The sequence below is a fragment of the Chromatiaceae bacterium genome (assembly GCA_016714645.1).
In the GTDB taxonomy this organism is placed as follows: Bacteria; Pseudomonadota; Gammaproteobacteria; order Chromatiales; family Chromatiaceae; genus M0108.
On record JADKCI010000002.1, the window covers coordinates 800,085 to 857,755 of the forward strand.

The 57,671-nt window shown below is 64.4% G+C and carries 47 protein-coding genes, 2 tRNA genes and 1 pseudogene (1 of these 50 only partly in view); 31 read left to right on the forward strand and 19 right to left on the reverse strand.

All coding sequences use genetic code 11. The features are described 5' to 3' along the window. Positions 1-233: 233 nt before the first annotated feature. The 10 genes from IPN92_10675 to IPN92_10720 all read left to right on the forward strand — a co-directional run bounded on the left by IPN92_10675 (position 234) and on the right by IPN92_10720 (position 13,626). Positions 234-3,365, forward strand: coding sequence for a DEAD/DEAH box helicase (locus tag IPN92_10675; protein MBK8638714.1), 3,132 nt, complete (start codon positions 234-236; stop codon positions 3,363-3,365). A 2-nt stretch (positions 3,366-3,367) separates the two neighbouring features. Continuing rightward, positions 3,368-4,210: an SWIM zinc finger family protein gene (locus IPN92_10680; GenBank protein ID MBK8638715.1), complete on the forward strand. Its 843-nt coding sequence runs from the start codon at positions 3,368-3,370 to the stop codon at positions 4,208-4,210. Positions 4,211-4,610: 400 nt separating this feature from the next. After that, on the forward strand, positions 4,611-6,485 hold the full coding sequence (locus IPN92_10685) for a DUF2868 domain-containing protein (GenBank protein ID MBK8638716.1): 1,875 nt from the start codon (positions 4,611-4,613) through the stop codon (positions 6,483-6,485). Beyond that, positions 6,485-7,930: a GTPase/DUF3482 domain-containing protein gene (locus tag IPN92_10690; protein ID MBK8638717.1), complete on the forward strand. Its 1,446-nt coding sequence runs from the start codon at positions 6,485-6,487 to the stop codon at positions 7,928-7,930. The genes IPN92_10685 and IPN92_10690 overlap by 1 nt, the downstream gene beginning before the upstream one ends. A gap of 103 nt (positions 7,931-8,033) precedes the next feature. Continuing rightward, on the forward strand, positions 8,034-9,362 hold the full coding sequence (locus tag IPN92_10695) for a tryptophan 7-halogenase (GenBank protein MBK8638718.1): 1,329 nt from the start codon (positions 8,034-8,036) through the stop codon (positions 9,360-9,362). Then, positions 9,359-10,420: a hypothetical protein gene (locus IPN92_10700; protein MBK8638719.1), complete on the forward strand. Its 1,062-nt coding sequence runs from the start codon at positions 9,359-9,361 to the stop codon at positions 10,418-10,420. Before IPN92_10695 ends, IPN92_10700 begins: the two co-directional genes overlap by 4 nt. A 33-nt stretch (positions 10,421-10,453) precedes the next feature. Then, positions 10,454-11,257: a MipA/OmpV family protein gene (locus IPN92_10705; GenBank protein MBK8638720.1), complete on the forward strand. Its 804-nt coding sequence runs from the start codon at positions 10,454-10,456 to the stop codon at positions 11,255-11,257. A gap of 8 nt (positions 11,258-11,265) precedes the next feature. Next, on the forward strand, positions 11,266-12,093 hold the full coding sequence (locus tag IPN92_10710) for a 1-acyl-sn-glycerol-3-phosphate acyltransferase (protein MBK8638721.1): 828 nt from the start codon (positions 11,266-11,268) through the stop codon (positions 12,091-12,093). Between the two features lies 1 nt (position 12,094). Then, positions 12,095-12,853: a glycosyltransferase family 2 protein gene (locus IPN92_10715; protein MBK8638722.1), complete on the forward strand. Its 759-nt coding sequence runs from the start codon at positions 12,095-12,097 to the stop codon at positions 12,851-12,853. Further along, positions 12,850-13,626 carry a class I SAM-dependent methyltransferase gene (locus IPN92_10720; protein MBK8638723.1) on the forward strand — a complete coding sequence of 259 codons (777 nt, stop codon included), beginning with the start codon at positions 12,850-12,852 and terminating at the stop codon, positions 13,624-13,626. Before IPN92_10715 ends, IPN92_10720 begins: the two co-directional genes overlap by 4 nt. Positions 13,627-13,664: 38 nt before the next feature. Here the strand turns inward: IPN92_10720 and IPN92_10725 are convergent, their stop codons facing one another. Genes IPN92_10725 through IPN92_10790 form a run of 14 tightly spaced genes read right to left on the reverse strand, consistent with a single transcriptional unit; the run spans position 13,665 to position 26,267 of the window. Then, a complete protein-coding gene (locus IPN92_10725) occupies positions 13,665-14,981 on the reverse strand; it encodes a cation:proton antiporter (GenBank protein MBK8638724.1) in 1,317 nt (438 codons plus the stop codon). After that, a complete protein-coding gene (fabG, locus tag IPN92_10730; protein MBK8638725.1) occupies positions 14,978-15,697 on the reverse strand; it encodes a 3-oxoacyl-ACP reductase FabG in 720 nt (239 codons plus the stop codon). Before fabG ends, IPN92_10725 begins: the two co-directional genes overlap by 4 nt. Then, the gene (locus IPN92_10735) at positions 15,694-16,143 is read right to left on the reverse strand and encodes a 3-hydroxylacyl-ACP dehydratase (protein MBK8638726.1); all 450 of its coding nucleotides are present in this window, start codon (positions 16,141-16,143) and stop codon (positions 15,694-15,696) included. Before IPN92_10735 ends, fabG begins: the two co-directional genes overlap by 4 nt. Further along, the gene (locus tag IPN92_10740) at positions 16,134-16,949 is read right to left on the reverse strand and encodes a beta-ketoacyl synthase chain length factor (GenBank protein ID MBK8638727.1); all 816 of its coding nucleotides are present in this window, start codon (positions 16,947-16,949) and stop codon (positions 16,134-16,136) included. Before IPN92_10740 ends, IPN92_10735 begins: the two co-directional genes overlap by 10 nt. Position 16,950: 1 nt before the next feature. Continuing rightward, the gene (locus tag IPN92_10745) at positions 16,951-18,147 is read right to left on the reverse strand and encodes a beta-ketoacyl-[acyl-carrier-protein] synthase family protein (GenBank protein MBK8638728.1); all 1,197 of its coding nucleotides are present in this window, start codon (positions 18,145-18,147) and stop codon (positions 16,951-16,953) included. After that, positions 18,144-18,920 (reverse strand): class I SAM-dependent methyltransferase, encoded by a 777-nt coding sequence (locus IPN92_10750; GenBank protein MBK8638729.1) that lies wholly within the window; start codon positions 18,918-18,920, stop codon positions 18,144-18,146. The genes IPN92_10745 and IPN92_10750 overlap by 4 nt, the downstream gene beginning before the upstream one ends. Positions 18,921-18,928: 8 nt before the next feature. Then, complete coding sequence (locus IPN92_10755; protein MBK8638730.1) at positions 18,929-19,762, reverse strand: polysaccharide deacetylase family protein; 834 nt, start codon at positions 19,760-19,762, stop codon at positions 18,929-18,931. Continuing rightward, a complete protein-coding gene (locus IPN92_10760; GenBank protein ID MBK8638731.1) occupies positions 19,759-22,095 on the reverse strand; it encodes an MMPL family transporter in 2,337 nt (778 codons plus the stop codon). Before IPN92_10760 ends, IPN92_10755 begins: the two co-directional genes overlap by 4 nt. Next, on the reverse strand, positions 22,092-22,685 hold the full coding sequence (locus IPN92_10765) for an outer membrane lipoprotein carrier protein LolA (GenBank protein MBK8638732.1): 594 nt from the start codon (positions 22,683-22,685) through the stop codon (positions 22,092-22,094). The genes IPN92_10760 and IPN92_10765 overlap by 4 nt, the downstream gene beginning before the upstream one ends. Next, complete coding sequence (locus tag IPN92_10770) at positions 22,682-23,560, reverse strand: acyl-CoA synthetase (protein ID MBK8638733.1); 879 nt, start codon at positions 23,558-23,560, stop codon at positions 22,682-22,684. Before IPN92_10770 ends, IPN92_10765 begins: the two co-directional genes overlap by 4 nt. A 56-nt stretch (positions 23,561-23,616) precedes the next feature. Next, a complete protein-coding gene (locus IPN92_10775) occupies positions 23,617-23,943 on the reverse strand; it encodes a hypothetical protein (protein MBK8638734.1) in 327 nt (108 codons plus the stop codon). Next, positions 23,940-25,304, reverse strand: a complete 1,365-nt coding sequence (locus tag IPN92_10780) for an acyl-CoA synthetase (GenBank protein MBK8638735.1) — start codon at positions 25,302-25,304, stop codon at positions 23,940-23,942. The genes IPN92_10775 and IPN92_10780 overlap by 4 nt, the downstream gene beginning before the upstream one ends. Positions 25,305-25,323: 19 nt before the next feature. Beyond that, positions 25,324-26,001, reverse strand: a complete 678-nt coding sequence (locus IPN92_10785) for a hypothetical protein (protein ID MBK8638736.1) — start codon at positions 25,999-26,001, stop codon at positions 25,324-25,326. Then, a complete protein-coding gene (locus IPN92_10790) occupies positions 25,998-26,267 on the reverse strand; it encodes an acyl carrier protein (protein MBK8638737.1) in 270 nt (89 codons plus the stop codon). The genes IPN92_10785 and IPN92_10790 overlap by 4 nt, the downstream gene beginning before the upstream one ends. A gap of 391 nt (positions 26,268-26,658) precedes the next feature. Here IPN92_10790 and IPN92_10795 point away from each other — a divergent pair, with 391 nt between their 5' ends. From IPN92_10795 to IPN92_10840, 10 genes are all read left to right on the forward strand, one after another. Then, positions 26,659-27,060 carry a hypothetical protein gene (locus IPN92_10795; protein MBK8638738.1) on the forward strand — a complete coding sequence of 134 codons (402 nt, stop codon included), beginning with the start codon at positions 26,659-26,661 and terminating at the stop codon, positions 27,058-27,060. A 196-nt stretch (positions 27,061-27,256) separates the two neighbouring features. Next, positions 27,257-27,706, forward strand: a complete 450-nt coding sequence (locus IPN92_10800; protein MBK8638739.1) for a cache domain-containing protein — start codon at positions 27,257-27,259, stop codon at positions 27,704-27,706. A gap of 229 nt (positions 27,707-27,935) precedes the next feature. Continuing rightward, positions 27,936-29,237 carry a trigger factor gene (locus IPN92_10805; GenBank protein MBK8638740.1) on the forward strand — a complete coding sequence of 434 codons (1,302 nt, stop codon included), beginning with the start codon at positions 27,936-27,938 and terminating at the stop codon, positions 29,235-29,237. A gap of 28 nt (positions 29,238-29,265) precedes the next feature. Further along, positions 29,266-29,922: an ATP-dependent Clp endopeptidase proteolytic subunit ClpP gene (clpP, locus tag IPN92_10810; GenBank protein ID MBK8638741.1), complete on the forward strand. Its 657-nt coding sequence runs from the start codon at positions 29,266-29,268 to the stop codon at positions 29,920-29,922. 94 nt (positions 29,923-30,016) lie between these two features. Then, positions 30,017-31,285 carry an ATP-dependent Clp protease ATP-binding subunit ClpX gene (clpX, locus tag IPN92_10815; GenBank protein ID MBK8638742.1) on the forward strand — a complete coding sequence of 423 codons (1,269 nt, stop codon included), beginning with the start codon at positions 30,017-30,019 and terminating at the stop codon, positions 31,283-31,285. Between the two features lie 203 nt (positions 31,286-31,488). After that, positions 31,489-33,933 carry an endopeptidase La gene (gene lon, locus IPN92_10820; protein MBK8638743.1) on the forward strand — a complete coding sequence of 815 codons (2,445 nt, stop codon included), beginning with the start codon at positions 31,489-31,491 and terminating at the stop codon, positions 33,931-33,933. Between the two features lie 220 nt (positions 33,934-34,153). Then, entirely contained in the window at positions 34,154-34,426 is a 273-nt protein-coding gene (locus IPN92_10825; GenBank protein MBK8638744.1) for an HU family DNA-binding protein, read from the forward strand. 30 nt (positions 34,427-34,456) lie between these two features. After that, positions 34,457-34,532: transfer RNA gene (locus tag IPN92_10830), tRNA-Val, on the forward strand. Positions 34,533-34,542: 10 nt separating this feature from the next. Next, positions 34,543-34,619 (forward strand) — tRNA-Asp (locus tag IPN92_10835). 148 nt (positions 34,620-34,767) lie between these two features. Further along, positions 34,768-36,690 (forward strand): SurA N-terminal domain-containing protein, encoded by a 1,923-nt coding sequence (locus tag IPN92_10840; protein ID MBK8638745.1) that lies wholly within the window; start codon positions 34,768-34,770, stop codon positions 36,688-36,690. 100 nt (positions 36,691-36,790) lie between these two features. On the opposite strand, the gene IPN92_10845 is transcribed toward IPN92_10840, so the two are convergent. Beyond that, the gene (locus IPN92_10845; protein MBK8638746.1) at positions 36,791-37,675 is read right to left on the reverse strand and encodes a TauD/TfdA family dioxygenase; all 885 of its coding nucleotides are present in this window, start codon (positions 37,673-37,675) and stop codon (positions 36,791-36,793) included. Between the two features lie 120 nt (positions 37,676-37,795). On the opposite strand from IPN92_10845, the gene IPN92_10850 reads away from it, so the two are divergent. The 3 genes from IPN92_10850 (at position 37,796) to IPN92_10860 (ending at position 40,736) form a co-directional block, all read left to right on the forward strand. Next, positions 37,796-38,242, forward strand: a complete 447-nt coding sequence (locus IPN92_10850) for a universal stress protein (protein MBK8638747.1) — start codon at positions 37,796-37,798, stop codon at positions 38,240-38,242. A 127-nt stretch (positions 38,243-38,369) separates the two neighbouring features. After that, positions 38,370-38,792 carry an HNH nuclease family protein gene (locus IPN92_10855; protein MBK8638748.1) on the forward strand — a complete coding sequence of 141 codons (423 nt, stop codon included), beginning with the start codon at positions 38,370-38,372 and terminating at the stop codon, positions 38,790-38,792. Positions 38,793-38,798: 6 nt separating this feature from the next. Next, positions 38,799-40,736, forward strand: coding sequence for an ATP-binding cassette domain-containing protein (locus tag IPN92_10860; GenBank protein MBK8638749.1), 1,938 nt, complete (start codon positions 38,799-38,801; stop codon positions 40,734-40,736). A gap of 108 nt (positions 40,737-40,844) precedes the next feature. Here IPN92_10860 and mutS read toward each other — a convergent pair whose 3' ends face one another. After that, a complete protein-coding gene (mutS, locus tag IPN92_10865) occupies positions 40,845-43,520 on the reverse strand; it encodes a DNA mismatch repair protein MutS (protein MBK8638750.1) in 2,676 nt (891 codons plus the stop codon). Positions 43,521-44,186: 666 nt separating this feature from the next. On the opposite strand from mutS, the gene IPN92_10870 reads away from it, so the two are divergent. The 3 genes and pseudogenes from IPN92_10870 (at position 44,187) to cls (ending at position 48,741) form a co-directional block, all read left to right on the forward strand. Beyond that, a complete protein-coding gene (locus IPN92_10870; protein MBK8638751.1) occupies positions 44,187-46,571 on the forward strand; it encodes a S8 family serine peptidase in 2,385 nt (794 codons plus the stop codon). A 25-nt stretch (positions 46,572-46,596) separates the two neighbouring features. Then, the gene (locus IPN92_10875; GenBank protein ID MBK8638752.1) at positions 46,597-47,058 is read left to right on the forward strand and encodes a hypothetical protein; all 462 of its coding nucleotides are present in this window, start codon (positions 46,597-46,599) and stop codon (positions 47,056-47,058) included. 206 nt (positions 47,059-47,264) lie between these two features. Next, positions 47,265-48,741: pseudogene (cls, locus tag IPN92_10880) on the forward strand (cardiolipin synthase). Here cls and argA read toward each other — a convergent pair. The 3 genes from argA to IPN92_10895 all read right to left on the reverse strand — a co-directional run bounded on the left by argA (position 48,738) and on the right by IPN92_10895 (position 53,253). Continuing rightward, positions 48,738-50,129: an amino-acid N-acetyltransferase gene (gene argA, locus IPN92_10885; protein MBK8638753.1), complete on the reverse strand. Its 1,392-nt coding sequence runs from the start codon at positions 50,127-50,129 to the stop codon at positions 48,738-48,740. The pseudogene cls and the gene argA overlap by 4 nt on opposite strands. Next, complete coding sequence (locus IPN92_10890; protein ID MBK8638754.1) at positions 50,126-51,487, reverse strand: sigma-54-dependent Fis family transcriptional regulator; 1,362 nt, start codon at positions 51,485-51,487, stop codon at positions 50,126-50,128. The genes argA and IPN92_10890 overlap by 4 nt, the downstream gene beginning before the upstream one ends. A 122-nt stretch (positions 51,488-51,609) precedes the next feature. Then, on the reverse strand, positions 51,610-53,253 hold the full coding sequence (locus tag IPN92_10895) for a PAS domain-containing protein (GenBank protein MBK8638755.1): 1,644 nt from the start codon (positions 53,251-53,253) through the stop codon (positions 51,610-51,612). A 209-nt stretch (positions 53,254-53,462) separates the two neighbouring features. Between IPN92_10895 and sucC the strand changes: the two genes are divergently transcribed. The 5 genes from sucC to malQ all read left to right on the forward strand — a co-directional run. Further along, positions 53,463-54,632: an ADP-forming succinate--CoA ligase subunit beta gene (gene sucC, locus IPN92_10900; protein ID MBK8638756.1), complete on the forward strand. Its 1,170-nt coding sequence runs from the start codon at positions 53,463-53,465 to the stop codon at positions 54,630-54,632. Between the two features lie 14 nt (positions 54,633-54,646). Further along, complete coding sequence (sucD, locus tag IPN92_10905; GenBank protein ID MBK8638757.1) at positions 54,647-55,516, forward strand: succinate--CoA ligase subunit alpha; 870 nt, start codon at positions 54,647-54,649, stop codon at positions 55,514-55,516. Between the two features lie 228 nt (positions 55,517-55,744). Then, a complete protein-coding gene (locus IPN92_10910) occupies positions 55,745-56,509 on the forward strand; it encodes a ParA family protein (protein MBK8638758.1) in 765 nt (254 codons plus the stop codon). Between the two features lie 44 nt (positions 56,510-56,553). Next, on the forward strand, positions 56,554-57,156 hold the full coding sequence (locus IPN92_10915) for a UbiX family flavin prenyltransferase (GenBank protein ID MBK8638759.1): 603 nt from the start codon (positions 56,554-56,556) through the stop codon (positions 57,154-57,156). Between the two features lie 141 nt (positions 57,157-57,297). Next, positions 57,298-57,671: the start of a 4-alpha-glucanotransferase gene (gene malQ / locus IPN92_10920; GenBank protein ID MBK8638760.1), read on the forward strand. Its footprint extends 1,102 nt past the window's final position; the window shows 374 of its 1,476 coding nt (coding positions 1-374); the start codon lies at positions 57,298-57,300; its stop codon lies beyond the right edge, outside the window.

Genomic DNA, 57,671 nt, shown 5'->3' on the forward strand with positions numbered 1-57,671 from the left:
TGACAACTTTCGCGTCCTCGGTTCCGTCTTGTGTGTAAAACAGGTTCGGCGGAGAGGGATTGGCCCTAAGCTGGGCCTGTGACGTGGAGCACAACCCTGTCGTAGCCGGCGGGCATGGACTGCATGAGCGGCAATCCACGACCCCATGCTAGCATTCGGGCTTGGCTTGATTGAGAGGTCCGGTTGCCGGGGGGGGTTCCCCAAGCCCCGCCCTAGCGGGAATTTTGTTGCTCATGCTGATTCTGCACGCCTTTTGGTTACCGGACCCCACTGCCGATTTTGTCCAGACCGGCTCCTTCCGGCTGTGGGCGGAAACGCTGGAGACCCGCGGCGCGGGGTCTGGCGGAGACCCGCCCCCGCATCCGTTTCACCTGGCCCGCGCGAAGTGGCCGGCCTTGCTGGAAGCGCTGGGGTTGGCGTCCATGGCATCGGCAGGCGGCGACGCCTCTATGACCTGCACGCTCCAACTCCCCAGCGCGGCGGAGGCCCCGCTGCCTTCGCCGACGTTGGCGCGGTATTGGCCCGCTGACGTCGATGCCAGCCTGGCGGCCCCGCGCTCGTGGCGAGTGGACTGCTTGCGGCTGGAGCGCCCCATCAAGCAACTGAGCGAGATCCATTTCCTCGCCAGTCACCAGTCCGAAGCCGTACAGCCGGGGGGCGACTTTCTGTTCTGGTACTGGTTCACTCAGGAGCTCAAGCGCCTCCTGATACGGGATCAATATCTGCCCAGCCTGGTAGTTCACCAGCCGGCTACGCCTAAGGGTAAGCGCAAGGCGCCGCCGGTCGCGATCCTCGCGGCCTGGGAGTGGGCCTCGGAGCAGTACGAGCAGCTCATTAGCCGGGCCTGCGTGCGGATGCACCCGGCCTGCGCTGCCGCCCTGGAGGGCTGGCCGGAGGGGGAGGGCCTGCTGCGCCACTGCGCGGAGGTGCTGCTCGATCAGACCGTGCGGCAGACACCCTGGCCGGTGGTGTTCGGGAAAAAAGTGGACGGCACCCTCCTGGCCGCCTGCCTCGCTCCGCAACCCGGGACGGCGCCGACGGCAGGGCCCGGCATCGGCCTCGATGGCTACCGGACCTGGCGGCAGTGGCGGGGACGCATCCGGGACGCCGAGCGGGAGGCCGCCTTCATCCCGGGCTTTCAACTGGTGGAGCCGCCCGCCCCCGCCGGGGAAGCGACCGAGGGCGACTGGACCTTGCGCTTCGTGGCTGTCCCCAAGGACGACCCCTCCCAGCGCCTGGATCTCGCCGACTACTGGCCGCTCCCCGCGTCGCAGAAGGCCTGGTGGCACCAGACCTTGGGCCAGGATTTCGAGACGCACCTGCTGTTGAACCTGGGGCTGGCCGCGCGCATGGTCCCCAAACTCTGGGATGGCATGGATACCGCCGAACCCCGGGGCCTGGCCCTGAACCTCGATGAGGCCTTCGCCTTTCTGAAGGAATGGGCCTGGGTGCTGGAGGACGCCGGGTTTAAGGTCATAGTCCCGGCCTGGTGGACGCCACAGGGGCGGCGGCGGGTCAAGATCCGGCTGCGCTCCTCCTCTCCGACCAGGGCCCCCTCGGGCTCCTCGGTCGGAGCGAGCGCGCTGCGCCTCGAGAACCTGGTCCAGTACCGCTACCAACTTGCCATCGGCGATCAGGTGGTGAGCGAGGAGGAGTGGCAGCGGCTGGTCGAGTCCAAGGCCCCCTTGGTGCAATTCCGTGGCCAATGGGTCGAACTCGACCGCGACAAAATGCAGGAGATGCTCGCCTTCTGGCGCCGGCACGGCCAGGAGACTTCGGAGATGAGCGTCCAGGACCTGCTTCAGCGCACCCTTAGCGACGAGACCTTCGAGGTCGATCGCGACGATGCCCTGGCGGGGATGCTGGAGCGGCTGCGGACCGGCAGCCGGCTGGAATCCATCGCGGAGCTTCCGCAACTGAAGGCCCAGTTGCGCGACTACCAGAAGCGCGGCGTGGCCTGGCTGCGCTTCCTGGAACAACTCGGCCTAGGCGCCTGTTTGGCCGACGATATGGGCCTGGGCAAGACGCTTCAGGCCATCGCCCGCCTGGTGCAGGAGCGGGAGGAGGGGAGGGCGATGGCCCCGACCCTCCTGGTGGCCCCCACCTCCGTCATCGGCAACTGGCGGAAAGAGGTCCAAAAGTTCGCCCCCCACCTGCTCGTGCTCATCCATCACGGCGCCGAGCGGGCCAAGGATCAGGACGCCTTCACCGGGATCACCGCTGGGCAGGCCCTGGTCATCACCTCCTATGCCCTGGTGCGCCGCGACCAGCACCTCTTTACCGCCCGCGACTGGCACCGAGTCGTCCTCGATGAGGCGCAGAACATCAAGAACCCCGCCGCGGCCCAGACCAAGGCCATCCTCAAACTGCGCGCCCGGCACCGGCTGGCGCTGACCGGCACCCCGGTGGAGAACCGCCTGACCGACCTCTGGTCCATCTTTAACTTCCTCAACCCCGGCTATCTGGACACCCAGGCGCGCTTTCGCAGGGGCTTCGAAATTCCGGTACAGCGCGACCGCGACCCCGTCAAGATCGCCGCCCTCAAGCGCCTGGTGGAGCCTTTCATCCTGCGCCGGCTCAAGAGTGACAAGGCCATCATTCAGGACCTGCCGGACAAGCTGGAGGCCATCCAGTACTGTAATCTCGGCAAGGAGCAGGCGGCTCTCTACGAGACGGTGGTGCGCGAGGTGGAGCGCGATCTGGAGGGCAAGGACGGCATCGCCCGCCAGGGGCTCATGCTCTCGACCCTCATGAAACTCAAGCAGATCTGCAATCACCCGGCGCAGTTTCTCCACGATGGCAGCGCCTTCACCCCGGAGCGCTCCCACAAGCTGCAACGTCTCCAGGAAATGCTGGAAGAGGCCATGGCGGCGGGCGACAGCGTCCTGATCTTCTCCCAGTTCACCGAAGTCGGCGCGGAACTGGAGCGCCTGCTTAGGCAGGGCCTGCACTACCAGACCTTCTATCTGCACGGCGGCACCCCGCGCGGCCGGCGCGAGGCCATGATTACCGCCTTTCAAGACCCGCAAGCCGAACCCGCCATCTTCGTGCTCTCCCTCAAGGCGGGTGGCGTCGGCATTACCCTGACCAAGGCCAACCATGTCTTCCATTTCGACCGCTGGTGGAACCCGGCGGTCGAGGATCAGGCCAGCGACCGGGCCTACCGCATTGGCCAGGAGAAGACCGTCTTCGTCCACAAGTTCGTGACCCTGGGGACACTGGAGGAGCGCATCAGCGACATGATCGAGGAAAAGAAGGCCATCGCCGGGGCCATCGTCGGCAACGACGAGTCCTGGCTGACGCAACTCGACAACGAACGGTTCAAAGCGCTGATTCGTCTCAACCGCGACGCGCTGGTGGACTGACCATGACGACACTCGGCAAGACCTGGTGGGGGCAGCGCTTCATCGCCGCGCTGGAGGGCTTCACCGACCACGGCCGGCTGCTACGGGGCCGGGGTTACAGCGGCGATCGCCGCATCCTCGCCTTTGCCATTACCGACAGTTTGGTGACCGCCACGGTGCGCGGCAACGTCAACCCTTATTACGGGGTCTATAAGGAACCCCGCTACCAGACTCGCATCCAAATGGCCCCGATCCCGGCCAAGGCTTGGGATAAGGCCATTGGCCACCTGGGCAGCCGTGCCGCCTTGGTCGCGCGGCTGCTGATGAACGAGATGCCCGACGGCATCGACGACGCCTTCGCCGGCATGAAGCTGCACCTGTTGCCTCGGGGCCACCAGGACTTCGCCCTCACCGATTGCTCTTGCCCGGATTACGCCAATCCCTGCAAGCATATCGCCGGCGTTTACTATCGCCTGGCGGCGCAACTGGACCGCGACCCCTTTCTCCTCTTTGAGCTACGGGGCCTGTCCCGGGAGCTCTTGAACCAGGCGCTCGCCGCCACGCCCCTGGGCAAGGCCCTGACGATCCTGCGGAACGAACTTGATCCGGCATCGCCTCTTATCCCCGCGGAGTCTTTCTTTACTCGCCCCGGCTTTGGCACCCCGCCGCCGGACTATCACACCTTCTGGACCGGCCAGCAGCGCCTGCCCACCGAGATCGCACCCGCAACGCCCGCGGCCGTCCCCGCCATCCAGGTGCGTAAGGCCGGCGATTATCCCGCCTTCTGGGAGCGTGATAGCTCCTGTGTCGTGGTGATGGAGGAACTCTACCAGCGGGTTCGGGAGAAGAATCGGGACTCTTTGTAGCCCGACGCTCACGCCTGCCTTGAACACCTGCCTTCGGCAGGATTGGAGAAGGGGAGAAGGGGAGAAGGGTCTGAACGGTTACCGACAAAGATCGAGATCCCCGAGGTCCTTCGGGATGCAGGGCCTCGGCGCTGGCCTAGCCTGTTTGGTCGCGCCCGGTCTGGCCACATTCCGGATACAAACCGCCTTGCCCGGCGCCTCTGGCGCGGCTAAGATCATTGGCCCGATCCGGTGGGGGCGGCTGCGCCTCCCAATCCCTGATCCCTGGCCGACTGGACGGGCGAGCGCCGCCAGGCCCATCCCGCGGTCGTCGCCCCGCAAGGATCTCGACAACGGCCACTGGCGGCGGTCATTGTCCTGACGCCTGGACCCTTAGTAAGCGGAGTATTAACCCAAGTCCATGGAACCCCGACCGCCAGAGTTCGATCCCGTCTCGCCAGCCGGGGGCCCCAAGCCCGGAACAGACGACCGCTGGACGGTCCCGGACCTGATCGACTTCGAGTATTACCTCGAACGCGACGAAATAGACCTGCGCGAGCGCCACGCCGCCCGGGCGGCACTCGCGGATCGGGATCGTGCCATCTACCTGGATGAGGTCGCCCCGGGGCTCGCGGGCCTGGAACCTCACTCCTCCCCCCACCGGCGCGGGAGTCTGCGCCGCTGGCTGACCGCGCGCCGCGCGGCGGAGCCCCCGGACCTGCGCGACCTGCTGCCCGGCACCGCCTTTGATCACGCCCAGCGACTGGGGACCCTGATCCTGGCCGTGGTCGGTTTCCTGATAGGTATCGGCGCGGCTTCCACCCTCCTCAACTACGACGGGCGCTTGCCGGTCAATGTCTCCTGGTACCTCTTCCTCTTGGTGGGTGTGCAGTTCCTTTTGATCGGCGGCGGTGTTCTTACCTGGGTGCTGCGCCGGTCCCGGCCCGTTGGGGCCACCATCCAGGACGTCACCCTGCTCGGTCGGCTCATCCGCCCCCTCTTTTCGCGCCTCGGGAGCTGGGTGCAACAGCAACGTCTGGCCCATGCGAGCCAGGAGGTCCGGGATCGTGCCCGCGCCAGCACCGGGATGCTGAAGTCCCAGTATCAGCTCTATGGGCGAGTCACCTATCTGCCGGTCCTGGTTCCGGCCCAGGCGTTCGGGGTCGCCTTCAACCTGGGGGTTATCCTGACGACCATTGCGCTGGAGTGGTTTACGGATCTCGCTTTCGGCTGGGGCTCGGCCCTGGATGTCGGCCCCCAGGCCGTTTACGAACTGGCCCGCGCCGTGGCCACGCCCTGGTCCTGGCTGTTGGGCGAGGGGGTGGGCTACCCGACCCTGGACCAGGTGGCCGGTAGTCGCATCAACCTCAAGGATCCCCTGTTTTTGCTCGATGCCGGGCATTTGCGCTCCTGGCGCTGGTTCCTGGTGCTAGCGGTCCTCACCTACGGCCTGCTACCCCGGTTGGGTCTGCTGCTGGCATCGATTTATGCCCAGCGCCACCTCCTCAACCGGCTTCCCTTTACGCACGCCCGCACCCAGGCCCTCTATGCCCGTCTGGTCACTCCGCGCCTGGAGACCGGGACCGGGGGGAGCGGACAAGGTCCGGCGATGCCTATTCCGGCCCCCCTCGTGCCCCGTGTCCATCGTCAACCTAAGCCCGAGCGAAAGCCCCAGCCCGAGCCTCAGCCCGAGCCAACGCTACCGCCGCGGCCCCAACTCGCGCCAACGGTCCAGCCGCAGCCCGCGCTACGGCCTGAGTTACGGCTGGTAGAATCACAACCCGAGGCTGTGCCGGAGCCCCCATCCCAACCCCCCATCCTCGGCTTTGCCGGGGGCATCGCCCCGGATGCCTGTCTGTTGCTGATCCACGTCGATGTGGACGACCTGATCGAGGACCAGGACCGCCCACGGCTCGCTCGTCTGCTTGCGGCTAACACCGGCTGGCGAGTCGCCAGTGCCGCCTCCTTCGGCTCCGGTACCCTCATGACCGAGGGTGTGATCCAGTGGCTGGCGGAACAGGATTGGCAGGCCCCGCCGGCCCGGGTCGTGATCCTCATGGATGGCTCCCAGCCACCTATCACCGAGAACCTGCGCTTCCTGCGGGAACTGCGCGCCGCCGCCGGTACCCATGCTCAACTCCTGCTCGCCCTGGTCGGCGATCCCCAGGATGATGATCCTCTGCCGCCGGTACGAGCCTTTGACTTCACCGACTGGCAGCGCAAGATCGACGCGCTGGGCGATCCCTACCTGCGTCTGGCCATGCTGGCACCCCCCCACTCGGATGGAGAGCCTTGATGGCGATTACTAAGAGCGAGATCCCGAGACTGGCGATCATGGGCCACCCCAATGCGGGTAAATCCTCGGTGGTCGCCACCCTGACCGAGAATGACCGCATCGCCATCGACCAGCGCGCGGGCACTACCACGGAATCAGACTTTTATCCGGTCATCATTGACGGCGAGACCGTCATCGAGTTCATCGACACCCCCGGTTTCCAGAATCCGGGGGCCATTCTGGAGTGGTTCCAGGCGCACCCGGAGATTCGCGACCTGGCCCGGGAGTTTGTCAAGACCCATCGCCACGATCCCATCTTCTCCCACGATTGCGCCCTCCTGGAGCCGGTGGCCATGGGGGCGGGCATGATCCTGGTGGTGGACGGCTCCAAGCGCATCAAGGAAAAGGATCGCATCGAGATCGAACTGATGCGTCTCACCGCGCGGCCGCGCATGGCGATTCTCAATAATCTGACCAAGGAGACCCGCCACCTGGCCCAGTGGCAGGATACCTTGAGCAAGGGCTTCAACTCGGTGCGCGAATTTAACGCCCACCGCGCCACCTATGGCGAGCGCATCAAGTTGCTCAAGGCCCTCAAGAGCATCGATCAGCGCTGGGAGGAGCGGCTGGCGCGGACCATCGATGCCTTCGAACGCGATTGGGATCGGCGCACCGATCAGGCGGTGGATACCATCCTGACCCTCATGAAGGAGGCCCTGGGATTCCGGGTGAGCAAGACTTTCAAGGAAGCCAGGCTGGAGATGTCGGGGGGGCGCGATCAGGCCAAGGCCGAGGTGATGGTGGATCTGGAAGATAGTCTGCGCAAGCTGGAGGCCAATGCCCACCGCCAGATCCGCGCCAACTTTCGGCACCATGTCTGGGACCAGTCGCCCGACTCACTGTTGGCCAAGGACTTGCTGTCTGACGAGGTGAACCGGGCCTTGGGGCTATCCCGGCGGGCCCTTGCCTTGGCCGGCATGACCGCCGGGGCTGCGACGGGCGCCGGGGTGGACATGGCGCTGGCCGGGACCTCCCTGGGTGGGGCGGCCTTTGTGGGTGCCATCGCGGGCGGATTGCTGGGGCTCGCGGGTGGCAAGGTCCTGGCCAAGCTGGATATCGAGATCAAACCGGGTACCGCGCGCTTCACCGCGGGTCCGGTCTCCAACCCCAAGTTCCCCTTTATCCTGCTCGACCGTGCCTTGCTCTTCAGTGCCCGGGCCATGAACTGGGCCCACGGGCGCCAGGCGGCGAACGAGGCCGCCCTGGACAAGGTCCCGGAGAAACCCATCCCGGTGACGGGATTCACCGAAGAGCTGAACACCGCCGAGCAGCGTGAGTTGGCGCGGTTCTTCACCGCTATTCGTAAGGGCAAGGCGTCCGATCGGGAGGATGCTTGCCGGGCCATCGTCAAACGCGTCCTGCGCGATCTCTCCGAGAATCGCATCGACAGCCGGGTCCACCTGTGAGCCGGGAGGAACCCGGGTGGACTCTAGGCGCTATGGGCGGAGTTCCCCATGCCGCGACGATCGGGCGGCCGAGGCGGTGGCGGGTTAACCTGGATAGGGCCTGATGAAATCAAACCATTCCGACTCCTGTTGCGACGTCCTCATCATTGGTGGAGGACCGGCCGGCTCTACCGCGGCCGCCCTGCTAGGAGAGAAGGGCTACCAGGTCACGCTTGTGGAAAAAGCCCGGCATCCGCGCTTCCATATCGGCGAATCCCTGTTGCCGGCTAACTTGCCACTGCTGGAGCGGCTGGGTGTGCATGCCGAGGTCGAGGGTATTGGCATGGCGAAATGGGGAGCCGAATTCATTTCCCCCTGGCACGACCATAGCCAGTCATTCGAATTCGCGGACGCCTGGGATAAGTCCATGCCGTACGCGTACCAGGTACGACGTTCGGAGTTCGACGAAATACTGATTCGTAATGCCGGGCGTCAAGGGGTTAATGTCATTGAAGGTTGTCGCGTGAGGGACGTGAAGTTCCTGCCGAATGACGAGGGCGCCATGGTCCGGGCCGAGCATGAGGATGGCCACACGGAGTCCTGGCAATGTCGCTTCCTGATCGATGCATCAGGCCGCGATACCTTTCTGGGCAACCGGTTTAAGGCCAAGCACCGGAATCCCAAGCACAATAGCACATCGCTCTACGGCCACTTCAAGGGTGCGCGGCGCAATCCGGGCAAGCGGGAAGGCCATATCACCATCTTCTGGTTTGAGCATGGGTGGTTCTGGTTCATTCCGCTCGCGGATGGCATCACCAGCGTCGGTGCCGTCACCTGGCCTTACTACATGAAGACCCGTACCAAGCCGTTGCAGGGTTTCTTCATGGATCTCATCGCCCAGTGCCCAGCCCTCGCGGAGCGACTCCAGGATGCGGCACTGGTGTCGGAGGTGGAGGCCACGGGCAATTTTTCCTATACCTGCGACCACACCCATGGCACCTGCTACCTGCTGCTGGGCGATGCCTACGCTTTTATCGATCCGGTTTTCTCGTCCGGCGTCATGCTGGCCATGAACAGTGCCTTTGCCGGGTCCGAGGCGGTGGATACTTGCCTCCGCGAACCGGGTAAGGCCGCCCAGGCCTTACAAGAATTTGATCGGATCATGAAGCATGGCCCCAAGGAGTTTTCCTGGCTCATCTACCGCGTCACCAACCCCACCATGCGTAATTTATTCATGGCGCCACGCAATGTCTTCCGGGCCAAGGAGGCCTTGCTGTCGGTATTGGCCGGCGACATCTTCGGCAAGACACCCATCTGGCGTTCCGTACTGGCATTCAAGGCGATCTATTACCTCGCCTCTCTGGCCAACCTGAAGCCGACGGTCATGGCCTGGAGGCGGCGTAAGATGAATATCCGCTACATGGAAGACTCCGGGGAGACCAGCTACCGATGAAACCTACGGGAGATATCCTGCGGCTGGAATACCTACCCGCATCTCGGGTTTGGCAGCGCGCGCACGACGAACAGGACAGTACACTCGGCGGCGTCTGCTTTTCGCACCCCGCCATCTCTCATGATGCCGTGGGGCTGCCGCTCGTGGCCGTGGACATGCGCTTGCCGGCAGGCCAAGAGGCCATCTGCGTGGTCTGGCATAGCCAGGAACCTCTGCATTCCGGCCGGCATGGCCATATCCGCTATCGTCAGGGTGAAACCTTGCTGTTCGGCTGTCTGACCCTGGAAGAAGCTGCTGGGGATAGGCACCTGGATTCGCGCACTCCCCTGCAGGTCGCGACGGAGGCCGCCTACCAGTCTATCTTTGAGCTACTCGAATCCCGCGGCTATAACGCCGTTTTACGCTTCTGGAATTATTTTCCGGCGATCAATTGGGTAAGTCACAACATGGAGCGTTACCACCAGTTTAACATTGGCCGCCAGGATGCTTTCCTTGCCCATGGCCGCTTAGTCATCGGTAATGTACCGGCCGCATGCGCCCTTGGCTCCGCTGCCGGCCGCCTCCACATCACCTTCCTAGCTGCCCGGGCGGACATGATGGGCATCGAAAACCCGCGGCAGGTCAGCGCTTACCATTACCCCAGCCGGTACGGTCCGCGCAGCCCGACCTTCTCCCGCGCCTCCCTCGTCAACCTGGGCGGATGTGACATGCTGTTCATCTCCGGCACGGCCAGCATCGTTGGTCATGAGACCCTGCACGTTGGCGATGTGGCGGCGCAGACACGGGAATCCCTCCACAACATTGAAAGCGTCGTCGCGGAGGCCAACCGCCGGGCCCCAAAGGCCAACTTCCGCCTCGACAACCTTGCCTACAACATCTATGTTCGACATCCAGAAGACCTGGTCAGGGTGCGCCATGAAATGACACAATTTATCGGCCTCCCAGTGTCGGCCGTTTTCTTGCACGCCGATATCTGCCGCGCCGACCTGTTGGTCGAAATCGAGGCATCCGGCGGCCATGCCATCCCTCCCCTATCACAATTCGAGGCACGGTCATGACCCACCACCGCAGTCAGGCCGCCCCTCGTCGCTCTGCCGCTGGCCTGTCTTCCTGTCCTTGGCATCGCCAGCGAAAAGCCCCTCTGGGAATTGGGCGCCGGCCTAACCACGCTCTACTTCCCGGACTATCCCGGTTCGGACCAATCCCGTGCCTACGGCCTGCCCTTCCCCTACTTCATCTATCGCGGTGATTTCTTCAAGGCGGACCGAGACGGCGTTCGTGGTATCTTCTTCGACAGTGACCGCATTGAACTCAACATAAGCATCGGTGCCTCGTTGCCAGTGAACAGCGACGAAAATCGTGCTCGCCAGGGTATGCCGGACCTGCAACCAACGGTGGAGGCTGGACCGGCGCTCGATATCAGTCTTTGGCGCACCAACGACCGGCGCTACCAACTCGACCTGCGGCTGCCCGTGCGGATAGCCGTCACCGTGACCGGTGGGATGGAGGATATTGGCTGGGTGTTCTCGCCCCGCCTCAACCTAGACATCCTCGATGTCGCGGGGCTTTCTGGCTGGAATCTAGGATTGCTCGCGGGACCCATGATTGGCTCCGAACGCAATCATGACTACTTCTATTCGGTGGCTCCGCAATATGCCACCACCGACCGCCCGGCCTTCGACGCCAAGGGCGGTTATGCCGGTAGCCAGTTTTTGATTGCGGTGTCGAAACGCTATTCGAAGTATTGGGTTGGCGCCTTTGCCCGCTGGGACAGCCTCCAGGGGGCGGCCTTCGCCGATAGCCCGCTGGTCGAGAACGACTATGCGTTTTCCGCCGGGATTGGCGTCGCCTGGATACTGGGGGAATCGTCCACTCGCGTCGAGGCGTTCGAGTGAGCGCTGACCTGGTTTCATTACCTGGCTTACTACAGCGCTGGGTCCATCGGCTCTACGAATACGGTGCGCTGTGGTTCGGCTTGGGACTGCTCGGTACGATTTCCCTAACCTGGTCGCTTCTCGCAGTGCCACTCTATTTCGTCGTGCCTAAGCGCTGGGCCGACCCGCTTGGGCGTTGGGCCGTCACCCGTATTTTTCGCTTCTACCTTGGGGCACTCGCCTTGATCGGCGCTTGCCGATTCGATATCCGCGCCCTCGATACCTTGCGCGCCGAAGGACCGCTGGTGATCGCCCCCAACCACCCCAGCCTGCTCGACGCCCCGATGGTCATCTCGCGTCTGCCCAACCTCGCCTGCATCATGAAGGCGGACATCGTCGATAACGTCTTTCTCGGTGCCAGCGCACGGTTGGCGGGATACATCCGCAATGACGCGCAACTGAGCATGATCAAGCAGGCAATGGCCGAGCTGAAAAGCGGCAGTCACCTGTTACTCTTTCCTGAAGGCACTCGTACCACCCGCTGGCCGATCAATCCCTGCAAGGGCACGACCGCCCTCATCGCCAAGTGGGCAAAGGTGCCCATTCAGACCGTGTTCATCGAGGCCGACTCCGCCTACCTCAGCAAGGGCTGGCCCCTGTTGCGTCGCCCGACGCTCCCTATCACCTATCGCATCCGGCTCGGTCGACGTTTCGAGCCGCCGGAACAGGCCGGGGTCATGACCGAGGAACTAGAGCGCTATTTTCTTGATGAGTTGCGCAATATCCCCTGCGTTCTGCCGCCCTGCATAGTGCAGGGCGCGGAATCCGGTAGGCTCAGCACATCTGATGTTACCTGACATGAATAACTCCATCACCCATCTGGTGATGATTCCCAGCTATGACCCCGGTGCCCAGGTCTATGACACGGTGCGCGCCGCCCGCCGGCAATGGACGCCGGTGTGGGTGGTGGTTGACGGCTGCACCGACGGGACGGTCGCCGGTCTCCAAGCGATGGCGGCCACGGATCCGGGCCTCAGGGTGGTAGTCTTGCCGGAAAACCGGGGTAAGGGTGCGGCAGTCTTGCAAGGCCTTGACCTCGCCGCGAGTGAAGGTTTTACCCACGCGCTCACCTTAGACTCGGACGGCCAACACCCGGTCGACCTTATCCCAGTCTTTATGGCTACCTCCATTGCGGCCCCGGACTGTATGGTGCTAGGCGTGCCGGTGTTCGATGCCAACGCGCCAAAGTTGCGCGTACAGGGCCGCAAGGTATCCAACGCCTGGGCCAACCTGGAGACCCTGTGGATGGGTATCGGTGATTCCCTCTATGGCTTTCGCGTCTATCCCATCGAACCCTTGCGCCAGGTCATGCATGGCCAGCGCTGGATGCGCCGTTTCGACTTCGATCCCGAGGCGGTGGTACGCCTGTGCTGGCGCGGCGTCCGCCCTATCAACCTGCCCGCGCCGGTGAGATATCTTGCCGCCGACCAAGGTGGCGTCTCTCACTTTAATTATCTGCGCGACAATGCCCTGCTCACCTGGATGCACATTCGTCTAATGCTGGGTCTCCTGCCGCGATTACCCTCCCTCTTTCCGCGACGTTTGTGCATACGATGAACCAACGCCTCGATCCATCTGACGATGTTGTACATGCGCCGCACCCGCTGCTGACGGAGTACTACTCCAGCGAGGAAGAGCGGTTCGGCTTCGTGCGCCAGATTTTTGACAGTACCGCGTCGGATTATGACCGGATCGAACGGCTGCTAGCGCTGGGAAGCGGGCCTTGGTATCGAGGGCAAGCGTTGAAGCGGGCCGGTCTTAAGCCGGGCATGCGCATTGTCGACATCGGCGTAGGCACCGGTTTGGTGGCCCGTGAGGCCGTTAAGCAGGTGGGTGACCCCAGCCTGGTGACTGGCGTCGACCCGAGCATCGGCATGCTGGCCAACGCCCATTTGCCGACAGGCGTTCACCTCGTGGAGGGCAGGGCGGAAGGAATTCCGCTTCCCAACGGTGGTTTTGATTTTCTGAGCATGGGCTATGCTTTGCGCCATATTGGCGATCTATCGGCCGCCTTTAGCGAATTCCATCGCGTCCTTAAACCGGGTGGCCGATTGTGTCTGCTCGAGATCACCAAACCGGAACGGACCTGGAGCCAGTTCCTGCTTAAAGTCTACATGCGCGGCGCGGTGCCGGTCCTGGCCCGCCTGATTGGCGGCAGTGCCGAAACGGCTAGATTGTGGCGCTATTACTGGGATACCGTTGATGCCTGTGTGTCTCCGGACAGGGTCATCCATACGCTGGAGGCCACCGGCTTTACCGGAGTGAAGCGGCACATCGAAACACGCGCACTGGCAATCCTTGCCGAATATCAAGCGGTTAAGCCCGGCTGAGCCACATGCGGGTAGGCTGAGTGCATACTGGGGCAGGCTCAGCGCCTGGCGTAAATCCCGACCCCCAAACTCGGCAACCAACGGCGTAGGCCCGGGGTGGTGATCACAGTGCTGAAAATGGCCATCAGCACCAGCATGGTGAAGACCTGCTGGGAGATGACGCCCAAGTCATAGCCGACATTGATGACGATCAGCTCCATCAGGGCGCGGGTGTTCATCATGATGCCCAGCACCTTGCCCTCCTGATGCGATAGCCCTGCCCAACGCGCCGCGACATAGCTCCCCCCGAACTTTCCAAGGGTGGCCAGGGCGATCAGCAGCAGGCACCAACCCCAAGCGGCCACGGAGTCCATGCTCACAATGTGGGTGCGTAGACCGGTGTAGGTGAAAAAGATAGGCAGGAAAAAGACCAGGACGAAGTGGCCGATGCGCTCCTTCCATGCCTCGATGAATTCGTGCTCATCATGTAGGATTACCCCCATCATGAAACCACCGAAGATGGCGAAGATGCCAAGCTGATAGGTGGTAATCGCCGAGATGAAGATGCCGGCGAGCATGATCCCAAGTAGATTGTGGGTGAGCTTGCCGCGCCTGGCCTGCTCGCCCGTCGGCGTGGGGCCGGCCTGGCTGATGCGGATGAGGTGCTTTACAAAGGGTCGCACGACGAACCACCAGATCAGAAAGAACCCGGCGACTAGCAGCACCTTGAGGCCAAACACTGCCGGGTTGAACTGGGCTAGGGCGAGCGCGGTGACCAGGGCGAGCAGCAGCCATCCGACCACGTCGTTGATAGCCGCAGCGCTGATGGCGATAACGCCGATGGGCTGACGCGTGATCTTGAACTCGATCATCATGCGCCCAAGGATCGGCAGTGCCGTGATGGAGAAGGCCGTGGCGATGAACAGGGCCGAGGCGATCGGATCGACGCCGGGTGACAGCAGCGGGGCGGTGAAGTACCCGAAGCCAAAGCCGAGAGAGAAAGGCGCCACCATGCTGGCCGTGGCTATATAGCTGACGGCGCGGCGGTTATGCCGGTCCACTAGATGGGCGAAATCGAACTCCAGACCAATCTGGAACATCAGTAGGATCAGGCCAATCTGGGATAACATCTGCATAGGCGCGGGTGGCGTCGATCGAAAGACGTATTCGAAGACCCCCGGTGCCACCAACCCAAACAGAGACGGCCCGAGCAGGATGCCGACGATGATCTCCCCCACCGCCGGCGACTGCCCGATCCGGTGCGCGACCTCACCGCCCAGGCGCGCGGCCAGAATGATCGCGGTCAATTGCAACAGGGTGAAGAACAGCAGGGCCTCGGCCTGATGGACGGCGAGGGCGTACACGGGTGCCGTCATATCATGCCTCCGTTCACCGAGATGATCTGGCCAGTGATATAGCTGGCCTGTTCCGAAGCAAGAAAACCCACCAGGTCTGCTACCTCTTCCGGTCTCCCGGCCCGCTTCATGGGCACCATGGTCGCGATGATCTGGTCGTCGAAAACCCCGTCGATCATGCCGGTCTTAATGATGCCAGGGGCCACGGCATTAACAGTGATGCCGCGGCTGGCGAGCTCCAGGGACAGCGACTTGGTGGCGGCGTGCAGGCCCCCCTTGGCGGTGGCGTAGTTCACTTGACCGCGGTTGCCGGTCAACCCCGCGATGGAGGTGATGGTGACGATGCGCCCCCAACGGCTGCGGATCATGGGCATGGTCAAGGGTTGGGTGACATGAAAGAAGCCATTGAGGGACACGTCCAGTACCCTGCGCCATTGACCAGCACTCATGCCAGGGAAGACGGCATCGTCATGCACGCCGGCATTGTTGACGAGGACCTGAATCGGCGACTCCGCGACGAGGGCCTCAAGGACGACGCGACTGGCTGCGGCGTCGGTGACATCGAAGGCGATGGCCTCGGCCGCGCCACCCGTCTGGGTAATTTCATCCGCTAGCGCGGCGGCCTTGGCCAGATTCCGGTTGGTGTGGACGTAGACGTAACAGCCGTCGGCAGCCAGCCGTCGACAGATCGCTCCGCCGATGCCGCCGCTGCCGCCGGTAACAAGTGCATGTATCATGTTGGCTTCCTTAGCTTCGCCGCATCCAGCACTACGGTGATGCGACCGGTCAACAGCAGCCGCTCCCCTGCGGAAATGCTGAAGCCATACAGGATGATGCTGTCGTCGCCGGAGAGACATTCAGCCTCGATGATCAAATCGGCATTGATGTCATCCAGTCGTGCGACATGCAGTTCGACTCCGCGCGCGCTGGTGAGATACCCGGCACGGGGCGGCGCATTGGGAGCCGCCAGCAGGGCGCCATGTGCCGCCATCGCCTGGGCAGCATATTCGATGCCGCAGGCGGCCCCCAATCGGCCATGGGCGCGCAGGGGGTTATCCTGAGCGCGGTGGCTCGCAGCCGTGCAGCGAATGCAGCGGGCGTTCCAGGCGTCGATGTGATGCAGCAGGCACATGCTGCCCTGGTGCGGGAGGTGAGCAAGCAGCCAGGTGCGGTCTAACGGCATGGCTGGATATCCACCGCCAGCCTGAGCGGTTCCAGATACTCCAGGATCACCCGACCGGCACGACCCCGAGCCAGAGCCTGCAACAGGGGCAGGCCACGCGCTGCGGGGATCTGGCGGCGCAGGGCCTCCAGGCCCGGATTCGCCACCCGGTCCAGGGGCGCCTCTACCCAATTGATTTGCAGGCGAGCCAGAGAGTTGGGGCCCTTTTGCGGCATCAACGCCAAGGCCAGACCGAAAGCGGCCGGCAGCGGTCGCTTGGCGTGTAACGGCTCCGGGTGAGGCGCCTCGTAGGTCACCAGCAGGGTACCCACGCCGTCGACTGCCACCTGGGTGAGTGCCTCCAGCAATCCCGCCCCGAAGCTGCCGTCATAGGCGCACAGGACCGTGGCCGGGGTCATGGCCCCAGACGCGATGCCCCAGTAGCCCGCCGAGGCGTTATGCACCGAATTGTGGAATCGGGTGGGGGAGATGTGGCGGTCTTCCGATGCCAACACCCGACAGATGGCGTCGCAGTTGTCGCCATCCGCGCCGGACGAGGAGAAGATGGCGACCAGGTGTTTGGCATCCAACCGGGCAGCGGCGATGGCTTCTTGCGCCACGGCCAGGGCCACTTTGACGGCCAGACCGACGCGGCGACGTTCGGGGGGGGGAAGCGCCACGGGGGGCGGCACCATGATTGGCCTGGGCTCATAGTCAGCCGCACCGGTCAGGGTAGCCTGCGCCTCAGCCCAATTGTCAAGGCCTGGGCCTAGCACGCCGATGCCGTCGATCCAGCCGTTGAGCATGGTGGTCGTGGGGTACGCCATATCAGCCTGCGCGTCCCAGCACCAGGCTGCAATTGGTTCCGCCGAAACCGAAGGAATTGCTCATCACCCGACGTGGCGCAAGTTCGCTATTGGCGGTCAGATATTGAATGGGAATGGCCGGATCGAGGTGGAGGGTATTGATGCCCCCCGGCAGGAAAGCATGCTGCAGGGCCAAGGCGCTGATGACCGCCTCCAGGCCACCCGCCGCCCCCAAGGTATGCCCCGTCGCGCCCTTGGTAGAACTGTATGACGCCCGGTCGCCGAACAGGGCTGCCACCGCCTTGCCCTCAGCGGCATCGTTGCTCGGCGTCGCCGTGCCGTGCAGATTGATATAGTCGATGTCCGCCGCCTGCAAGCCTGCCGATCGTAGGGCAGCGGCCATGGCCATCCGAGCGCCCAATCCTTCGGGGTGGGGAGCGGACATGTGATAGGCGTCGCTGGACTCACCGGTGCCCAGCAGCAGCACGGCATTGGCATCGAGGCTCTCCCCCGGCCGTTCCAGCAACACAAAGGCAGCGGCCTCGCCGATGGAGATGCCCTTGCGGTCTACATCAAAAGGCCGGCAGGGTTCGGCTGAGAGCAGCTCCAGGGAATTGAAGCCGTATAGGGTCGTCAGGCAGAGCGAGTCCACACCGCCCACGATAGCGGCATCGATGACACCGGCTGCCAGCATGCGAGCGGCCGAGGCGAATACTTTGGCGCTGGACGAGCAGGCGGTGGAGACGACCACGGCCGGCCCTTCAAGGCGGTACCAACGACGAACGAAGTCCGCCACCGAATAGGTGTTGTGGGTTGTACGGTAGTTGAAGTCGTTCGGCAAGGCCCCAGTGTTCGGGTCCCGGCGGCGGTAGGCCTGCTCCGTCTGCAGGATGCCAGCGGTGCTGGTACCGAGCAGGACACCCAGCCGCCGCCGGCCGTACCGGGCAATGGCCGCCTCGACGGCTGAACTGAAACCGTCCTGTTGCAGGCCCAGAAAGGCAAGGCGGTTGTTGCGGCATTCGTATTCGGCCAGGGAGGCCGGCAAAGGGAAATCGTCTACCTTCGGTACCTCGCCGACGTGCGTGTCGAGGTCGCGGACGGTCTCGAACCGGCAAGGGGCTAGACCACCCCGTTGCTGACGCAATGCTGTCAGAATTGCATCAAGGCCATGGCCGAGGCAACTGCTGACGGTAAAATGGGAAAGGTGGACAGGAGTCACGAGGGGCTATCGGCTGTCTGACGTTGCCCTGACCTATATCCCTGGCTGGCCTTCTCGCCTAACCGGGCGACCAGCATGACGTTGGCAAAAGGCAAATCACCGTTCATGGAGGCGGTCTCGACGCGAAAGTCCAGCACCTCCAGTGCCTGGATCCAGTCAGGTAGGCGGCGGCAATGCAGGGGGGGCAGGCGGTTGCCGCGGAAGAAGGCTACCGTGCGGTCTGTCCAGTTGCTTAGCTGAAAACCCAGACCGGCGCCGGCATCCCCAACGCGGGTCAAGAAAAGGCCATTGGGTGGCAGGGCGGCGCGTACCCGTCGCAGGACGTCGCCCTGCGACGGGCCGTCAACGTAATGCAGAGCGTCCATAATCACAACCACATCCGCTTGGCCAAAATCCACATGGCGCATATCGCCCTCTTCGAATTGGGCTCGCCCTCCCAGGGCAAGCCGTGCCCGTTTCACATCGTTCGTCAACAGATCAACGCCACGGATGTCCGCCACCCGCGGGGGGGCAGGCCACTCCGCCGACCAGTCACCGGCATCATACAGTTGCCGGGCGGACAGTAGCCAGGCCGCCAGCAGTCCCTGACCACAGCCCAGATCGAGGATGCGGGCGTTGATCGGGAACAGCCCAGGTTCCAACATGCCAACGAACACCGGGTCGTTGCGGAGCTTGCCGCGAGCGAAGTGGTAGGCGAATTTGCCGGCGGCCCGGTAATGCTCGCTGGCATGGTCGATGATGCGTTTGCGCAGGATCTCGGGACACAGGGTCATGGACGGGGTCATGGCGCGGAACTATCCATGGCGGACCTCAGGGTAATGGGCTTGAGGCCGATAGCGGCCGCCGCTTCCAGCACGCGGGGCAGAACGGCGAGGATCACCGGCTGACCGGCTACGGTTCGGGCTGCGTGGCCGTCATGTAGGAGCAGGATGTCGCCGGCAGCGAGGTTATTGGTCAAACGACGTGCCACATCATCCGCGTCCCGGTTGTGGGTGTCGTAGCCGCGACGGGTCCAACTGGCCAGATGGAGGCCGTGCCGGGCGAGGATGGGTTCCAAAAAGGGATTGCGCAGGCCGGCGGGGGGCCGAAAAAAGCACGGCCGCTGGCCGGAGATGGCGGCCAGGTTATCTTGGCCGATTTCGATCTCGTGGGCCATACGCCAAGGCCCGAAGGTAGAGAAGTGATGGTAGTGGTGCTGGCTATGGTTCTCCACGGTATGACCCCACCGAACGATCTCCTGGCATAGCTCGGGATGGCGCTGAGCCATCGAGCCGATACAGAAAAAACTGGCGCGGGCATCGAAGCGGTCGAGCAGATCGAGCACCTGCGGCGTCACCTCCGGGTCGGGGCCGTCATCGACGGTGATAGCGATATGCCCCAGCGCCGCGGCAGGCGGTAGTCGCACCCAGTTGGGGCCCAGGCTCCGGCTACGCGGCCAGAGGCCGGCGGCGATGAGGGCCAGGTGGTTGGCGGCCAGTACGCCCAGCCCCCAAGGCCACAGCCCCGGCTGCATCCCAAGCAACCCCAGGGCACCGGCATGCAGGGTGAAGGTTGCCTGGAACAACGGCGTGGGGCGCCACTCGCGGCGGGCGTGGGTAGGTTGCAGGGCGGTCATGTCCGTCGCGACAGGATGGCGGAAAAGGCCAGGGCAAGCATCGCGCCCGGGCCGACCGTGGAGCCGATGGCGTTGAGCACCGGCACGGTGGAAAAGGCAAGGATGCCAAAGCCGGCCACCGTCGTGCTGACGGCAAGCAGCAGGGAGACCAGGATGCGCGGCGAGATGCCCCCTTCGGCAGCCCCGCGGTCGAAGAACAGGGCATAGTTGGAACCGACGGCCACCACCAGCAGCATGCCTACCAGGTGCAGGATATTCAGTTGTTGACCAGCCAGGACCAGGCCGGCAATGACCACGGCAACGGCAACGACCAGCGGGGCGGCGATGCGGAACACCCGGCCTGGGGAACGGGTGGCCGGGACCAGCAAGCCGAGGATGGCGGCCAGGCCCCCGAGGGACAGCAGGATGGCCTCGCGCAGATAGCCTGCGTACAGGCGGTCGGACTCGCCCTTGAGATCAACGAAATAGACACCTGCCAGACCCGTCGAACCAAGGGCAACGCGTACCCGCTCGGCGTCAAGGGTGCGAGTGGCCGGGACGCGGAGCGGTAGCAAGGCGGTCCAGCGCCCCCCGGACGGCATCAGCAGGGCGTCCACTCCCTCAGCCAGGGAGCTTCCGTCGATGTCTTGCCGGGTCAGTGGCATCTGGTCGCGAGCCTTCGCCAAATCCGCAAAGAAGGGCTCGAAGCGATCGGGCTGCACGGGCAAGCCGGTAATGGCCACCTTGAAACGCCGACGCAACTCGGCGTCGGACGGCAGGCTGGCCAAGCGATCGCGTTGGGTTGCATGGCTGGGTAGATAGGCAGCGGGGCTCTCGAACCCATCGATAACGCCTGCGGTTTCCAGCCGCTGGAGCGACATCGCGACCTGTTCGCTGTGGGCGAGTACCGCCTCCTGATCGGGGGCAGCCACCACCACCAGATAGCGCACGTCCGGGGCGCCCAGATCGGCGCGCATGGCCATGTCGAGGGCCTGATCGGCGGCCGACACCGGGCTCAGGGCCGCCAGCTCGCCGCTCCACATGCCGTCGCGCTTCGCCACGAGCACGATGCAGGCGGCCGCGAACAACACTAGGACAGGCCCCCGCAGACGACCAGCCCGCTCAACCCCGGCCTGGAGGAGGCGGCCGAAGGCGGTGACATCGCGCACGCAGAGGTTTGGCGGCAAGAGGGTCGGCAGCACGAAACGGGTAACCAGGGCAGCGGTGACTAGCCCGGCGATGGCATAGAGGCCGAGTTGGGCCAGACCGGGGAAGCTGGAAAAGAGCAGGGAGGCAAAGCCGATTACCGAGGTCAAAACGCCGATCCGAATCGTCGGCCAGAAGGTCGCAGCCCAGTTGCTCTGCGTCTCGCTGGCCGCGCCTTTCGTCCATTCCGACTGCATGAGCAGGTAGATGGAATAATCCACCGCCTCGCCGATCAGGGCGGCCCCGAAGCCGAGGGTGACGCCATGAACCACCCCGAATCCCAGGCTGACTGCCGCCGCGCCGGCCAATATGCCGGACAGCACCGGCAACAGACCCAGCAGCACCGCCATGGGGGAGCGGTACACCAGCAGCAGGAGACCGACGATGATCAGGCTGCCCAGGCTGGAGAGGCGTATCACCTGGCTCTTGATGGCATCGCGTGCCGCCACGGAGAATGGGCCGGGTCCGGTTAGGGCCAGCCGTAACTCCGGCCCAGACACCGCCCGAAAGACCGCTCGGATGGCCGTGACCGCCTCGGTCTGCCCGTCGGTATCCGTCCCCTCGGCACGGGTACGGGCCAGGAGCAACGCGCGCTGACCATCGCCGGAAACCCAGACGCCGTCCGCGAGTTGAGGCCGATGGCTGCTGCCCATGGCATCGAACAGTCGCATAAGCTCGCCGGTGGGGTCACGCGGCAGCAATGCCTTGCTGAACAGCCCTGCGGACGTGGCAAGCAGGTCGATGCTGTCCTGGACTCCGGCACGCAGGCCCTCCACAGTGAAGCGATCGGCATTCACCGTTGGACTCAACAGATAGCGGTTCTCGAACAGGATCTTGCGATCCTGCTCCAGCCCCAGGTTTCCGCCATTGGCAATGTGCAGAAACCGGGGGTCAGCCCGCAGCTGGCCAGCCAGATTGCGCGACACGCGGGCGCGGGCGGCTTGGTCGCCCCCCTCAATACCTACCAAAATCAGGCGGGAGGCGATGCCGGACTTGAGTTGGTCGATGAGGAGCTGCTGTTCGTGGGTGGGGGTACGCGGTAAAAAAGCAGACAGGTCGGCCGTGTAGTTCGCCCGACTGACCAGCCAGACACAAACGATCAGGAAGGCCAGCCAGGTGACGATCGCGGCGCTGGCACGCTGCGTCATGGCGCGGCACCGTTCCAAATGTTCATTACCGAGCGGTCGCCGTCGGCCTGAAGGATCTCCACCTTGCGCACCTCACCCCGCGTTCCTTCAATGCGAATGCGGGTAATCACGCTGCCCATGTGGGTGTGCAGCGGCGTCAACACCAGGGTCCAACGGTCGCGGCCGCCTTCGAGGCTGAGGTAATAGACCCCTTCCAGCGCCGCGCGGTCGCCGGCCAGGGTGGCGCGTATGCTTTCGATCATGCCAGCCACCTCCGGATAGTCCTTGAGTCGCAGGAGCTGCTTGTGCAGCCGGTGTTCGACAGTGAGGAGATCGCCGTCCAGCACAAGGGTTTCGAGCTGCGGCTTGAGCGTGCGCTTTTCCAGATGGGCGGGTGGCACGAACAAAAGTTCGCCGGACGACTCGACGGGCTGGTCCAGGATGGCGATGTACTTCTTCTCGGTGAAGGTGGCCGCCCGATGCTTGGTGTTTGCCAATGCGCCCATGAGTTGATCAATGGTGAACTGGGCGGCCCGCGCGGGCAGGCTGAATGCGAACAAAAGAATGCCGAGTATCACCCTTCCGGCAAAAAGCTGCACGAGCCGGGTCATGCAGAGTCGCGACCGTTGCCGGCTGGGGGACGCCAGAAATCAAAAAAATTGAACCAATTGAAGGGCTCGGCGCGACAGTGTCGCTCCAGATTGGCGGCATAGGCGCAGACTGCCTGGCGGATGGCGGCATCCCGCTCCATGTACTCGACACCGGTGAAGTCAGCCAGGGGCTCGAAATAGATGGCGTAGCGATTGCCGCCCAGAAAAAGGCCCGTCATGAGGAGCACCGGACGCTTGAGCATGGCCGCCAGACGCATGGGACCCACAGGAAACGGGGCAGTGTCACCGAGAAATTGCACCGACAGGGTGCGGTCCTCGTCCAGCGTACGATCCCCCAACAGGCCCAGGACCATTCCCTCGTCCAGCCAAGCCCGCACCTTGAGCATAGCATCGAGTTGGCCAAGAGGGATGATGTCCTGCATGGCAACAGGGTTGATGGCGGCTAGGGCCGCATTGACCTTGCGGGCATTTTCTTCGTACATGACCATGGCCACCCGGAGACCGGGCCGTTGCCTGCCCATGGCGCGCACCACCTCGAAGCTACCCATGTGGGCGCCGATGAGAAAGGCGCCTCGCCCGGCGGCCACTACCTCCTCGAATGCCGCATTGCCGTGCACCTGGATATCGAACAGATCGAAGCGGTCATTGAGCAGGTAAACACGGTCGTGGGTGCAGGAGGCGAAGCTGTGGAAATGCCTAAACAGGTCGGTCAGACGCGGGGCCCGTCCCAGCGCGCGCCTCAGATAGGCGCGGGAGGCCTGTCGGGCAGCCGACGCAAAGAGCAGGAAGTAGAGGCTGATGCCGCACAGCACGACGCGCGCCAGGCGGCGCCCCAGGCGTAGCGAGATCCAGGTCATCACACGCAGCATGGCCATGTTGCTGCGCTCTGGACGCCGCACCCATTCAGCCTGGGGGACGAGATCCGAAGTGTTCACAGCGCGCCATCCCACGGAACCGTCGCTGCGTATGCAAAGATGCCGCTGGCCACCACCCGCTGGCCGGCCATGACCTCGAAGCAGAAAACGCTCGCTGCCGTCGCGCTATAGTTGAGGCGCAAGGCCTCCCCCGGCCTGACTGGGCTCGGAAACTTCGTCGACTTGATCTGACCGAGGGCGGGCCCCAGGCCCTGGCATGCGGCCAGGGCCTGGAGTGCCTCGTCCAACAGTACCACGCCGGGCAGAATGGGCTGGCCCGGGAAATGACCGGCATAGGCCGGGTGATCGGCTGCGACGGACAGGGGCAGACTCAGGGCCGTCATGCCCGGAAGCCAGTGGCCGTTGGTGATCGCAGGCGCGCGAGCAGCGCCTGGGTGGCATGGTCGAGCAGCTTCCCAGTGGCATTGCGCGGCAGGGTATCGACGAACAAAAGCGGTCGGGGCAGAAAGACGGGATCGATGCGTTCGCGCAGAGCCTGCATGAGGGTGGTAGACGTCAACTCGGGCGCCACCACTAGGGCGATGAGGCGGCGGACGCCTCCCTCGGCGTCATCGTCGTCTTCAGACGGCAGGAGAAAGACGCCGTCCCGTACGCCCGGGATGGTGCTGAGCTGGTAATTTAGATATCCGAGAGAGGTCCGTTTACCGGCGATGTTGACGAGATCGGCATGGCGGCCGTGGAGCAGGAAACGGGTCGGGCCCGCGTCCACCAGATCAATGACGTCGCTCAATGGTGTCGGTACCTCGATGTGGCCGCCCTCTGCCCAAATCGCCTCCCCCTCGCTACGCAGGTGGACATCCGAGAAGGTCTGCCAAACGGGGCCAGACGTGGTACGTCGGGAGGCAATCTGGCCGGTCTCGGTGCAACCGTAAATTTCGAACAAGGGGGCACCGAAGCGGGATTCTGCCTCGACGGCCAGGTCTTGCGACAGGGGTGCGGTGGCGGATAGCAACAGGTCTATGGTCGGCAGGGCGGGCTGCTCCGCCAGCAGAGTTCGCAGGTGGTAGGGCGTGGTAACCAACACGCGCGGCCGGGGTAATGCTTCTAGTGCCGCGCAGATATCGGCCGTATAGAAGGGGCGAGTGGCATGCAGGGCCCCACCACTCTGCAAGGGCATCAGCACGGTTGATTCCAGGCCATACATATGCTGGGCTGGCACGGTCCCCAGGATGGCGTGGTCCCGGGTGACACCCAACCGATCCGCCTCCGCCCGCACATTGCGCACCAGTTTACCCCAGTGTTTGACATGGGGCTCTGGTACGCCGGTGGAACCGGAGGTAAATACCTGGGCGATGACCTGCTCGCAATCGATGTCGGGAATAACCGTGTCAACCGCGGGCGCTGGCGCCCGATTGGGATAGTGGAAGACGGGCAGCTCAATGCCACCGACATCCTGGTCAGCGATACAAAAGACATCGGGGGCGATGCGCCCCATCTGCCGAACCATTTCCAGGGTGTAAGTAGAAGGCAAGAGGCTGACCCGGCCGCTGACGATGCAGGCCGCTAGGGCAACGGAAAAATGGTAGTGATCACCACATAGGTTAAGGACATGGCGTCCCGGGAGCAACAAACCAGTGATCTGATCAACCTCGCTCAGAAACCGTCGAGCGCTGATCGGGAACTTGTTATACCAAGCCACCACGGCGTCGGGGTGGTGATGGGCAATCAACGGTAGTGTTGACATGGTCAGGCGCAATGTCGCCCTAGGGGTTAGAAAAGGCGGCGCTACGGTCTACCTTCTGAGTGTCTCGGAAGGCGAGGATGCTAGCCATGATGCCGGAATGCTTCAGATGGGGCAGTCTGCGCAGTCTTACCCAGTATTCGGCGGCAAATATGAAGAGAATCATTGGAGTTGTCATAAAATTAGCAAAAGCCGACCATATATCGAGACTGCTAAAAAGGAACAGGACCGAGGAAATCAGGCTGATGACTAGGAAGTAAATTGTCCACATCATGGTTACTTGGCGCGTGTAGCGAATTACTTCAGGCTCCAGAGCGCCACGGACCACCAGGGCGAAACGGGTGCATAAAGGTTGTCGCCTGGGTGCCAGCGTGAGGCCAAACAAAAGGGCTAGGCTGACATGGATGCCGACATGCTGCATGAAATAGACCCATTCGAAATGACGCTCCAGGTCATCCCAAAACCACCCCAGGATGAAACACACCACTAAGCATGGTATCAGCGTGGCCAGCCGTCGGGATGAGCGCCAAGCCAGTCCGAGCAATATGGCCAGGGGAGGCGTCAGGGAAACGACTAACCCCAGCGATGGGAAGGTGGTAGCCGCAGACGTGGCGGCACTGTAATACGCCAGCAAGGGGTAGAAGATGACTCCGGCGGCGATGAACCCCAAGCGGACCACGCGCGCGCGCGGCAGGATCATAGTGTCCTGGCCGCCGCAATATGTTCGGTCAGGCTGGCGAGCGAACTGAATATCCTAACATTGTCGCCATTATCCGCGCGCAACTGGAAACCATAGCGTTTTGAAATGACCAGCGCTATCTCCAGAATATCAATGGAATCGAGACCCAAACCCTCGCCATAAAGGCTGGCTTCGGGTTGGATATCCTCCGAGTCGATGTCGAGATGGAGGGCGGCGACGATGATCCGTGCGACCTCGTGTTGCAGGGCATGATTGGCTTCAGGCATGGTAAATCCGCCATTATTCGGTCTTTGGCCATCACTATACCGGGCTGGACCCCAGCGCCTGGGCCTGCGCTTGGCGACGGTTAAGCGGTAACCAGATTCGTTGGAATGAGGGGCGATCAGATAAATTTTGCGGAAACGAAACCGCCGATAAACCACTTGGACAGCCGAGAATTTCCCGGCCTTTCAAATCAGTTTGTGCAGACGATTATAGCCAAAAATCTATTTTAATCAATATTTTCATTGTCATGTAGTAGTTGAGGACACCGGGAACGGTGTCGGCGTGGGCGCCGATCTCAATCCATAGTCGGTTGGCGCCCTGGTTTACTGGATAGTTTACACGGCATAAACTCGGTTCACCTTGAACTCAGGAATCAGACACAGGTGTAATCCGATGAAGTCATCAGTCCCCGGGGTGGCCTTGATCCCCGTCATCTTCGCCCTGCTCTTGCCCGCCACCGAGGCCCAGGCCTTCAAGTGCGTGCCCCTCTATGGCAACTGGTGCGGTCCTGGCCACCCCTCGGGCCCGGCCCTGCCACCGGTGGATGGATTCGATGCCGCCTGCATGCGCCACGACTACTGCATGGCCGGCCCGGGACCCGATACCCTGTGTGACCGGGCCCTGGTCAATGAACTCAATCTGCTCGCCGCCCAGTTCGGTTACCTGCCGCGGCCGCTGCAATGGGTCGAGTATGTCATTCGGGTCAAGGCCGGCGGCGGCTGGGGGGGTATGCCCATGCCCACGCCCTGGGATGCCAGCGGCCTCATGTCGAGCCTCATGGCCTCCTGTTGGTGACCCCTCCTGGTTTGTTAGACGAGGCTTTTCCGGGGGCCTGACGGCATCTTGGCTGCCGGTGATGAAACAGCCTGCACCAGGAGTGCCGGAGAAGCAGCGGGACCCGATGGAAATCGGGGGGCTAAAAAATCTGGCATGGCCGCCGCACTTGGGCTATGTTCGATTTTCCATTCAAACGAGAGATGAGGATGACTAGATGAAAAAATCCCTGATTGCCCTGGCGACCGCCGCTCTCTTCACGGGTTCGGCCCTGGCCGCCGACCTCGCGACCCCGGACGAGGCCAAGGCCATGTCCCAAAAGGCCCAGGCCGCCGTTAACCAGATGGGCAAGGACAAGGCCTTCGCCGCCTTCTCCGCCGCCGATGGTGGTTTCAAGGTCAAGGATCTGTACGTCTTCTGCATGGACATGGATGGCGTCATGCTCTCCCATGCCGTCAAGCCGGAGTTGGTGGGCAAGAATCTGCTCACCTTCAATAAGTATGGCGACGAACTCTTCAAGAACATGATTGCTACCGCCAAGGCCTCTGGCGAAGGTTGGGTGGACTACAAGTGGCCCTATCCAGGTACCGAGGAAATCAAGGCCAAGACGAGCTACGTCATGACCAATAAGGATGGCTTCTTCTGCGCAGTGGGGGCCTACAACTAGCCAGGCCCGCCTTGGCGTCACGCCCGGGGGCTTGCCCCGGGCGCGATGGAGATAGTTTCAAGCTGGCTGGAACCGGCTTGGGCGAGTAGCTATACTATTGGGCTTCGCGGCGTTTCCCTGGGGACACGCCGCGCCCAACACCGCGACGAACAGCTTACCGAATCGCCGAACCCGACCGCTGCTCCGAGGTTCCCGCCCGGAGAGCGTCACCTTGAGAGACCAGACGAAGATGCAAGTATCAGTGGAGATTGGAGCCGGACTCGAACGGCGCATAACGGTCGCCTTGGAGGCCGAGCAGGTCGAGGCCGAGGTGGAAAAGCGTTTGCGCGAATTCGCGCGCTCGGCGCGGATGCCTGGGTTCCGGCCGGGTAAGATTCCGGTCAAGACCTTGCGTCAACGGTATGGCGTCCAGATTCAGGGTGAGGTTTTCTCCGAGTTGATGCAGTCCACCTTTGGGCAGGCCCTCGTTCAGGAGCAGCTCAATCCCGTAGCCCAGCCGGCCTTCGCCGTGGACATGGACCCGGCGGCGCGGCGATACGCCTATACCGCCACCTTCGATATTCTGCCGGAATTCGAATTGAGCCCCCTGGCCGGCAAAACCCTCAAGCGCCCCGTGGCGGCCGTGGCCGATGCCGATCTGGAGGCCCTGGTCGAACGGCTGCGTGACCAACGCAAAACCTTCAATGAGGTGGAGCGTCCCGCCCAGGATGGCGATCGGGTCACCATCAGCTTCGTTGCCACCCTGGCCGGGGAGTCCGAGCCCTTCCCGGGTGGTTCTGGCAAGGATTTCCAACTCATGCTGGGTAGTGACCAGATGATCCCCGGCTTCGAGGCCGGTCTGGTGGGTGCCTCCGCGGGCGAGGAGCGGGTGCTCGAGTTGAGCTTCCCCGCCACCTATCACGCCGAGCATCTCAAGGGTAAGGCGGCCTCCTTCGTGGTCACGATAAAGACCGTGGCCGAGCCCCAACTGCCCGAGGTGGATGCGGAATTTGCCAAGGCTTTTGGCGTTGATGATGGGGATATCGAGCATTTTCGCCAGGATGTGCGCGCCAACATGACGCGCGAACTCAAACAGCGCGTCGAGGCCAAGATCAAATCCCAGGCCCTGGATCTCTTGTTAGAGACCAACCCCATCGAGATCCCGCCGTCCCTGGTCGCCCAAGAGGTCCAGGTTCTCAAGGAGCAGATGCGCCAGAATCTCCGTGGCAACACCAAGATCGAGTTGCCCGATAACCTCTTTGAAGAGAGTGCCCAACGGCGCGTCCGGTTAGGTCTGGTGCTGGCCAAGGTAGTGAAGGCCAACGTAATCAAGGCGGACCCCGAGCGGGTGCGCGAGGCGGTCGAGGATCTGGCCTCCACCTACGAGAACCCCAAGGAGGTGGTGGACTTTTACTATGGCAGTAAGGAGCATCTGGCCTCGGTCGAGGCCCTGGCCCTGGAGGGTCAGGTGGTGGACTGGGTGCTGACCCAGGTCCAGGTCGAGGATGAGCCCCAGGGCTTCCAGGAACTCATGAATCCGGCCACCTCTTGATCCGGGCAGTAGGGGAGAATCGACCTTGATGACGCCAAATCAGATCATTACCGCGAATACCGACTGGAATCCCCAGGGACTTGGGCTCGTTCCTATGGTCGTCGAACAGACCGCCCGGGGCGAAAGGGCCTATGACATTTACTCGCGCCTGCTCAAGGAGCGTGTCATCTTCCTGGTCGGGCCGGTGGAGGATCATATGGCTAACCTGGTGGTGGCCCAGCTCCTGTTCCTGGAATCCGAGAATCCGGACAAGGATATCCACCTCTATATCAATTCTCCCGGCGGTGCCGTCACCGCGGGTCTGGCCATCTACGACACCATGCGCTTCATCCGCCCGGATGTGAGCACCATGTGCATCGGCCAGGCCGCCAGCATGGGCGCACTGCTATTGGCGGGCGGGGCAGCGGGCAAGCGTTATTGCCTGCCCCACTCGCGCATGATGATCCATCAGCCCCTGGGCGGTTTTCAGGGTCAGGCGACGGACATCGATATCCATGCCCGCGAGATCCTTTACATTCGCGATCAGCTCAATCAGATTTTGGCCCATCACACGGGTCAGCCCGTGGAAAAGGTGGCGGATGACACGGAGCGTGACCGCTTCCTGGGCCCCGAGGATTCCGTGGCCTATGGCCTTATCGACAAGGTGCTTGAGCAGCGCGTGGCGGCCAAGGCGGCCAAGTCCTGAGGCACTGTTTCTTGCCCCCGGCCCCGCGTCTTCCCCTCGCTCGGGACGGCGATGAGCGCGGCCCCACCATCGAATTGGCGGAGATCGACCCCCGATGAGTCAACGTAAGAGCGAAGACAGCAAACTCCTCTATTGTTCCTTCTGCGGCAAGAGTCAGGCGGAGGTGCGTAAACTGATCGCGGGTCCCTCGGTCTTTATCTGCGATGAGTGTGTCGAGTTGTGTAACGACATTATCCGCGAGGAGGTGGAAGGGGAAACCGCCACCGAGACCAGTAGCAAGCTGCCAAAGCCGCGTGAGATCAATGCCAGCCTGGACCAGTACGTGATTGGCCAGGAGCAGGCCAAGAAGGTGCTGTCCGTCGCCGTCTATAACCATTACAAGCGCATGGAGGCGGCGACCGCCAAGGAAGAGGTCGAGATCTCCAAGAGTAACATCCTCCTCATTGGGCCCACGGGCTGCGGTAAGACGCTGCTCGCGGAGACCCTGGCGCGCCTGCTCGATGTTCCCTTCGCCATTGCCGACGCCACGACCCTCACCGAGGCCGGCTATGTGGGTGAGGATGTGGAAAACATCATCCAGAAGCTCCTGCTGAAGTGCGACTACGACGTGGAAAAGGCCCAAACGGGCATCGTCTATATCGACGAGATCGACAAGATCTCGCGCAAGGCGGATAACCCTTCCATCACCCGCGATGTCTCCGGCGAGGGGGTGCAGCAGGCCCTGCTCAAGCTGGTCGAGGGTACCATCGCCTCGGTTCCGCCCCAAGGCGGGCGTAAGCATCCCCAACAGGAATACCTGCAGGTCGATACCTCCAACATCCTCTTCATCGTGGGCGGCGCCTTCGCGGGTCTGGAGAAGGTCATCCGCAACCGTTCCCGCAAGGGCGGTATCGGCTTTAGCGCCGAGGTCCAGAGCCTGGACGACACCAAGCGCCTCGGCGAGGTCTTCCGCGAGGTGGAGCCCGAGGATCTGATCCGCTACGGCCTCATCCCCGAGTTTGTCGGCCGCCTGCCGGTGGTCGCGACCCTGGAGGAACTCGATGAGAATGCCCTGATGCGCATCCTCACCGAGCCCAAAAATGCGCTGGTCAAGCAGTATTCCCGCCTGTTCGAGATGGAAGGTTGCGAACTGGATCTGCGTCCGGACGCCCTGCGCGCCGTCTCCCGCAAGGCCATGGAGCGGAAGACCGGCGCCCGCGGGCTGCGCACCGTCATGGAGCAGATTCTGCTCGACATCATGTACGATCTGCCGTCCATGGAGCATGTGAGCAAGGTCGTGGTGGATGAGTCGGTGATCCGGGGTGAAAACCGCCCCTTCGTCATCTACGATGGTGGTGAACTCCCCCTGGCCGCCTCGGAGTGATTGACCTGGCCGGCTGGGTTGGACCCAGCCGGCATGGGATTAGGCCTCTGGTGTTGAAGGCGTCCTGGCCTGCCCTGATATCCTTCTCAATCGGTGATCTTATCGCCGTCCCTCAATCCAGCCCGCCGGTTCGGGCCAGAATCGCCCTAACCGGTACCCAGGTGAGCTGATCCCCATATTTCCTTAGGAGCGCCTTCTCGCCCATGGCCCTGAAAGACACCTCGAAGATTGCAAACCCTGATTTTCCCCAGGAAGTGCCGGTCCTGCCGCTGCGGGATGTCGTCGTCTATCCCCACATGGTGATTCCCCTCTTCGTCGGCCGGGACAAGTCAATTCGGGCGCTTGATAGCGCCATGTCCAGCGATAAGCAGATCCTGCTCATCGCCCAGAAGAGCGCCGACACCGACGAGCCGGATGCCCCGGATCTTCATGAGGTAGGCACCCTTGCCAACATCCTGCAACTCCTCAAGTTGCCTGACGGCACCGTCAAGGTCCTGGTGGAGGGCATCCGCCGGGCGCGCATCGACGCCTTTATTCACACCGACCATCTCTTTGTCGCCGAAGTGACTCCTCTGATTGAGCGGGTCACGATGGACGAGCGGGAGATGGAGGTGCTGATGCGGTCGGCCGTGAGCCTCTTCGACCAGTACGTCAAGCTTAACAAGAAGGTGCCGCCCGAGGTCCTGACCTCCCTGGCGGGCATCGATGACGCCGCGCGCCTGGCGGACACTCTGGCCGCGCATATGTCCCTGGGGCTGGATGAGAAGCAGCATGTGCTGGAGATTCTCGATACCCAGGAACGTATCGAGCATTTGATGGGGCTGATGGAGGGGGAAAACGACATTCTCCAGACGGAGAAGCGTATCCGTGGCCGCGTCAAAAAGCAGATGGAGAAGAACCAGCGCGAGTACTACCTCAACGAGCAGATGAAGGCCATCCAGAAGGAACTGGGCGACTTGGATGAGGCACCACCGAGTGAGATTGATGAACTGGCCAAGCGCATCGAGGAGGCTGGAATGCCCAAGGAGGCCAAGGACAAGGCCTTGGGCGAATTGCGAAAATTCAAGCTCATGGCACCCATGTCTTCCGAGGCGACGGTGGTGCGTAACTATATCGACACCCTCGTCAACGTCCCCTGGAAGAAACGCACCCGCATTCGCAATGACCTGACCCTGGCCTCGGAGGTACTGGAAAAGGATCACTACGGCCTGGATAAGGTTAAGGAACGTATCCTTGAATACCTGGCGGTACAGCAGCGGGTGCGCAAGCTCAAGGGGCCCATCCTCTGCCTGGTGGGGCCCCCGGGCGTCGGCAAGACCTCGCTGGGGCAGTCCATCGCGCGTGCCACCAATCGCAAGTTCGTGCGCATGTCCCTCGGTGGGGTGCGCGACGAGGCGGAGATTCGTGGTCATCGACGCACCTACATCGGCGCCCTGCCGGGCAAGATCATCCACAACCTGTCCAAGGTCGGCTCCCGCAACGCCTTTTTCCTGCTCGACGAGATCGATAAGATGAGTATGGATTTCCGGGGCGATCCGGCCTCGGCCCTGCTGGAGGTCCTGGACCCAGAGCAGAACCATACCTTCGTCGATCACTATCTCGAATGCGATTTCGACCTCTCCGAGGTCATGTTCGTGGCCACGGCCAACACCCTGAACATTCCCCCGGCGCTGCTCGATCGCATGGAGGTCATCCGTCTCTCCGGCTATACGGAGGACGAGAAGGTCAATATCGCCGAGCGCTACCTGATTCCCAAGCAGTTGAAAAACAATGGCCTCAAGGATGACGAGGTGACGATTCGCGATAGCGCCCTGCGTGACATCGTCCGCTATTACACCCGCGAAGCGGGGGTGCGCAACCTGGAACGGGAAATCTCCAAGATCTGCCGCAAGGTCGTCAAGGAGATCCTGCTCAAGCCCAAGTTGGGCAAGCTGGTGGTCGTGCCCAAGTCCCTGGAGAAATACCTGGGGGTTCCCCGTTTTCGCTATGGCCGCGCCGACGAGCGGGATCAGGTGGGCCAGGTTACCGGTCTGGCCTGGACCGAGGTGGGCGGCGAGTTGCTGCGTATCGAGTCCGCCCTGGTGCCGGGCAAGGGCAAGTTTACCTATACGGGCCAGTTGGGTGATGTCATGCAGGAGTCCATCCAGGCCGCCATGACCGTGGTCCGTAGCCGGGCCGAATCCCTTGGCATCAATCCGGATTTTCACCAGAAGACCGATGTCCACATCCATGTCCCCGAGGGTGCTACGCCTAAGGACGGACCCAGTGCCGGGGTGGCCATGTGCACCGCCCTGGTCTCGGCCCTGACGCGGGTGCCGGTGCGATCCTCCGTCGCCATGACCGGTGAGATCACCCTGCGCGGCGAGGTGCTGCCTATCGGTGGCCTCAAGGAAAAGCTGTTGGCGGCCCATCGTGGCGGTATCGAGATTGTCATAATTCCGCGGGATAATGAACGAGATTTGATCGAGATTCCCAAGAATATCAAGCAGCATCTCGACATTCGCCCGGTGCGCTGGATCGATGAGGTGCTAGATATTGCCCTGAGTGCCCGGCCCGGGCCCCTGGAGATACTGCCCGAGGTGGAGGTGCCCGTCGCGGAATCCGGGGAACTGGCTGCGGAGCGGGCCGGGGCCGTCATCCGGCACTGACAGGCACCCGACCAGGCCAGGTTGGGATACGGGGGTGAAAGTGATTGCCCGTCTGGGCGGAATCCTATAATGTCTTCGCCATGAGGTCCGTGGTCGGGGTGATGGCTTGGGCGTGCGGCCTCCGTATTTTCCGGTAGCGAAGACACAGGCTCCGCAATCGACATCGGGCCACGGACGCAGGGCGTTTTCGTAGGCCCTAATATTATTACAAGGGGGGAAAATGAATAAGTCGGACTTGATTGAGGCCATGGCGGAGGCGGGTGACATTTCCAAGGCCGCGGCGGGGCGTGCCTTTGACGGACTCACGGATGCCATTGCGGTGAGTCTTAAAAATAAAGAGAATGTTTCGATTCTGGGTTTTGGCACCTTCTCCGTTAAGGAGCGCGCCGCCCGGTCGGGACGTAATCCCAAGACGGGCCAGATTATCGCCATCGCCGCCTCGCGGACGCCGGCATTCAAGGCTGGCAAAGGGCTGAAGGACGCAGTACAATAAATGCGGTCAGTCGGGAGCGCCCCGATATCGGGGTGCTTAGCTCAGTTGGGAGAGCATCGCCCTTACAAGGCGAGGGTCGCAGGTTCGAACCCTGCAGCACCCACCAAAGTTTCTAAGGAGTGGTAGTTCAGTTGGTCAGAATACCGGCCTGTCACGCCGGGGGTCGCGGGTTCGAGCCCCGTCCACTCCGCCAATAAGCGAACGCGGGGTATCCTTCAGAGGGTACCCCGTTTTCATTTGTGCCTCTTTCATCCGGGGGTTCAAGGCCTGACCCCCCGGCCTCGGGACGTGCCCTTTCCCAATTACTCCTTCCTATCACTCAAGGCAACATCGGACCCATCATGCTGCAAGAGATTCGAGAACGCGCTCAGGGCTGGATTGCATGGGGGGCTGTGATCCTCATCAGCATTCCTTTCGCCTTCTGGGGCATCCAATCCTATATTGGCGGCGGCACCGAACCCGTCGTCGCCACCGTCAATGGCACCGAGATCACGGCCCGGTCCTTTGACAGGCAAGTCGAGGAGACCCGGATGCGGTTGCGGGAGCGCTTGGGGGCTGCCTACCGGCCCGAACTCTTCGAGGAGCAGGCCCTGCGCGCCCAGGTGTTGAATGGCATGATCCAGGAGCAGCTCCTGCTTCAGGCATCCCACAACATGGGGCTGCGTGCCTCAAACCGGGAACTCCAGGCCGCCATCCTCTCCAATCCCGCCTTTCAGCGGGATGGCCGCTTCGATAAGGCGACCTATGACCGCATGCTGGAACTGCAGGGTACCAGCGCCCCTCAGTATGAAGAGAGCCTGCGTCAACGCATCGTTGGCACCCAGATTCAACGCGCCGTCGACGCAAGCGAGCTGGCCACCGACGTAGAGATGGCCGAGGCCATCCGCCTGGATCGTCAGCAGCGCCGCCTGGCTTACATCCGCGTCCCCAAGGCCGGCTTCCTGGATACCGCCCCCGTCTCCGAAGAGGAGCTTCAGGGCTGGTATCAGGCCCATGCGGACCGCTACCTGACTCCCGAACGGGTCAAGCTCTCCTATCTGGTCCTGGATGCCGCGACCCTTGACGCGGGTCAGCCCCTGGACGAGGAGTCTCTGCGGCGTCTTTATGACGAAGAGCAGGGGCGTTTCCGCGAACCGGAACAACGCCGCGCCCGTCACATCCTGGTGACCCTGGCCGCGGGCGCCGATGCCACCGCCGAGGCGGAGGCCAAGGCCCGCCTGGAGGCCATTCAGGTGCGTTTGGCCGCTGGCGAGGACTTTGCCATTCTGGCCCGCGAACTCTCCCAGGACCCCGGCTCCGCCCCTCAAGGGGGTGATCTGGGTATGTTCGGTAAGGGGGTCATGGACCCGGCCTTCGAACAGGCGGCCTTCAGTCTGGAAACCGGCAAGACCAGCGAGCCGGTGCGCAGCCAATTCGGCTATCACCTGATCCAGGTCACCGAGATCCAGCCCGAGACCCTCAAGCCCTTTGCAGAGGTCAGGGAACAACTCGTGGCCGAGGCCACCCGCGGCGGTGCCGAGGCGGTCTTCTATGATATGGCGGAACGCCTGGCCAACTTGGTCTATGAAAACCCGGACAGCCTGGTGCCGGCGGCGGAGGCCCTGGGTCTGAAACTCCAGTCCAGCGACTGGATCGGCCGTGAAGGCGGCGCCGACCTGCTGGCCAACCCCAAGCTGGTTGCGGCGGCCTTCAGCCCCGAGGTGCTGCACGAGGGGGTCAATAGCGACCTGATCGAGCCCGAGGCCGAGGCTCTCCAGGCCCTGGTGCTGCGGGTGACCGAACACGAGGAGGCGGCCCCCAAACCCCTGGAGGCGGTGCGCGATGAGATCATAGCCGCCATTCGTGAACAGAAGGCCGGCGTGGCGGCCCAGGCGGCGGCCCAGGCTATGACCGAACGGCTCAAGGCCGGCGAGGCCCTGACCACTGTCGCGGGGGACTACCCCATCACCGAGACCGGGCTGGTGCAGCGTGACGCGGAGTCCGTGCCGGGAGAGATCATCGATCTGGCCTTCACTCTGCCCAGACCGGCCCCGGGCGCCGCCAGCTACAGCCAGCGGCCTGCCGCCGATGGCGATGCCCTGGTGGTGGCCGTTACCGAGGTGGTGGATGGCAACAAGGCCAACCTGGACGAGGCCGCCCTGACGCAGGCCAGCCGTGAACTGACCCAGGTGCTAGGCCGGGGTTATTACGATAGCCTGCTCAAAGATATGGAGAACCGCGCCCGGATCGAGCGCAAACCCATCCAGGATGCTACGGGTCAGTAGCCTTTCTCCCGAAGGTCCGGAGGGTCGCTGACCCTCGGCTCATTAACCTTGCGGTGCCGGCCAGGCCGGCTCTTGCGCGGGGTGGCCGTCGGGCCACGTCTCAGGTCCCCCCCAGCCGATCGTAAAAGCGGGCACGATAGAGGAGGCGGGGGGGCTGGCCTTCCTCGAAGCTGGTGCGGGTGTGCAGCACATTGTTGCAGATGAGTCCCCAGCCGGGCTCCAGCCGGGCGTGGAAGTGGGCCGCCAGGCCACTGTCGAGGATCTCCTTCAGGGCAATGACGGCCTCCTGGGTCAGGGGATCATCGCGCCAGGCAATGTTGCGTTTACGATCCGTGTAACGCATGTGCAGACGCCCATCCGGTCGCACCGAGAAGACGGGGCCGGGCTGTTCCGGGCGCCCATCCTCCCCCCCGGCCAGATTGGCCGGGATGGTCATGGCCCGCGGGTGCATGAGGGCCTGGACATAGTCGGGGTTCCGATCGCGCAGGGCGAGGTAGGCGATCTCGTGGTCGAGGAGGTCATTGTCCCCGCCGCTGGCGGCGGGGTGAACGCAGTGCAGCAGCAGGCCATGGATCTGGCGCTCGGGCCGGTTGTAGTAACCATCCGTGTGCCAGGCGATGGGCCGGGTCGTGTAGGGGATATATCCAGCGTGGCGGTCGTCGGTCTGCACCTTGAGGGAGGTGATGGCATCCTCGTCCGCTCCGGCGTTGTGATCCAGGCGGCGCAGACCAAATTGCTCGCCCAGGGCCCGGATGATGTCCTTGTCGGGGTCGTCGCCCAGCCCGCTGATATAGATGGCCATGTTGGCGCGGCGACAACGGTCGAGAATGGCGTCGTGCTCGGTGGGAGTGAGGTGGCGCGGGTCCTGGACCTCGACGATCAGGTCCTCCACCCGCTGCGGGTGGGCCTCCAGCTTGGCCTGACGCCAGCGCTGATAGGCCTCCGGCTGGTCGAGGTCGAAGGGTGAGTTTTGCGGGTCGGTCATGGTCGGCATGGGTGGCGCTCTCGTTACGGCTATTACGGCAGGTTGGGGGTCTTACCTCGAGACCCCCTTAATCCGGGACTATAATAAAGGTCGCAACGGGGCAAAATCGAGGGGCTCATCATGTCCGTATCCAAGTATTCACTCATCCTGACGGCGGTGGATTTCTCCGACCAATCCGAGAACCTGATCGCTCGCGCGGTCGAGTTGCGCGACCTGTTCGGGGCGCGTCTCAGCCTGCTGCATGTGGTGGAGTATCTGCCCATGGCCTATTCCGGCGATCTGGTGCTGCCAGAGGGCTTCGACCTCGAGCAGGAATTGCTGGATGTCGCCTCGCGTCAGATGGCGACCCTGGGGGAGCGCCTGGGCGTGGCCGAAGGGGATTGCCATGTCGAGATCGGCAATACGGGCCACACCATCCTGCGGGTCGCCGAGGAACTGGGGGCGGACCTCATCCTGGTCGGCAGCCACGGGCGCCACGGTTTAGCAGTCCTGCTGGGCTCCACCGCCCGCAGCGTCCTTAACGGCGCCTACTGTGATGTGCTGGCGGTGCGGGTGCCGGAGGACTGAGGAATCCCCCTCCCGCCCCGATCCGGGCGGTTGTCCCGGACAGGGGTTGCCGCGTTCGGTTAGGCACGAGGCGGTCATTTGTTCTAATCTTGCCGGGCTAGCCGTTTAGTTTCGCTCGGAGGACGCCATGACCGACCCCAGTAACCCCAGACATGCCCTCACGGGCAAGCAGATTGACCTCGGTAAGCTTGACCAGGTCGTGGCCGCGGCCCGCCAGGCCCGCGATGAGCGCGCCCTGGGCTACCGCGATCAGGCCCTCAAGCTCTATCCCTGGGTCTGCGGCCGTTGTGGCCGCCACTTCGGCAACGAAAATCTGCGGGAGTTGACGGTTCACCATAAGGACATGGATCACGACAACAACCCGGCGGACGGTAGCAACTGGGAACTCCTCTGCCTCTATTGTCACGACAATGAGCACCAGCGGTACGAGGAACACCTGGCCGCCATCGCCGCTGGCCGTGCCGGCGGCGGGCCCTCGGCCGCCACCACCAAGACTGCCACGCACAAACCCTTTGGTGACCTGGCGTCCCTCCTCAAGCGGAGTGATTAAAGGCCCATGCCACTCGTCAGTCTGCGTTCCCTCACCCTCTCCTATGGCCATCCGCCCCTCCTGGAGGAGGTGAGCTGCGAGCTCGAGCGGGGTGAGCGGGTCTGTCTCATCGGCCGCAACGGCACCGGTAAATCCACCCTGCTGCGCATCCTGGCGGGCGAGGTCCAGCCCGATGGGGGCGAGGTCTGGGTGCGCGAGGGCGCGACCATCGCCCGCCTGACCCAGGAGGTGCCCGAGGGCATGGGGGGCAGCGCCTTCGACCTGGTGGCCGGCGGGCTCGGCGAACAGGGGGAGCTGGTCCGCGAATATCACGACCTGAGCCATCGTCTGGATGGGGCTGGGGGCGGTGAGGGCGCCCCGGTCGGCGCGGCTCAGGCCGAGGAGCTCCTGGAACAGCTGTCGCGGGTCCAGCAGCGGCTGGAGGCCGCCGGCGGCTGGGAGATCGAGCAGCGGACCGAACGCACCCTGTCGCGGCTGGACCTGGACCCGGAGGCCGACTTTGCCAGCCTCTCCGGGGGCCTCCAGCGCCGCGTCCTACTGGCGCGGGCCCTGGTGCGAGAGCCCGACCTGCTGCTGCTCGACGAGCCCACCAACCACCTGGACATCCAGGCCATCGACTGGCTGGAGGGCTTCCTGCCCGAGTTTCCCGGCGCCATCCTCTTCGTCACCCACGACCGCCTCTTCCTGCGCAAGCTGGCGACCCGCATCCTGGAACTCGACCGGGGGCGGCTGACGGACTGGCCGGGCAACTATGACAACTATCTGCGGCGTCGCGAGGAACGGCTCCACGCGGAGCAGGTCGCCAATGCCCGCTTCGACCAGAAGCTCTCGGAGGAGGAGGTCTGGATCCGCCAGGGCATCAAGGCCCGCCGTACCCGTAACGAGGGCCGGGTCCGTGCTCTCAAGGATCTGCGGGAAGAGCGCCAGGAACGCCGCGAGCAGATGGGCAAGGCGCGGCTACGCCTCGGCGAGGCCGAGCGCTCGGGCAAACTGGTGGTGGAGGCCGAGGATGTCACCTATGCCTGGGGCGGCGCCCCCGTGGTGCGGGACCTCAATACCCTCATCCTGCGCGGCGATAAGGTCGGCATCATGGGCCCCAATGGCGCGGGCAAAACCACCCTGCTGAAGCTGCTGCTGGGCCAGCTCGAGCCTAACAGCGGCAGCATCCGCCGCGGCACCAACCTCCAGGTGGCCTATTTCGATCAGCTCCGCGCCCAGCTCGACGAGGATAAGTCGGTGCTGGACAATGTCGCCGGCGGCAGCGACAAGGTGACCATCGACGGTCATAGCCGCCATGTCCTCTCCTATCTCAAGGACTTCCTCTTCACCCCCGAGCGCATCCGTCAGCCGGTGCGCGCCCTCTCGGGTGGCGAGCGCAATCGCCTGCTGCTGGCCCGGCTCTTCACCCAGCCCGCCAACCTGCTGGTCATGGACGAGCCCACCAACGATCTCGACACCGAGACCCTGGAGCTGCTGGAGGAGTTGCTGCTGGACTTCCAGGGTACTCTGCTGCTGGTCAGCCACGACCGCGCTCTGCTCGATGCCGTGGTCACCAGCACCCTGGTCTTCGAGGGCGATGGCCGGGTGCGGGAATACGTCGGTGGCTACGAGGACTGGCGTCGCCAGCGCCTAGCGCCGGAGCCCGAGAAGGGCCGTCCCACCAAGTCCACCAAGGCTTTTCCGGGGCTAGCCCCCGCTGCCAGGGTCCCGGCTAAACGCAACAAGCTGGGCTTCAAGGAACAGCGTGAACTCGAGGCCCTGCCGCCCCGTATTGAGGCCCTGGAGGCGGAGGTGGCGGGGATTCATGCCCGAATGGCGGACGCCGCCTTCTACCAGGGTTCGGTGATGGACATCTCCGCCACCCGCGACCGGCTCGGGATACTGGAAAAAGAACTCGCGGACGCCTACGTCCGTTGGGAGTCCCTGGAGGCCCTCAAGGGCTGAGAGGCCCACAGCGGCTGGTGTCTCCGGGTGCCCCAGGCGGAAAAGCCTGGCTGTCATCGCGACGCCAGGGGGGTATCTTGCCGTCCGTCAGGCGTCAGGTGCTCTGCGCTACAGGAGGGTGAGGGTGCCCTCAGGGCCCGAGGCTCGTTTGCGCCGTACCCTTTTCACGGCCCCTGTCCCCTTGCCCGATGCCAACGCCTTGAGTTGGAAGACCAACTCCAGGGCCTGCAGCGGCGTCAGGCTCTCCGGGTCGAGGTCCCGCAGCACCTCTACCGCGGGATTGGGCTCCTCCAGCGTGAAGAGGGATAACTGCGTCGAGGTCGATTGGCCCTGGCTGTGGCGCTGGGCGGCATCCTCCAGTTCCCGCAGCCGCAGGCGGGCGCGGTCGATGACGGCCTTGGGTACCCCCGCCAGACTCGCCACCTGGAGACCGTAGCTCTGGTTGGCTGGGCCCTCGCGCACCGCGTGCAGGAAGACGATGCTGTCCCCGTATTCCACCGCGTCCAGATGGACGTTGGCGATGCCCGGGTATTCCGCCGGCAGGGTGGTCAACTCAAAGTAATGGGTAGCGAAGAGGGTGAAGGCCCGAATCCGTGCCGCCAGTTCGACCCCGCAGGCCCAGGCCAGGGATAGGCCGTCGAAGGTGCTGGTGCCCCTGCCGATCTCGTCCATCAGCACCAGGCTGTGCTCCGTGGCGTTGTGGAGGATGAGGGCCGTCTCCTCCATCTCCACCATGAAGGTGGAGCGGCCGCCCGCCAGGTCATCCGAGGCCCCGATGCGCGAGAAGATGCGGTCTACTGGCCCCAGCCGGACGGCGGCGGCGGGTACATAGCTGCCCGCCAGGGCCATGAGGACGATGAGGGCGGTCTGGCGCATGTAGGTGGATTTGCCGCCCATGTTGGGGCCCGTGACCACCAGCATGCGGCGCTCCGGGTCGAAGCGGACATCATTGGCGACGAAGGGGCGGTCGCTGACCGCCTCCACCACCGGGTGACGGCCCCCGCGGATATCGATGGCGGGCTCCTCGGTCAGTTCCGGTCGGCACCAGTCCAGGGTGCGGGCCCGCTCCGCCAGATTCGCCAGCACGTCCAGGGTGGCGATGGCGGTGGCGGTCGTTTGCAGGACGCTTAACCCGACCCTCAGCCGTTCCAGCAACTCCTCGTAGAGGGCCTTCTCCCGCGCCAGGGAGCGCTCCCGGGCGGACAGCACCTGATCCTCGAAGCGCTTGAGTTCGGGCGTGACATAGCGCTCCGCGCCCTTGAGGGTCTGGCGGCGCACATAGTCCGCCGGTACCTGATCCGCCTGACTGCGGCTGACCTCGATGGCGTAGCCGTGGACCCGGTTGTAGGTGACGCGCAGATTGGCCAGGCCGGAGCGCTCGCGCTCGCGGGTCTCCAGTTCCAGCAGGAAGCGGTCGGCGTTGGTGGAGAGGTCGCGCAGATCATCGAGCTCGGGGTCATAGCCACGGGCCAGGACGCCGCCGTCGCGGATCAGGGCTGGGGGGTGCTCGATCAGGGCCCGCCGCAGCAGCTCCACTACCTGGGGATGGGTGCTGGCCGCCCGGGCCAGGTCCTGGACCAGGGGTGTCTCCCGCGGGGCCAGCAGGACCTGGAGGGCGGGGAGGCGCGCCAGGGAGTCGCGCAGCACCGCCAGGTCCCGTGGCCGGGCGCTGCCCAGGGCGATGCGGGCCAGGATGCGCTCCAGGTCGCCTATGCCGGCCAGTTCCTCCCGGAGGGGCCGCTCGCCTTCGCTTTCCAGCAACTCGGCAATGGCGTCATGGCGCTGGCGCACCAACCCAATAGCGCGCAGGGGTCGCGCCAGCCAGCGCCGTAGCAGCCGGCTGCCCATGGCCGTCACCGTCTGGTCCATGACCCCCGCCAGGCAAGCCTCCGAGCGCTCCGCGAGGCTGCGCTCGATCTCCAGATTGCGCCGGGTGGCGGCGTCCAGGATCACCGCCTCGTCGCGGCTCTCCGTCGTCAGGCCCTGGATATGGGGCAGGGCGGCGCGTTGGGTATCCTTGACGTACTGGAGCAGGCAGCCGGCGGCCCCCACCGCCAGGGGCAAGGCAGCGCAGCCAAAAGCCGTGAGGTTGCGGCTGCCGAACTGGGCGCATAGCAGGCGCTCGCCGCTGTCACGATCGAAGTGCCAGGCCGGCCGACGGCTGATGCCGTGGGCCAGGCCCAGGGCGCCGGGCAGGCGGCTGTCCTCGTCGAACAGTGTCTCCGCCGGGGCCAGGCGGCCGAGCTCGCCCCTTAGGGCCTCTGCGCCCGTCACCTCCATGACGGCGAAACGGCCGCTGGAGACCTCAATCCAGGCCAGGCCGTAAGTGACACCCCTTGGCCCCTCCCAGGTCGCGGCTCCCTGGCGGTCCCCTGGCCCTTCCCCAGGACCTTCCCCAGGACCTGCCCCTTCCGCCACCGCCGCCAGCAGGTTTTCCCGCCGCTCCTCCAGCAGGGCCTCGTCGCTCAGGGTGCCCGGGGTGACGATGCGCGCCACCCGCCGTTCCACCGGGCCCTTGGCCTTGGCGGGGTCGCCCATCTGTTCGCAGAGGGCCACCGCGACCCCCTGGCGCACCAGCTTGGCCAGATAGCCCTCCACCGCGTGATAGGGCACCCCCGCCATGGGGATGGGCGCCCCCCCGGAATGGCCGCGCTTGGTCAAGGTAATATCCAGCAGTCGCGCCGCCCGCTCCGCGTCCTCGAAGAAGAGTTCGTAGAAGTCGCCCATGCGGTAAAAGAGCAGCTTGTCCGGGTGCTCCGCCTTGATGCGCAAATACTGCTGCATCACCGGGGTATGCTTGGGAGCGGAGGGGTCCGTGGCTGGATCCAGGGCAGTATCGGGGGCTGGCGCGGGTTTTTTTATCGACAAGGGGGTAAACCGGAAAGAGGCTGGCCAAAGGGTTGCACCGCCAGCGGCTGCGCGGCAGGCCTATTGAAACACAGTGTGACCTCCCGGGTGGGTACCGGGGGCCTGGCGACGGGATCTGGAAGCGAACCCCGGTCCGCGAGCGGCCAAAAGGCGGGCAAAAAAAAGCGCGACGGGGAAGTCGCGCTAAAAGTTTTTACCACCAAAGGAGGATGGAGGAGTGCCTGAACCACCATAAAGCGCTTCAGAACATCAACAGTTTCTTATATAGCGATGGGCATGTCAAGCTGGATTTTTGTTCAGCCGGATTTTGTTGTGGGACCAGTGCCCCTGGCACCGCTGCCGAAGGACGCATCCATCCCGCTGGCGCGTCTCCCTTCCCACACAAGATCAGGATCGATCGAGATCGTTTCCGGCATCTCAAATATTTTTGTAAGTATCAATTATATTATTAACAATGGGCTAGCGCACAAAATGTCGTATTTGGTGGGTTGACAAGCGCCAGGGACAGGAGGACTCTCGGCCGGGGTGCCGTCGCTGCCCAATGAATACCCGTCTTAACCATCCCGTTATGGAGTGATTCAAGTGAAAATTCTCCCCGCCTCCTGGGTGTCACGGGCCGCCAACCGCAGGGGCGGCCTCATTTTTCTTGTCTCATTCCTCCTCGTGCTCCTGGGTGCCGGCCAGGCGCCCACCCTCGCCGGGCCGCTGGTCCCCGTGGTGACCACGCCGCCCACCGCGCTCGATAGACCCATCGTCGCGGCGCCCACCGCGGCCACTCCCGGTTTCCAGGACCCGGCCCCGGGCCGCCTCCCGCCGGTCGCTCCGCCCCTCGACGTGGCGAATGACCCCAAACTCCTCAATGCCGATACCCTCATGGCGGCTTTTGAGGCGGGTGCCAGCGACACGGCGGTGATCGTCACCCTGCAGCCCACGGCGGAGGCCGCGGAACTCGCCGCCCAATCCGCGTTATCCGCCAATCGCCCCGCGGCCTTGATCCAAGCAGTGGAGGCCCCCGTCTTCTACGACCTCCAGGATCCGGCCATCCGCACCCAGTTGCGCGCCACCGTCTCCCCAGCGGTGGACCAGGCCATCGCCCAACTCCAGCGGCACGGCCTCACCGTCACCCACCGCTTCTCCTATCAATTTGGCTTTGCCGCCCGCGTCACCGCCGCGGCCTTGGAGCAGCTCCTGGCTAATCCCGCCGTTCTGCGCGTCGAGCCGGATGGGGTTTTGGAGCCCCATCTGCGTCAGGGCCTCCCCCTGATGGCCGCCGATACCCCGAGCGGGACCTATGACGGTAGCGGCATGAGCATCGCCATCTGCGATACCGGCATCGACACCGCCCACCCGCGCCTGGGTGGGGGCGGCAGCCCCATCTTCAACGACAAGGTCATCGGCGGTTACGACACCGGCGATGATGACGCCGACCCCCGGCCGAACAGCGCCACCGGCCATCCCCACGGCACCGCCTGCGCCGGTATTGCCGCCGGCGACCTGGGGGACGCTGGCGACTACATCGGCGGGGTCGCCCCCGGCGCCAAGCTCTATGCCATCAAGATTTCCCAAGGTACCGGCGGCTCGGCCTCCGATTCCAGCATGATTGCCGGCTGGGAATGGGCGATCACCCACCAGCATGACGACCCGGCCAACCCCATCCTCATCATCAGCACCAGTTTCGGCGGCGGCGGTTATGCCGCCGCCTGCGACACCGCCGTACCAGCCATGACCACCGCCGCCGCCAATGCGGTGGCCGCGGGCATCACCCTCTTTGCCTCTTCGGGTAATGATGGCTATTGCTCCAGCCTGGCCTGGCCGGCCTGTATTTCCTACGTCAACTCGGTTGGCGCGGTCTATGACGCCAACTTTGGCACCTATACCCCCTGCGTCAATGCGGGCTCTTGCGCCACTAAGATTTCCACCACCGGTTGTGCCACGGGTTACTACGTTGCCGAGAGCACGGTGGCCGATAAGGTGACCGCCTACTCGAATTCCGCCACCTTCCTGACCCTCTTCGCCCCCGCGAACCAGGCCTATACGGCGGACATCGTCGGGACCGGTGGTTACAGCACCGGAGATTTCTACTCAAGCTTTGGTGGCACCTCGGCGGCCTGCCCTTACGCCGCCGGCGCCGCCGCCGTTCTCCAGCATGCCGCCAAGGCCAGGACCGGCAGTTATCTCACCCCCGCCCAGGTAAAAAACTCTCTGACGACTCAAGGCGATACGCTCACCGATGGCAAGGTTACCAGCGTCCAGAAGCCCCGCATTAACCTGGCGCGGGCGGTCGCCGCCTTGCCGACCACCACCACCGTCACCGTTACGGCCTCCGATAACCGCGCGACCGAGGCGGGCCTCACCACGGGCACCTTCACCTTTAGTCGCATGGGCGACACGGGCACCGCCCTGACGCTCAACTACACGGTGACCGGCACCGCCACCAGCGGCAGCGATTACACCGCACTGGGCACCAGCGTCAACTTCGTGGCGGGGGCGAGCACCGCCACCAAGACCGTCAACCCGCTGCAGGATAGCCTGGTGGAAGTCGACGAGACGGTCATTCTGACCCTGGCCACTGATACCGATTACAGTTTGGGCAGTCCGGCCAGCGCCAGCGTGACCCTGACCAGCGACGATCTGGCCAGCTACACCGTCACCGCCACCGCCGGGGCCAACGGCAGCATCAGCCCGGCCAGCCAGACGGTGGCCCATGGCGCCACCACCAGCTTCGCCGTCACGCCCGACACCGGCTACAGCATTGGCACGGTAAGTGGCTGCGAGGGCAGCCTGTCCGGTACCACCTACACCACCGGTCCCATCACCGCCCCCTGCGCGGTCAGCGCCAGCTTTGTCCCGGTGGTCATCACCGTGGCCGCCAGCGACAAAACCGCCACCGAGGCCGGGCTCACCACCGGGCGATACACCTTCACCCGCACCGGCGACACCGCCGCCCTCACCTCGGCTATACCCTGACCTGAACCCCAGCCCGAACTACGCCGTGGGTGGCCCGGCCAGTGCCACGGTGACGATCACCAGCGATGAGCCGGTGACCCAAACCGTCAGCGTCAGCGCCAGCGATGCCAGCGCCACCGAGGCCGACCTGACCACCGGGCGCTACACCTTCACCCGCGCGGGGAGCATTGCCGCCGCCCTGACGGTTAACTATGGCGTCAGCGGCACCGCCACCGCGGGCCGCGACTATACGGCGCTGGGCACCAGCGTCAGCTTCCCGGCCAACGTGGCCAAGGTCACTAAGACGGTTACCCCGCTCCAGGACAGCCGGGTGGAGATCGACGAAAGTATTATCCTGACCTTGGTCGCCGGCACGGGTTATGCCGTGGGGACGTCCGCCAGCGCCATGGTGACCCTGACCAGCGATGACGCCGCCGCTACGGTCAGCGTCAGTGCCGCCGACAGCGAAGCGGGGCTGACCGCTGGCACCTTGAGGAGCGACGAATAGCTCAGGGTGTGCCGCCAAGTCAGAGGTATCCCTTAGCCGCTATCGTCAGACAAAGGGCTCCTGCCTGCCATCCCGCCCCATGAAGGCCGGCAGTGAACCCTGGCGGCGGCGGATGCCCTCCGCCGAGGATTGCCACCAAGGTTTTCCAAGGAACTACCTTGCCCGTTAGGATGGCCGGGTTTGATCCTTAGATAAGCCTGCGCACCATGAACGAGCCCGAATTTTTCAGCCTCCTAGCCGTGATCGGCCATCTGACCATCCAGGCCGCCCTGGTGCTGCGGGCCCTGATGCGTCCGCATCGGGAACCGGCCTCGCGTATCGCCTGGGTCCTGGTCATCCTCGTTTTCCCGGTCATGGGCATCCTGGCCTACCTCCTCCTGGGGGAGACCAGTATCGGTCGGCGGCGGGCGGAACGGCTGCGCCAGACCCTGGCGCGCCTGCCGGATCCCGAGATGGTCGCCGTCCCGCCCGGCGGCGCGGCATGGGTAGGCGAACCGGTCGCCCCGGCGCGCTACCAGCATCTGTTCGACCTTGGCCAGTCCATTACCGGCTTTGCGCCCCGTCGCGGTAACCAGGGCTATCTGGCGGAGGATTCCGACAGTGCCATCGCTGAGCTGGTGGCGGACATTGATGCCGCTCGCCAGCAGGTGCATCTGCTGTTTTACATCTGGCTGCCGGACAAGAATGGCACCCGGGTGGCCCAGGCCCTGATGCGGGCCGCCAGGCGCGGCGTCATCTGCCGGGCCATGGCGGACGACCTGGGCTCGCGGCTGCTGATCCGCTCGGCGCTTTGGGGCCAGATGGCGGCGGCCGGGGTGTCTCTGGGCCGTGCCCTGCCCACCGGCAATCCCTTGCTGGGCTCCCTGCTGGGTCCCCTGCGGGCGGGTGGATCTGCGCAATCACCGCAAGCTGGCCATCATCGATAACCGCATCACCTGGTGCGGCAGCCAGAATTGTGCCGATCCCGCCTTTCTCATCAAGGCCAAATACGGGCCCTGGGTGGATATCCTGGCGCGCTTCGAGGGGCCCATCGCCCGGCAGAATCAGTGGCTCTTCGCCAGCGACTGGATGGCCAACAACGAGGGGGACGACCTGAGCGGGCTGCCGGGCGGGCCCTGGCCTGTCCTCGATGGGGGCTTTGTCGCCCAGGCCATGGGCACGGGTCCCACGGTCCGCAATGCCGCCATGCCCGAGCTGTTCGCGACCTTGATGTTCGCCGCGCGCCGGGACCTGACCATCACGACCCCCTACTATGTCCCTAACGAATCCATGCAAGCCGCCCTCTGTGCCTGCGCCCGCCGCGGGGTGAAGACGCTGATCATCCTCCCCGCCCGCAACGATTCCTGGGTCGTGGCCGCCGCCAGTCGCAGCTATTACGCCGATTTGCTAGAGGCCGGGGTCGAGATTTACGAGTTCCTGGGCGGCCTGCTGCACGCCAAGACCATCACCCTCGATGGCGAGATCGCCCTCATCGGTTCCGCCAACATGGATCGCCGTAGCTTCGATCTCAACTACGAGAACAATGTCCTGATCCGGGACGAGGCCCTCACCGCGGCGATCCGCCAGCGCCAGGAGCACTATATCGCCCAGTCCCAGCCCATCACTCAGGAGCAGGTCGCGGCCTGGAGCGGGTGGCGCCAGCTCTGGAACAACACCATCGCCACCCTGGGCCCCGTCCTCTAGGCCTGGCCGGGGCCGCCAGCCTGGAGCCGCTTGATGAAGACCTTGGAATTGCGCTGATAGTTGTAGAGGACCTGCTTGGCCATGGGCAGGTCCGTTAGGCGGGCGGGTTCGAAGCCGCGCTCCCGAAACCAGTGGGCGGTCTGGGTGGTGAGGACAAAGAGGCGACTGATGCCGCGCTGGCGGGCCAGGTCCTCCATGCGCTCCAGGAGCAGGGCACCCCGGCCGCGATTGCGGTATTCCGGGTTGACGGCCAGGCAGGCGAGTTCGGCCATGCCCTCCGCCGGGTAGCCGTAAAAGGCGGCGCAGGCGCTGGCCATGCCGTCGCGCTCCATCAGGAAGAAGCGGTCGATCTCGGTCTCCAGGCGCTCGCGGGAGCGGCGCACCAGGGCACCGGACTCCTCCAGGGGCCGCAGTAGCTCCAGGATGCCGGCGACGTCGTCGATGCGGGCCGGACGCAACTCCTCGAAGGGGAGGTCGGTGATGAGGGTGCCCACGCCATCGCGGGTGAAGAGCTCGCGGAGGAGGGCGCCATCCAGGCAACGCGGGACGAGATGGACGCGTTTGACCCCCTGGATGCAGGCATCGGCGCCGGCGCGCAGGGCCTGGGCCAGATCCCCCGCGAGACGGGTATCGGTCTCCAGCAACCCCGCCACCTCCCGGCTGAGGATATTGGAGACGAGCTGGCCGTTGGCATCGGTCAGGCCCTCCTCTTCCTCCAGCAGGAAGATCAGCTTATCGGCCTGGAGGGCAATGGCCGCCGAGCGGGCCACGTCCGCCGCGCTCAGGTTGAAGACCTCCCCCGTGGGGGAATAGCCGATGGGCGGCATCAGGGCCACGGCACCGTCGTCCAGCCGCTGCTGGAGGGCGTCGCGGTCGATGCGACGCACCACACCGGTGTGCAGATAATCGACCCCGTCCAGGACCCCCAGGGGCTTGGCGGTAACGAAGTTGCCGGAGGCGACGGGGATGCGCACCCCGGCCATGGGGGAGTTGGCCAGGCCCTGGGAGAAGAGGGCCTCGATCTCCACCCGCAGGCTGCCCGCGGCCTCCTTGACGCTGGCCAGGGCCTCGGCGTCGGTGACGCGCAGGCCCTTGACATAGCGAAAGCCGGCGCCGCGCCGCGCCAGGCTGGCCTGGATCTGCGGGCGGGCGCCGTGGACCAGGACCAGGCGGATACCCAGGCCATGGAGGGTGGCCAGGTCATGGACCAGGTCGCGAAAACCCTTGTCGGCCACCGCCTCGCCCCCGAAGGCGATGACGAAGGTGCGCCCGCGATGGGCATGGACATAGGGCGTGGCGTGGCGGAACCAGTGCACGAAGCCATCGGCGGCGGGCTCCGCGTCCGGACCCCGTGGGGGAGAACTCTGGGGGTGGTTGGGAGTGGTCATTCGATGCCCAGCTTGGCCAAACGATAACGGAGCGCTCGCAGACTCATCCCGAGCTGCCGGGCGGCGGCGGTGCGGTTCCAGTGGTTGTCCTCCAGGGCGCGCTGGATGGCCTGGCGCTGGATCTGGCCCAGGGAGTCTTCCAGGGAGACATCGGCTACCCGCGACTCCAGGGGGTCGCCGCCGACCGGGGCGGGTGCCTCGGGGGCCAGGGGCTCGGGAAGATAGAGGTCCGTCGCCTCCAGGGTATCGCCATCGGCCAGGGCCAGGGCACGCTCTAGCACATTCTCCAGTTCCCGGACATTGCCGGGGAAGGCATAACGCGCGAGGGCGGCGAGGGCCGCTGCCGTCAATCGCGGTGCCGCCTGGCCGTTCTGGTGGGCGATACGGGCGAGGAAGTGTTCCGCCAGCAGCGGAATGTCGCCGGTGCGCTCGCGCAGGGGCGGCAGGCGCAGCTCGATGACGTTGATACGATAGAAGAGGTCCTGGCGGAAGCGGCTGCTGGCCACCTCGGCCGCCAGATCGCGGTGGGTGGCGCTGATCAGGCGCACATCGATGGGAACCTCCAGTTGTCCGCCGACCGGTCGTGCCTTCTTTTCCTGGAGGACGCGCAGCAGCTTGACCTGGGCGGGCAAGGGCAGATCGGCCACCTCGTCGAGGAAGAGGGTTCCCCCATCCGCAGCCTTAAAGAGGCCCGGGTTGTCGGCGATGGCGCCGGTGAAGGCGCCCTTGCGATGGCCAAAGAGTTCGCTTTCCACCAGGTCCGGGGGGATGGCGCCACAGTTGACCGGCACGAAGGGGGCACTGGCGCGGGGCCCCAGCAGGTGGATCAGGCGCGCGGCCAATTCCTTGCCCGTGCCACTCTCGCCGCTGACATAGACGGGGGCCTGGTTGCGTGCCAGTTTGGCGATCAAGCGGCGCAATTCGACCATGGCGGGGGATTTGCCCAGCAGGGCCGGGTGGTCCTGGGGGGTCCCCTCCTCGGCCAGGGTCGTGCGCAACCGCAGGGCTGCCGCCACCAGTCGGCGCAGGACCTGCAGGTCCACCGGCTTGGAGACGAAATCGAAGGCGCCGGCCTTCATGGCCGCGACAGCGCTGTCCATGCTGCCATGGGCCGTGATCATGGCCACCGGCAGCTGGGGGAACTGGCTGGCGATCTGGCGCACCAGATCAATGCCGTCGCCATCGGGCAGACGCATGTCCGTCAGGCAGAGGTCGAAGGTCTCGGTCGCCAGGTAGCGCCGCGCCGCCGCCAGGTCCGGCGCCGCGCGGCAGTCGATCCCCATTCGCGACAGGGTGATGCGTAGGAGTTCCAGGATGTCCTGTTCATCATCGACGACAAGGGCGCGGGCTGGGATCATAAGCGGGTCAGGGGGTAATCATCGTGGAAATTACCCACTATTATGCGGCCTTGCGGCCGCCTCTGACGAGAGGGAAGGCATGGGCCGCCCCAGGCCCCGAGGCCTGGACGTCGCCGGGGGCATCAGGCCGCCGGAGGCAAACTTAGATGGAAGCTGTTGCCACCCCCCGGCATCGCCCGGTATTCAAGGGCGATGCCGTTGGTGGTGGCGAGTTCTAGGGCGATATAAAGACCGAGTCCCGTACCGCTGGCGCTGGTAGTGAAGAAGGGGGTGAACATCTCCCGAGCGATCTCGGGGTCGATGGGATCCCCCTCGTCGCGGATCTCGATGAAGGCCCCCGCCGTGGCCGGCAGCCGGCCAGCGCTTAGGAAGATGCGCGCGGGCTGGCCGGCGGTCCGGGCGTATTTGATGGCGTTATCGCAGAGATTGGCCAGAATTTGATGCAGGTGTCCGGCATTGACCCGGGCCGGCGGGGTATCAGTGGCGATATGGACTTGGAAGCCTTCAGTTGGCAACTGGCGGGACTCCAGCAATTCCGCATGGAGTTCCTCCCGGAGCCAGAGGCCCAGGTCGATGGTTTGGAGCTCGGGCGGGTGGCCCCGGGAGAGCTGCAGAACGCTTTCGACAATACCGTCGATCCGGCCGCTGTTACGCTGGATGATGGTCAGCAGATGCTGGTCTTCCTCCCCAAGATTCGGTGATTCCGCCAGGAGTTGACTGGCGTGCTTGACTGCGCTTAGGGGGTTGCGGATGTTGTGGGCGATGCTGGCTGTCAGGCGCCCCAGGGCCGCCAGCTTGATCTGCTGGGCCTCCTGGAGCAGGGCGCGTTTGTCGCGCAGAAACAGCAGCAGGGCGCCCTGGGGGTCATGACCAAGCTCGAGATAGCTGGCCTCGATGTCGCGTTCCCCGACCCGCACGCTGGAGCCTGGCGGTTGGCTGGGCTCCCGCGCGGGGGGGGGCTGGCCGAGGGTCGCCACCAGCCAGGTGGCCAGTTCCGGCGCGACCTTGGCCAGTGGCTGGCCCACGGCGTCCGGGGTGCCTAGGAGTTCTGCGGTGGCCTGGTTGCCGAGCCGGATGCGCCGGGCTTCGTCGATGACCAGCACCCCGGTGCTCATGCGCTGGATGATGAAGGCGTTGAGCTTGGAAAGGTCGTCGATATCAACCTGACGACTGGCGGCAAGGCGTTCCGCCGCCTGGATGCGCCGGTAGAGAACATGGGCCAGGAGGGCGACCATGAAGTAGGTAGCGCCCAAGAGGCCCGCCTGGGTGAAGCCATCCTTCGGACCCAGGCCGGAGAGTTGGGCATTGATCTGCACGGCCATGACGCCGGTGGTGGCGAAGGCGGCGAAGAGCAGCGAGAGTCGCCCCTCCATGAGCAGGGCGCCGACGGCCACGGCGATCGCCATCGGCAGACCGAAGCTGCCCTCGACGCCGCCACTGTGGTGCATGAGGAGGGAGAAGGCCAGGATGTCGATAAAGACCCCGGTCTGGATCAGGGTCGCTTTTTCGCCAAGGCGCCAACGGGTCAATATCAGGCCCAGCAGGGCCAGACCCAGATAGGCGAAGACGATGGTGATGCTCCAGGAGGTCTGGTAAAAGTCTCCGATTAGTTGCTCCAGGGTGGGTACAAAGAGCAGGAGGCAAAGATCGAAGGCCAGGACCAGGCGAAAGAGACTGAACCAGGTCATGGCCCGCCAGCTCGGATAGGCGTCGCTCTCCGGGCCGGGCTGCGTCTGGGGCGGGGGGGGAGGGGCGGATATGGTCATCTCGGATTCGCTTGTTGCACCGCGGGAATGAGGGTTGGTAATCCGCTGGGGATTGGTCGAAAATAGCTCGGGCCACTATGACGGCCTGCCGGTCCAGCCGCAAGGGTTACCACAATAGGGCAGGGCGGAAGACGCGGACCCGGGTATCCGGGGCGCGGCCATCCCGACCCGAGCCAACCACCAAAATCCAGGTACAGGGGCATTAGTCAATGAATTTACATGAATATCAGGCAAAGGGCCTGTTTGCGCGGTATGGCATCCCGGTGCCGCGCAGCCTGACGGTCGCCTCGGCCAGCGAGGCGCGGGCGGCCACCGATGAATTGGGTGGCGAGCGCTGGGTGGTCAAGGCTCAGGTCCACTCCGGGGCGCGCGGCAAGGCGGGCGGCGTGGTGCTGACCGAGAGTCTCGAGCAGGTGGAACGGGAAACCGAGCGCCTCGTCGGCACCCGGCTCAAGACCCACCAGACGGGCCCCGAGGGCCTGCCTATCGGCCAGGTCCTGATCGAGACTCCCACCGACAGCGTGCGCGAGCTGTATCTTGGCGCCCTGGTGGATCGCGAGGCCAAGCGCGTGGTCATCATGGCCTCGGCGGACGGCGGCATGGACATCGAGGAGGTGGCGGCCAAGACCCCGGAGCGCATCCTGACCACCCATGTCCATCCGGCGGTGGGTCTCATGGGCTGGCAGAGCCGCAAGATCGGCTTTGGCCTGGGCCTGGAGCCGGATCAGGTCAAGGCCCTGGGCAAGGTCATGCAGGGCCTGTACCAACTCTTCATCGACTGCGATGCCAGCCTGGTGGAGATCAACCCCCTGGTGGTGACCCCGGCCGGCCATCTCATGGCCCTCGACGCCAAGCTCAACCTGGATGACAACGCCCTCTACCGGCATCCGGACCTGGTGGCGATGCGCGATATCAGCCAGGAGGATGCCCGCGAGGCCCTGGCCAAGGAGCATGACCTCAATTACATCAGCCTGGACGGCAACATCGGCTGCATGGTCAATGGCGCCGGCCTGGCCATGGCGACCATGGACCTGGTCCAGCTCCATGGCGGCTCGCCCGCCAACTTCCTGGACGTCGGCGGTGGCGCCACGGCGGCGCGGGTGGCCGTGGCCTTCAAGCTCATCCTCTCCGACGACAAGGTCCAGGCCGTGCTGGTCAACATCTTTGGCGGCATCGTGCGCTGCGACCTGATCGCCGAGGGCATCATCCAGGCGGTGCGAGAGGTCCAGGTCAAGGTCCCCGTGGTGGTGCGCCTGGAAGGCACCAACGCCGAGCAGGGCCTGGCCCTCTTGGCGGCCAGCGACCTGGCCATCACCACCGCCGCCAGCCTGAGCGAGGCCGCCGACCAAGTCGTCGCCGCCGCTGGCGTCCAGCATTAAAGGGAGAAGCAGACATGAGCGTATTGGTTGACAAGCACACCCGTGTCATTTGCCAGGGCTTTACCGGCAAGCAGGGCACCTTCCACAGTGAACAGGCCATCGCCTACGGCACCCAGTTGGTGGGCGGCGTCACCCCGGGCAAGGGCGGCACCCAGCACCTCGACCGCCCCGTCTTCGACACGGTCCAAGATGCCGTGCGCGAGACCGGGGCCAACGCCACCATGATCTATGTCCCGGCGGCTTTCGCCGCCGACGCCATCCTGGAGGCGGCGGACGCGGGCATCGGTGTCATCGTCTGCATTACCGAGGGCATCCCGGTCCTCGACATGCTCAAGGTTAAGGCCGCCCTGGCGGTGAGCGACAGCGTCCTGATCGGGCCCAATTGCCCCGGCATCATCACCCCCGGCGCCTGCAAGATCGGCATCATGCCCGGCAGTATTCACGAGCCGGGTCGCGTGGGCATCGTCTCCCGCTCCGGCACCCTGACCTACGAGGCGGTCTTCCAGACCACCAACGTCGGACTGGGCCAGAGTACCTGTATTGGTATCGGCGGCGATCCCATCAACGGTATGGACTTCATTGCCTGCCTGGAGCGCTTCCAGGCGGATGACCAGACCGAGGGCGTCATCCTGGTCGGGGAGATCGGCGGCGGCGCCGAAGAGGCCGCTGCCGATTTCATCAAGGACCATGTCAACAAGCCGGTAGTGGCCTACATCGCCGGCGTCACCGCCCCCTCTGGCAAGCGCATGGGCCATGCCGGCGCCATCATCACCGGGGGCAAGGGCACCGCCGCCGGCAAGTTCGCCGCCCTGGAGGCGGCCGGCGTCGCCATCGTCCGTTCGCCCGCCGCCATGGGGCAACGGATGGCGGAACTGCTGGCCTGATCCCGAGCGCGGATCGCTCCCTGCCAATCCGGGGCCGCTTGATGCGGTCTGGTGCCTTGGCCAGGGAGGGCCAGGGATGCCTGGGGGTGGGACTCAGTCATGGTTGAAACCTCGAGACCCTTGGGTAACAGGGGGTGGACCTGGTCCTCGGGGGTCGCCGTGGCTATCGACGCCTTTCCTCGGCTTGATTAAACTGACGGCCTCTCTGAAATCCCCTGGATCATCCCCATGCGCCGAGTCGTCTTCAACCAGAAAGGGGGCGTGGGCAAGTCCACCATCGCCTGCAACCTGGCCGCCATCAGCGCGTCGCGGGGTCGGCGGACCCTCCTGGTCGATCTGGATCCGCAGGCCAACGCCTCCCATTACCTGCTGGGTGCGGCCCTGGAGGAGCAGCAAAAAACCCTGGCCGGCTTTTTTGACGACATTCTGGCCTGCCGGGTTTTCGGCGCCAAACCCAGCGAGTACCGGGTGCCGACCCGCTTTCCCAACCTGGCCGTCATGCCCGCCGATCCCCGCCTGGAAGAACTCCAGATCAAGCTGGAATCGCGCTATAAGATGTACAAGCTCCGCGAGGCGCTCGATACCCTCAAGGACGTGGACGAGATTTTTATCGATACCCCGCCGGCCTTGAATTTTTTCACCCGCTCGGCGCTGATTGCCGCCAATAGCTGTCTGATACCCTTTGACTGCGATGATTTTTCCCGCCGCGCCCTCTATGCCCTGATGGACAGTGTCCGCGAGGTCCAGGAGGATCACAATCGCAACCTGCGCATCGAGGGTATCGTGGTTAACCAGTTTCAGTCCCGCGCCAATCTGCCGGTGCGGCTGGTCGAGGAATTACGCGCGGAGGGCCTGCCGGTCCTGGACGCCTTCCTGTCGTCCTCGATCAGGATTCGTGAATCCCATTCCCAGTCCCTGCCGATGATCCATCTCGATCCCCGGCACAAGCTCAGCCGGGAATTCGAGGCCCTCTACGACCTGCTGACCGGCTGATCCCGGATGCCGCCAGACCGATCGATAACCTCATGAAATCCCAAATGCGCCTGATCATTGGCATCTCGGGCTCCTCTGGCGTCATCTATGGTATCCGCCTCCTGGAGACTCTGCGGGCCATGCCTGAGGTGGAGACCCACCTGGTCATCAGTCAGGGCGCCAAATTGAACATAGCGCTGGAGACGAGTTGGAAGCCCAGGGAGGTGGAGGCCCTGGCGGACCGGGTCTATAGCGACGCGGACCTGGCCGCGCCCATCAGCAGCGGCTCCTTCCGCACTGGGGGCATGATCATAGCGCCCTGTTCCATCAAGACCCTGTCCGGGGTGGTTAATTGCTACGCCGATAACCTGGTGGCGCGCGCCGCGGATGTGGTCCTCAAGGAGGGCCGGCGTCTGGTCCTGGTCCCGCGCGAGTCGCCCCTGCATGTGGGCCATACCCGGCTGCTGCACGCGGCGGCGACCATGGGCGCCATCATTTGCCCGCCCATGCCCGCCTTCTACAACGCGCCCAAGACCATTGACGACCTCATCGATCATACGGTCGGCCGTCTCCTCGACCTCTTCGATCTCGATAGCGGCCGGGTCCGGCGCTGGGAGGGGCCGACCGCCAGACTGGATGAGGATTCCGGCCTATCCGGAATGGCGTAGAATTGTCCCAGGTTCGTGGCGCGCGTCCGCGGGCCGCCCCCCTAAACCAGGAGAAGAAATCCTGGGGTCGGCGGCGGAAACTAGCAGATCCTGGTCCCGAAGGGGGCAGCCCATGGGTACAAGCCCGAGGAAAGGTGTGTCATGACGACCGAATCCAGGTCTCCCGCCGTCAGTCTTGATCGCCGCCGCGCCGGGGTCCTGCTCCACATCACCTCCCTGCCCGGGCCTGGACCCTGTGGCTGTTTGGGGGCCCAGGCCCGGGCCTTTATCGATTGGCTGGCCGCCTGCGGCATGAGCGTCTGGCAGATGTTGCCGGTGGGCCCGACCCTGAGTGACCGCTCGCCCTACCAGAACAGCTCGACCCACGCGGGCGACCCCTTACTGATCGATCTGGAACCCCTGGTGGCCGCCGGTTGGCTTCCCGAATCGCCGGCCGATGAGGGTATCGCCGCCAAGACGATGGCCCTGGCGCAAGCCTGGAGGGGCTTTCAGGCGCGGGCCACGGACGAGGAGCG

Coding starts and splice junctions, on each gene's coding strand:
- IPN92_10675 (MBK8638714.1), top strand. CDS start 234: ATGCTGATTCTGCACGCCTTTTGGTTACCGGACCCCACTGCCGATTTT.
- IPN92_10680 (MBK8638715.1), top strand. CDS start 3,368: ATGACGACACTCGGCAAGACCTGGTGGGGGCAGCGCTTCATCGCCGCG.
- IPN92_10685 (MBK8638716.1), top strand. CDS start 4,611: ATGGAACCCCGACCGCCAGAGTTCGATCCCGTCTCGCCAGCCGGGGGC.
- IPN92_10690 (MBK8638717.1), top strand. CDS start 6,485: ATGGCGATTACTAAGAGCGAGATCCCGAGACTGGCGATCATGGGCCAC.
- IPN92_10695 (MBK8638718.1), top strand. CDS start 8,034: ATGAAATCAAACCATTCCGACTCCTGTTGCGACGTCCTCATCATTGGT.
- IPN92_10700 (MBK8638719.1), top strand. CDS start 9,359: ATGAAACCTACGGGAGATATCCTGCGGCTGGAATACCTACCCGCATCT.
- IPN92_10715 (MBK8638722.1), top strand. CDS start 12,095: ATGAATAACTCCATCACCCATCTGGTGATGATTCCCAGCTATGACCCC.
- IPN92_10720 (MBK8638723.1), top strand. CDS start 12,850: ATGAACCAACGCCTCGATCCATCTGACGATGTTGTACATGCGCCGCAC.
- IPN92_10725 (MBK8638724.1), bottom strand. CDS start 14,981: ATGACGGCACCCGTGTACGCCCTCGCCGTCCATCAGGCCGAGGCCCTG.
- fabG (MBK8638725.1), bottom strand. CDS start 15,697: ATGATACATGCACTTGTTACCGGCGGCAGCGGCGGCATCGGCGGAGCG.
- IPN92_10735 (MBK8638726.1), bottom strand. CDS start 16,143: ATGCCGTTAGACCGCACCTGGCTGCTTGCTCACCTCCCGCACCAGGGC.
- IPN92_10740 (MBK8638727.1), bottom strand. CDS start 16,949: ATGGCGTACCCCACGACCACCATGCTCAACGGCTGGATCGACGGCATC.
- IPN92_10750 (MBK8638729.1), bottom strand. CDS start 18,920: ATGACCCTGTGTCCCGAGATCCTGCGCAAACGCATCATCGACCATGCC.
- IPN92_10755 (MBK8638730.1), bottom strand. CDS start 19,762: ATGACCGCCCTGCAACCTACCCACGCCCGCCGCGAGTGGCGCCCCACG.
- IPN92_10760 (MBK8638731.1), bottom strand. CDS start 22,095: ATGACGCAGCGTGCCAGCGCCGCGATCGTCACCTGGCTGGCCTTCCTG.
- IPN92_10765 (MBK8638732.1), bottom strand. CDS start 22,685: ATGACCCGGCTCGTGCAGCTTTTTGCCGGAAGGGTGATACTCGGCATT.
- IPN92_10770 (MBK8638733.1), bottom strand. CDS start 23,560: ATGGCCATGCTGCGTGTGATGACCTGGATCTCGCTACGCCTGGGGCGC.
- IPN92_10775 (MBK8638734.1), bottom strand. CDS start 23,943: ATGACGGCCCTGAGTCTGCCCCTGTCCGTCGCAGCCGATCACCCGGCC.
- IPN92_10780 (MBK8638735.1), bottom strand. CDS start 25,304: ATGTCAACACTACCGTTGATTGCCCATCACCACCCCGACGCCGTGGTG.
- IPN92_10785 (MBK8638736.1), bottom strand. CDS start 26,001: ATGATCCTGCCGCGCGCGCGCGTGGTCCGCTTGGGGTTCATCGCCGCC.
- IPN92_10790 (MBK8638737.1), bottom strand. CDS start 26,267: ATGCCTGAAGCCAATCATGCCCTGCAACACGAGGTCGCACGGATCATC.
- IPN92_10795 (MBK8638738.1), top strand. CDS start 26,659: ATGAAGTCATCAGTCCCCGGGGTGGCCTTGATCCCCGTCATCTTCGCC.
- IPN92_10800 (MBK8638739.1), top strand. CDS start 27,257: ATGAAAAAATCCCTGATTGCCCTGGCGACCGCCGCTCTCTTCACGGGT.
- IPN92_10805 (MBK8638740.1), top strand. CDS start 27,936: ATGCAAGTATCAGTGGAGATTGGAGCCGGACTCGAACGGCGCATAACG.
- clpP (MBK8638741.1), top strand. CDS start 29,266: ATGACGCCAAATCAGATCATTACCGCGAATACCGACTGGAATCCCCAG.
- clpX (MBK8638742.1), top strand. CDS start 30,017: ATGAGTCAACGTAAGAGCGAAGACAGCAAACTCCTCTATTGTTCCTTC.
- lon (MBK8638743.1), top strand. CDS start 31,489: ATGGCCCTGAAAGACACCTCGAAGATTGCAAACCCTGATTTTCCCCAG.
- IPN92_10825 (MBK8638744.1), top strand. CDS start 34,154: ATGAATAAGTCGGACTTGATTGAGGCCATGGCGGAGGCGGGTGACATT.
- IPN92_10840 (MBK8638745.1), top strand. CDS start 34,768: ATGCTGCAAGAGATTCGAGAACGCGCTCAGGGCTGGATTGCATGGGGG.
- IPN92_10845 (MBK8638746.1), bottom strand. CDS start 37,675: ATGACCGACCCGCAAAACTCACCCTTCGACCTCGACCAGCCGGAGGCC.
- IPN92_10850 (MBK8638747.1), top strand. CDS start 37,796: ATGTCCGTATCCAAGTATTCACTCATCCTGACGGCGGTGGATTTCTCC.
- IPN92_10855 (MBK8638748.1), top strand. CDS start 38,370: ATGACCGACCCCAGTAACCCCAGACATGCCCTCACGGGCAAGCAGATT.
- IPN92_10860 (MBK8638749.1), top strand. CDS start 38,799: ATGCCACTCGTCAGTCTGCGTTCCCTCACCCTCTCCTATGGCCATCCG.
- mutS (MBK8638750.1), bottom strand. CDS start 43,520: ATGCAGCAGTATTTGCGCATCAAGGCGGAGCACCCGGACAAGCTGCTC.
- argA (MBK8638753.1), bottom strand. CDS start 50,129: ATGACCACTCCCAACCACCCCCAGAGTTCTCCCCCACGGGGTCCGGAC.
- IPN92_10890 (MBK8638754.1), bottom strand. CDS start 51,487: ATGATCCCAGCCCGCGCCCTTGTCGTCGATGATGAACAGGACATCCTG.
- IPN92_10895 (MBK8638755.1), bottom strand. CDS start 53,253: ATGACCATATCCGCCCCTCCCCCCCCGCCCCAGACGCAGCCCGGCCCG.
- sucC (MBK8638756.1), top strand. CDS start 53,463: ATGAATTTACATGAATATCAGGCAAAGGGCCTGTTTGCGCGGTATGGC.
- sucD (MBK8638757.1), top strand. CDS start 54,647: ATGAGCGTATTGGTTGACAAGCACACCCGTGTCATTTGCCAGGGCTTT.
- IPN92_10910 (MBK8638758.1), top strand. CDS start 55,745: ATGCGCCGAGTCGTCTTCAACCAGAAAGGGGGCGTGGGCAAGTCCACC.
- IPN92_10915 (MBK8638759.1), top strand. CDS start 56,554: ATGCGCCTGATCATTGGCATCTCGGGCTCCTCTGGCGTCATCTATGGT.